Consider the following 54,792-nt stretch of genomic DNA (forward strand, 5'->3'; position numbering starts at 1 on the left):
GCGCAGGTGGAGACGGTTTCCGTCCGACGCGGCGATCGCGTCCAGGCGGGCAGGCCGATCGTCTCGCTCGAAAGTGGCGACGCCAGGATCGCAGTGACCCAGGCCGAGGCGGCCCTTGCCCAGGCAAGGGCGGAACTCGCCGATCTCAAGGTCGGCAAGCGCCCGGAAGAGATCGCGGCCCTCGAGGCAACTGTCCGCTCGGCCAAGTCCCAGGCCGAGGAAGCGAACCGCGTTCAGGCCCGCACGCAGGATCTCCTGAAGCGCGGCATCGCCACCCAGGCCCAGATGGACGAGGCGAGAACGCGGGTCGAGGTCTCGGAAGCGGCAATCGGTCTCGCCGAAGCCAACCTGAGCGTCGCCGGCCTGCCCGCGCGCGCGGAAGCCATCAAGGCTGCCGAGAAGGAGGTCGAGCAGGCGGAGTCGGCCCTCGGCCAGGCTCGCTGGCGGCTTTCCAAGCGCGCGCTTGCCGCACCCACCGACGGGCGCGTCGACGACGTCATCCGCAATGCCGGCGATACTGCCGGACCGTCGTCTCCGGTGGTCTCAGTGCTGCCGGACGGTGCGGTCAAGCTGACGCTGTTCATCCCCGAGACCGCCTTCTCCTCGGTTCATGTCGGCACCCGGTTGGCCGTGCGTTGCGACGGCTGCCCCGAGGGGCTAACGGCCAAGGTCAGCTATGTCTCGCCCGACCCCGAATTCACCCCGCCGGTGATCTACTCGCTCGAGAACCGGCAGAAGCTCGTCTACCTCGTCGAGGCCCGTCCGGAAGACGCGGGCTCCGCCCTGCAGCCGGGGCAGATCGTCGATGTGGCACTGAAAGAGAGCGAATAGCGAATAGGGGGTAGCGAATAGTGCAGCACGCCATGACAGCCGCGCTCGTCCCTACTCCCTACTAACTATTCGCTATTCGCCAATCCCTATTCGCTCTTTACGGGCAGCACCCTATGAACGCCATCGAAGTCACCAACCTGGTCAAGCGCTTCGGCGACAAGACCGTCGTCGACCACGTCACCATGACGGTCGCCGAGGGCGAGATCGTCGGCTTCCTCGGGCCCAACGGCTCGGGCAAGACCACCACCATCCGCATCATGTGCGGCCTGCTCACGCCCGACGAGGGCGACGGCCAGGTGCTTGGTTATGACCTGCGCACCGACGGGCTGAAGATCAAGCGCGAAGTCGGCTACATGACGCAGAAGTTCTCGTTCTACGAGGACCTGACCATCGGCGAGAACCTCGAATTCGTCGCCCGGCTCTACAAGCTCAGGCCGGTCGAGGAACACGTCGCCCGCACCCTCGACGAACTCGGCCTGACCAGCCGCCGCAACCAGCTCGCAGGCACGCTGTCGGGCGGCTGGAAGCAGCGCCTGGCGCTCGCCGCCTGCATCATGCACAAGCCCAAGTTGCTGCTGCTTGACGAACCCACCGCCGGCGTCGATCCCAAGGCGCGGCGCGAGTTCTGGGACGAGATCCACCGGCTGGCGCGCGGCGGGCTCACCGTCCTGGTTTCGACCCACTACATGGACGAGGCCGAGCGCTGCCACCGCATCAGCTACATCTCCTATGGCAAGATGCTGGCTTCCGGCACCGTCGAAGACGTCGTGCGCAATGCCGGGCTGACCACCTTCGTCGTTTCCGGCCCGCGCCTCGACCAGATCGCCGCCGCACTCGAGGGCAGGCCCGGCGTCGAGCAGGTCGCGCCGTTCGGTGCCACGCTCCACGTCGTCGGTTCCGACCGCCAAAAGCTCGAAGCGGCACTTGCCGACATCCGCGGCCGCAAGGACGTCACCGTCGAACCGGGCGAGACCAGTCTGGAAGACGTGTTCATCCAGTTCATGGCCGGCTCCAGGGACAACATGTCATGACAAGCCTCACCAACGGCATCTTCTCCTTCGCCCGGCTCGGCGCATTGCTGACCAAGGAGTTCATCCAGATGCGGCGCGACCGCATCACCTTCGCCATGATGCTGGGCGTGCCGCTGATGCAGCTCGTGCTGTTCGGCTTCGCCATCAACAGCGACCCCAAGAGCCTGCCGGCCGCACTCGTTGCCACCAGCAACGACCAGTACACCCGCGCCATGGTCTCGGCGCTGCAGAACACCAACTACTACCGCTTCGACCACATCGCCGAGACCGCAGCCGAGGCCGAGGAGCTGATGGCCAGCGGCGAGGTCGCCTTTGTCGTCACCATTCCCGCCGATTTTGGCCGCCGGGTGGCCAGCGGCGACGCGCCACAGATCCTGATCGAGGCCGATGCCACCGATCCCTCCGCGTCCAGCGGCGCAGTGTCGACGCTCGGCACCGTCGCCAACCAGGCGCTGCTGAGAGCACAGGGAATGCAGGCAGCTGCGGCAGAGGCGGCCAAAGGCCAGCTCGAGGTCGTCGTCCACCGCCGCTACAATCCCGAAGGCATCTCGCAATACAACATCGTGCCCGGCCTGCTCGGCGTCATCCTGCAGATGACCATGGTGATGATGACCTCAATGGCGCTGACCCGCGAGACCGAGCGCGGCACCATGGAGAACCTGCTTGCCATGCCGGCAAGCCCGGCCGAGATCATGCTCGGCAAGGTGCTGCCCTATCTCGTCGTCGGCGCCGTCCAGGTGGCGGTGGTGCTGATCGCCTCGAAGCTGCTGTTTTCCATCCCCTTCATCGGCTCGCTGTCCTTGCTGCTGTCGGCGATCCTGGTCTTCGTGCTGGCGCTGGTGCTGCTCGGCTACACCATTTCGACCATTGCCCGGACGCAGATGCAGGCGATGCAGCTGACCTTCTTCTTCTTCCTGCCGTCGATCCTTTTGTCGGGCTTCATGTTCCCCTATCGCGGCATGCCCGGCTGGGCCCAGGCGCTGGGCGAGATCCTGCCGCTGACGCATTTCCTGCGCATCATCCGCGCCGTCATGCTCAAGGGCGCCGAGTTCCCGGCCATCGCCGCCGAGGTCGGCATACTCGCCTTGTTCGTCGCGGTCTTCGCCGGGCTGGCGCTGTTCCGCTTCCGCCGCACGCTGGATTGAGTTCCACTGGCCATTGGCCGCACCCTCCGGGCCGAGGGTGCGGCACATGCTTTTCTCAGCCATTCGTCTGAGGCCGCACATTTGCGGGTTGGCATTTGGCGCCCGCTGTCTAACATGATCGCAACTTGCGCGGGGGGAGCCGACGCAAGGCTTCAGATTCACAGGGAGGACACCAAGATGCTGAATGTAAAGACCAGGTTTCTCGCCGCTGGCGCGGTAGCAATGTCGATGGCGTTTGCTGCCATGCCGGCCAACGCCCAGCAGTTCATCAACGTGCTGACTGGCGGCACCTCCGGCGTTTATTATCCGCTCGGCGTGGCGCTGTCGGAGATCTACGGCAAGAGCATCGAGGGCGCGCGCACCCAGGTGCAGGCGACAAAGGCCTCGGTCGAAAACCTCAACCTGCTCCAGCAGGGCAAGGGCGAGATCGGCTTCGCCCTCGGCGACTCGGTGGCGCTGGCCTGGGAGGGCAACACCGAGGCCGGTTATCCCGGCAAGCTCGACAAGCTGCGCGGCATCGCCGCGATCTACCCCAACGTCATCCAGATCGTCGCGAGCCAGGAATCGGGGGTGAAGTCGCTCGCCGACCTCAAGGGCAAGAGCCTGTCGGTCGGCGCGCCGGCATCGGGCACCGAGCTCAACGCCCGCGCCATCCTCACTGCTGCCGGCATGAAGTACGAGGATCTCGGCAAGGTCGAGTACCTGCCCTTCGCCGAATCCGTCGAACTGATCAAGAACCGCCAACTCGACGCCACGCTGCAGTCGGCCGGGCTCGGCGTCGCCTCGATCCGCGACCTGGCGACCTCGCTGCCGATCACCGTCGTCGCCGTGCCCGCCGCCGATGTCGAGAAGGTCGGTGCGCCCTACATGGCGGTGACCATTCCGGCCGGCACCTATGACGGCCAGACGGCCGACGTGCAGACCGCAGCCGTCGGCAACTTCCTCGTCAGCCATGACGGCGTCTCCGAGGCGGTGGCCTACCAGATGACCAAGCTGCTGTTCGAAAACCTCGACAAGCTGTCGGCAGCGCATGCGGCAGCCAAGGGCATCGACCTTGCCAAGGCGATCGACGGCATGCCGATCCCGCTGCATCCCGGCGCCGAGCGCTATTACAAGGAAAAAGGGCTGATCAAGTAATCGCCGGTCTCAGCGTATTCTCGCCTCCGCCCGCCCGACGGCAGGCGGAGGCAATTGCCCTGCCAACTGGAAGTGAGAAACGCTTTCCATGACCGGTATCGAGTCCCAGCCCGCGCCGACCGTCCTTTCGCCTGAAGTCGAAGAAGCGATCGAAGGCCTGCCGCCGGGTTTCGGCGAGGGGTTGGCTGGGCGCTTCGCTTTCGGCATTGCGGTAGCCTTCTCCGGCTTCCAGCTGTGGACCGCCGCCTATGGCAACCTGCCGAGCCAGGTGGTGCGCGCAATGCATGTCGGCTTCCTGCTGCTGCTCGGTTTTGCGCTTCTGGCAAATCTGCGCGCCAAGGGCACCGTTGGCAAAGCCTGGTTCTGGACGTTGGGGGTGCTGGGTTTCCTGACCGGCATCTACAACTGGGTGTTCTATTTCGACCTGATCCGCCGTGCTGGCTTCCACACCACGCTCGACCTCGCCATGGGGGCGCTGCTGATCGTGCTGGTGTTCGAGGCGGCGCGACGGCTGATGGGGTTGCCGCTGGCAATCATCGCAGGCCTGTTCCTCGCCTATTGCTTCTTCGGCCAGTACCTGCCGCCGCCCTTCATCCATCGCGGCTATGACGTGGCCCAGATCATCGAGCATTTCGGCTTCGGCACCGAGGGTATCTACGGCACGCCGGTCTATGTCTCGGCCGCCTATATCTTCATCTTCGTGGTCTTCGCCGCCTTCCTCGAAAAGGCCGGCATGATAGCACTGTTCAACGACTTCGCTCTCGGGTTCGTCGGCGCCTGGCGCGGCGGGCCGGCGCAGGTCTGCGTGCTGTCGTCGGCACTGATGGGCACCATCTCCGGCTCGGGCGTCGCCAATGTCGTGGCCAGCGGCCAGTTCACCATTCCGCTGATGAAGCGCTTCGGCTTCCGCTCGGCTTTCGCCGGCGGCGTCGAGGCGACCTCGTCGATGGGCGGCCAGATCATGCCGCCGGTCATGGGCGCTGTCGCCTTCATCATGGCCGAAACGCTCAACATCCCCTACGCCGAAGTGGTCAAGGCGGCGCTGATCCCGGCTCTGCTCTACTTTGGCGCCTGCTTCTGGATGGTGCATCTCGAATCCGGCAAGTTCGGGCTCAAGGGCATGGACAAGGTGACACTGCCCGACCCGTGGGATGCGGTGAAGAAGCACTGGCCGCTGGTGCTGCCGCTGGCCGCGCTCGTCTACCTGCTGTTTGCCGGCTACACGCCGATCTTCGCCGGCACCATGGGGTTGGCACTGACCATCGTGCTGATCCTCGGCACGCCGCTCGCGGCGCTGATCGGTCCCTTTGCCTTTCGCGTGGTGTTCTGGGTGGCGCTCGGGTTGGCCGCCGCCGCCTTCATGAAATTCGGCGTCAACCTGCTCGTGCTGGTGATCGGCGCGCTGGTGCTGGCCTGCGCTGTGTTCAAGGGCGGGCGCGAGACGCTGCTGATCTGCGTCGACTCGCTCGCCGAAGGCGCCAAGAACGCGCTGCCCGTCGGCATCGCCTGCGCCATCGTCGGCATCGTCATCGGCACGCTGACTCTGACCGGCATCGCCTCCACCTTCATCGGCGCCATCATCGCCATCGGCGAGAACAACCTGTTCCTGTCGCTGGTGTTGACCATGCTGACCTGCCTGGTGCTCGGCATGGGCATTCCGACGATCCCCAACTACATCATCACCTCGTCGCTGGCCGGCCCAGCACTGCTCGAGCTCGGCGTGCCCTTGCTGGTCAGCCACATGTTCGTCTTCTATTTCGGCATCATGGCCGATCTCACGCCACCCGTGGCGCTCGCCGCCTTCGCCGCCGCACCGATGGCCAAGACCTCGGGCATGAAGATTGCCGTCCAGGCCTCCAAGCTGGCGGTCGCCGGCTTCGTCGTGCCGTTCATGGCGGTCTACACGCCGGCGCTGATGCTGCAGGATCCGGGACCGATCGCTGCCAGCTTCGGCTATCCCGTCGAGGTCGCCTACATCTTCGTCAAGGCCTGCCTCGGCATTGCGCTGTGGGGGGCCGCGGTGGTCGGCTTCCTGTTCGCGCGCATCGCCGTTTGGGAACGGCTGCTGGCCTTCACCGCAGGCGTTCTGTTGGTGCTGGCCCTGCCGCTGACCGACGAGGCCGGCTTCGCGCTGGCGTTCATCTGGGGCGGCTGGCACTGGTGGCGGTCGCGCCAGGCCGCTGCCCTGGCATGAGCCTGTGCATCGCGGCCGGCTCCAAGGCAGTGACCATGGCGGTCGCCGCCTTCACCCTGTCTTGGACCCATTCGGTCGAAAAGACGCGCTGGGAGGAGGACTGGCTGGTGACGCCGGCCGGGCTGGAAATCGTCGAGGCCCGCGTCAGGGGCTCGGGCGCCGGCATGGAACCCGCCGAAGGCGCCAGGCTGGTGGATGGCTGGTGGATCTACGTGCCCAGGCTCGGGCCGCAGCCAAGCGTCGTGCTGGCCGCATCGGGTGCGACCGGCGCGGGCTGGACGCTGTGCGCCGAGGGGCGCTGCATGACGCTCGGCGCCGAGGCCGGCGAGACGGTCGTCATCAGGGCCTGCGCTGCAAAACCCTAGCCCCGAACTGGACCGGTGAAAATACCACCCTGGCGGACCATCCGGGCGCTTGAGAAGCCACGCGAGGCCATGTCAATTCACGCCCAGGGGGGACAAGAAATGTACAAGCTCTATACGCGCGCCGGCAGCGGCGGCTTCGTCGTCGAGGCGGCGCTGGAACTGGCTGGCGTGCCATTCGAATGCATCAACGTCGTCAAGGGCACAGACCCCGACGACAGGTTCCGTACCATCAGCCCGCTTGGCCAGGTGCCGGTGCTGGTGCTGCCGGATGGCAGCGCGATGACCGAGTCGGCGGCGATGTGCCAGTTGCTCGCCGAGCGCCACCCCGATGCGCGGCTTGCGCCGGCAGCGGGTGCACCCGGGCGTGCCGACTTCCTGCGCTGGCTCACCTTCCAGTCGTCGGTGATGTATCCGGCGCTGCTGCGCTACTACTATGCGCAGCGCTATACGGCCGACCCGCAAGGCAAAGAGGCGGTGAAGGTCGCAGCCGTCGCCGAAACCGATCGCGGCTTCGGCATTCTCGATGCTGCGTTGCAGGATCGCAGCTGGCTTGCCGGCGAGCGCATGTCGATCGCCGACGTCTATCTCCTGATGCTTGCATATTGGCATCCCGAGGCCGGCAAGGTCGCTGCGACTTGGCCGGACATCGAGCGCATCTGCACGATGCTGCGCGACGTGCCGGTCATCAAGGACCTGAACGTGCGCCACGAGCTGTGGTGAGGCCGGGAGCGACTCTCGACCTCGGTGCATGGAGCTGTGGGGGCGTGAAGCAGCCGGGCTTGCGCCGCCGGCGGGCGTAGCCGCTAGAGGCGGGTCGAGACGATCGCCCGGCGTTCGCCGCGCAACGTGGTGGTGCGGTGATCGCTGGTTGGCCGGGCGATGCGGCTTTCGTGGCGTCCGGTAACGGTCATGATCAGTGGAACGTTACGCGCGACTGAAGCGTGTTGGTGCGGCGTGCGCAGGCAGGTCCCGGGCCGCGCATGTAGTGGCGCTCGGGGCGGTAGGTCGGTGCGATGAATTCGCGAAGCGCCGATGCGGCGTGAGTGATTTGGTTCCAGATAGCCATTGTTCTTATCCCTGTCCCTTCGGGGCTCGTCCCGAACGTGGAAGCGATCATAGCCGGCGGGTGTGAATCTTCGGTGAACGCGATGTTAATCTTCGTGTGAAAATGCGCCCGATCGGGGCCGAATTGCGTTCTTTTCTAGGCATTTAGGCCTGATCGGGCGGCATTGGTTAAGATGTGTCTTTTGCGCCACGGATGTATCCGCAATTTGCCGTGCGGCTATCCACAGGTTTCAGACCGTCGTTACATCGAAGGACGGCGTCGGGCAGGGCCGGCTCTGGATTTTGGCTTCAGGCGAGGAAGGTCTTTTCGAATGCGCGCCTGCCCGGAGGCGTGAATTCGACGACGCGGCTGCCGGCCGGCCGGCGCGCCCATTTCTCAGCGATGATCTTGTCGAGGATGGCGCTGCCCAGCGATCCCGCGAGATGCGAGCGACGCACGCTCCAGTCGAGGCAGGCGCGGCACATCGGCCGGCGCGAGGCGCCGAGCCCCGAGGTGTCGATGCCGATGGCGGCAAAGAAACTCGCGCCCGCCGGGCCGAGCCGGACCGCGTCGTCGTTTTGCACGATGATTTCTTCGGCGACGAAGCGGTCGAACATCGCCACCGCGTGGTCGCCGGCGAGGTGATCGTAGCAGATGCGGGCTTCGCGCATCGACTTGTCGCGCGGTCCCGGCCGGGCGCGCTGGGGGCCGGAGTGGGCGGCGACGCCGCTGATCGCCTCGATCATCGCCGCTACCTCCGTTCCAGCCAGCGCGTAGTAGCGATGCCGGCCCTGGCTCGCCACGGTCAGCAGCTTGCCGTCCATCAGCTTGGCGAGGTGCGAGCTTGCCGTGGGCAGGCTGACACCGGCTTCCAGCGCCAGTTCACTGGCCGTCAGCGCACCGCCGTCCATCAGCGCGGTTAGCATGTTGGCGCGGGCAGGATCGCCGACAAGGCTGGCGATACGGGCGATGTCGGGGCCTTCCTTCATGGCAGCCTTACCTCCATGGTTAGATCGTAGTCGAAGCGTTCTCGTCAGGCAATGCGTATTCTCCAGCCATGGAAAGGAGCAACGCCATGACGCCGAACACCCAATCAGCCACCGCGCCGAAACGCCTGCCGCTCGGTTCATTCGGCCGGATGCTGGCCTTCCTCGCCCGCGGCTATGACCGGCACCTGCAACGGCTCGACCTCTCAGAACTGACCGACGACCAGCTCCACGACATCGGACTCAGCCGCCGCGACGTGACGCGTGAAGTCGCAAAACCCTTCTGGCGCTAGCACGCCATATCGACCGGACGCTTCGATGCCGGACGAACCATTCTCACCGCACATGGAGACGACAATGACCATCACCTGTTTCATCCGCTACGAGATCGACCCCTTCGGCAAGGCGGCGTTCGAGCAGTATGCCCGCAACTGGGGCCAGGCGATCCCGCGCTGCGGTGCCGACCTGATTGGCTATTTCGCGCCGCACGAGGGGTCGGCGACAACCGCCTATGGCATCTACAACATCGAGAGCCTGGCCGCCTACGAGGCCTACCGGGCGCGGCTGATGGCCGATCCGCTCGGCCGCGAGAACTATGAGTTTTCCAAGCGCGAAAGGTTCATCCTGAAGGAGGACCGCATCTTCCTGAAGTTGGCCTCGGGGCCGCATGCCGAAAGGGTCCTGCCGTGATCGCCGTCATCTTCGAGGTCGAGCCGGCGGAGGGCCGGCGCGACGCTTATCTCGGCATCGCGGCCGATTTGCGCCCGCTGCTCGATCGCATCGACGGCTTCCTGTCGATCGAACGCTTCCAGAGCCTGGCCAACCCCGGCCGCCTGCTGTCGCTGTCGTTCTGGCGCGACGAGGAAGCGGTGAAGGCGTGGCGCAACACCGAGGAACATCGGCAGGCGCAGGTGGCCGGGCGTGGTGGCGTGTTTTCGGATTATCGCCTGCGCATCGCCCATGTCGTGCGCGACTATGGGTCGAGCGAGCGGACGGAGGCGCCCGCAGACAGTCGGGCGGTGCATGGGTAAAGGGTGTAGGTGGCAGCGCCTCCTCACCCGGCCTCCGCTGCGCTCGGCCGACCTCTTCCCGGCGGGGGAGAGGAGGATTGAGAGGTTGTCACTCCTCTTCTCCCCACCGGGGAGAAGGTGGCCGCGAAGCGGCCGGATGAGGGGGCGACGTGGCTATGCGTTGCCGATCAGCACGCCTGCGGCAAGGACCAGTGCGCCGCCGAGCACCACCTGGAAGGTGGCGCGCAGGAACGGCGTTTCCATGAAGCGGTTCTGGATGTAGGCGATGGCCCAGAGTTCGAAGAAGACGACGACCCCGGCGATCGTGGTCGCGGTCCAGAAATGCGGGATGAGATAGGGCAGCGCGTGGCCGAGGCCGCCGACCGTGGTCATGATGCCGGAGGCGAGACCGCGCTTGAGCGGCGAACCGCGGCCCGAAAGCTTGCCGTCGTCGTGGGCGGCTTCGGTGAAGCCCATCGAGATGCCGGCGCCGACCGAGGCGGACAGGCCGATGAGGAAGGTCTGCCATGTGTCCTGCGTGGCAAAGGCGGCGGCAAAGATCGGCGCCAGCGTCGAAACCGAACCGTCCATCAGGCCGGCGAGGCCCGGCTGGACATAGGTCAGTATGAACTGGCGCCGCTCGCTCGTCCTTTCCTCGTCCTTGACGTCCTCGGGCACGTGCTTGTCGCCCAACCGATGGGCGAGTGTTTCGTGGCTCTGCTCGGCAGCGGCGAGGTCGCCCAGCAGCTTCCGGGTCGAGGCGTCGCTCGTCCGCTTCATCGCCTCGACATAGAAGCGATAGGCTTGGCGCTCCATCTCCTCGGCCTGGTCGCGGACCTTGTCGATGCCGAGCGGTCGCACCAGCCAGTCGGGCTTGCGCTCGTAGTAGCCGCGCACATGCTCGCGCCGGATCAAGGGGATGCGCTCGCCGAAGCGGGCGCGATGCAATTCGATCAGCGCGGCGCGATGGCCGTCCTCCTCCTCGGCCATGGCGTCGAACACCTTGGCCGATTGCGGAAACTCGTCGCGCAGCCCGTCGGCATAGGCGCGGTAGATACGTCCGTCGTCCTCCTCCGACGATATTGCGAGGGCCAGAATCTCCTGCTCGGACAAGGAATCGAATGCGCGGCGGCCGAAGCCGAAGACACGGGACAACATAGGCGAATCTTTCAGTTTAGAATAGTTCTAAACTAGGCATTCGGCGCTCGCCGGTCAATGCTCGAAGTCGAAGCGTGACTTATTTGCCGCACGCCCCAAGCTCGTTAAACGCCGTTCCTTGTTATAGCCCAATGTTTGGCTATATAGCCTAATCTCACCTGATAGAAGGAATGCACCATGGCGGCCAGGCAGCACGCGCATCACATCGACCCCAAGCCCGTGCTCGAGCTGATCGCCAGCATCGAGGCAGACCTGGCCCGGCTCAAGGGCATGCTGGAGCCTGCGCCGGAAAAGTTCGACCCCGCCAACCCGCACAACAAGACCTGCGACGGCAAGCTGACTCCCGATGGCGTCGAGTGCTGCTACCGCATGTTCGACGAGGGCAGTTCGCGCTACTCGGTGGCCCGCGCAATGAAGATCTCGTTTGCCGCCGCCACCCACCGTTTCAACGCCTGGCGCAAGGCCGGCGGCGAAAAGCGGGTGCGCTCGCTGCTGGGGTGAAGGGCGGAGTCTCCTTCTCCCCTTGTGGGAGAAGGTGGCCGAGCGAAGCGAGGTCGGATGAGGGGTGCTGGCCGGAGTGCTACGTCTGAGTTTTCGCCTTCCAGATGTCCTTCTCCAACCTCTCATTTCGTCCAGCCCCCTCATCCGCCCCTTCGGGGCACCTTCTCCCACAAGGGGAGAAGGGGACGCTGGAGGCCCTTCGCTGCTACGGCGCCTCATTCCCCGACAGCACCTGCGCCGCACCTGCCACGGCATTGCGGAAGGCATCGTCGAAACCGACGCCCGAGATGCCCCAGCTGACATGCGGTGCCGGTCCTGCGAGCTGCCAGCTGGCGACCCAGCCGAGATCCTTGTCGCTCCAGACCACCGTGCCGGTGAGTAAGACGCCGGCACGGGTCGCCTTGGCCAGTCCGTCGAGCCTTGTCGGATTGGCTCCTGCCATCGCCGCCGGATCAAGACCGGCTTGCACGAGTTCGCCGCGTGTCGGCAGGGCGAACGGCAGGGCGGCACGCTCCCCGGCGTTCATGAGGGCTGCACGCATGTCCCTGTCGCGCGGGTCCGGGCTGTCATCTGCAAGCATCGTGCCCGCGCCTTTCATGTCGCGTATCGCAACGACGGCCACGACAAGGGGACGATCGCGCCACGGCTTGCCGCCGAGCGTGGCCAGGAACGCGTCGAGCTTGCTTTGGTCGAAGACACAGGTCAGGTCGTGCGGCCGGTCGTAGCTGCCCTGCTCGTCATGGATCGGGATGCCGCCCATGCGGTCGCGGAAGGTGTGGCTGGCGATCAGGTCGCCGGCATGCCTGGCCTGTTCGGCAACGCGCGGCTCATTGAGCAGCCTGGAGTTGCCGGTCACCCTGACCACCACGTCGCGCAGGCACTGAGCAAAGCCGATATCGCGCCGCTCGGGCGCGGTGCCGCTGGTGATGGTCTGGGTGGCGTAGAGATCGGAAGCAATTGCCTGGCAAGGCATGACCAGCAGTGCCGCTGCAATCCAGTTACGCATTTCGCCGCGAGGCATGTGCCGCATTCTCTGTTCGGGTGCGCAACCTATCAGAGCAATGGCCGATGCAGAAGCCAGTCCAACGTGCGGCGGAAGCCGAGCTGCGCGGCCTCGGCTCGTGCGCAACGCTTGCCGAAAATCGCGGCGTGGACGAAAGATTTCTCCGGCGCCTGTCGAAATCGAGCTCCCTCGGGCGACATCCGATTGGCCCGCGACGATGCGGCCTGGAAACGCAGGAGACGACGATGCAGTACATGCTTCTCATCCACTTTGAAGAGACACCGGGAGAGGTTCCCGGCCCCGAGGCGGCCAAGCAGATGGGCGCGCCCTATGCCGCCTACAACGAGGCGCTGATCAAGGCTGGCGCGCTGGTGTCGGGCGAGCGCCTGCAACCTTCGGCCACCGGCACCATCGTGCGCGTCCGCGACGGCAAGACGCAAGTGCTCGACGGCCCCTTCGCCGCCACCAAGGAACAGCTGGGCGGCTACTACGTCATCGAGGCGCCCGACCTCGACGCCGCGCTCAACTGGGCGGCACGCTGCCCGAGCGCCAGCAACGGCACGATCGAAGTGCGGCCCATCTGGCCGACCCGCTAGGCATGGCCTCTGCCGCGGAACAGGCACGGGCGGCGGCCGAGACCGCTGCCCGCCAAAGCTATGGCAGGCTGGTCGCGTTCCTTGCCTCGCGCACCCGCGACGTCGCTGGGGCCGAGGATGCGCTCGCCGACGCCTTTGCCGCCGCACTTGTCAAATGGCCTGAGACGGGCGTGCCGCTGCATCCCGAGGCCTGGCTGCTGACGGTGGCGCGCCGCCGCTCCATTGATCAGCTCCGGCGGCGCATCGCCGGCGAGGCCGGCCAGGATCACCTGCGCCTGATCGGCGAGGAGTTGGAGCAGGAAATGGCGCGCGAAAAGTTTCCCGACGACCGGCTCGGCCTGATCTTCGCATGCGCCCATCCGGCCATCGATGCCGGCGTGCGTGCGCCGTTGATCCTGCAGGCCATCCTCGGCTTCGATGCCGCCGCCATCGCCTCGGCCTTCCTGGTTTCGCCGGCGACCATGGGCCAGCGCCTGGTGCGGGCCAAGGCGCGCATCAGGCAGGCCGGCATCCCCTTCCGCATTCCCGAAGCGGCGGAACTGGGCGAAAGGCTCTCGGCTGTGCTGGAGGCCATCTACGCCGCCTTCGCCGAAGGCTGGAGCGATCCGGCCGGGGCCGAGTCTCGCCGCCGCAACCTGGCCTCCGAGGCCATCTGGCTCGGCCGCCTGCTGGTCGAGCTGATGCCTGGCGAGGGCGAGGCGGCCGGGCTCCTGTCGCTCATGCTGCACGCCGAATCCCGCCGCGCGGCTCGCCGCGATGCCGCCGGCGAGTTCGTTCCGCTCAGCGAGCAGGACACGCTTCTGTGGGATGCCGACATGATCGCAGAGGCCGACGCGCTGCTTCAGCGTGCCGGGCTCTTCGACGGCATCGGCCGCTACCGGATCGAGGCGGCGATCCAGTCGGCCCATGCGGCGCGACGCTTCACCGGCCGCACCGACTGGGCGGCGATCGCCACCCTCTATGCCGGCTTGATGACGCTCACCGCCTCGCCAGTCGTCGCCGTCAACCACGCGGTCGCCGTGGCCTATGCCGTCGAGCCGGCGAGGGGGCTCGCCCTGCTCGACGCCATCGATGACGCGCGCCTCGACCAATACCAGCCCTACTGGGCGGCCCGCGCCGAACTGCTGTCGCTTGGCGGCGATTTCCGGGAAGCCGGCAAGGCCTACGAGATTGCGACCGGCCTCGAGACCGATGCCGCCGTCCGCCGCTTCCTGCAACGAAAACGGGCGGCTCTCGCCGCCCCGTAAAGCTTCTCCCGCAAGAGGAGAGGGGAAAGTCGCCCCTTAGTTGCCCAGTCCCTCGAACAGCACCGTCGACAAATAGCGCTCGGCGAAGGACGGGATGATGACGACGATGTTCTTGCCGGCGTTTTCCGGTCGCGATCCGACGATCACGGCAGCTTGCAAAGCCGCACCGGAGGAGATGCCGACAGGCACGCCTTCGAGGCGCGCGACCAGGCGGGCGTTGGCCACCGCATCCTCGTTGGAGACCTTGACGATCTCGTCATAGATGGTGGTGTCCAGCACCTTCGGCGCGAAGCCGGCGCCGATGCCCTGGATCTTGTGCGGGCCCGGCTGGCCGCCGGACAGGATCGGTGATCCCTCGGGTTCGACGGCAACCACGTGTAGCGACGGCTTGCGGGCCTTGATCACCTGGCCGACGCCGGTGATGGTGCCGCCGGTGCCGATGCCGGCCACGAAGATGTCGATCGACCCTTGCGTGTCGTTCCAGATTTCTTCCGCCGTCGTCGCGCGGTGGATCTCGGGATTGGCCGGGTTCTCGAACTGCTGCGGAATGACCGCGTTCGGGATGGTCTGCACCAGTTCCTCGGCCTTGGCGATGGAGCCCTTCATGCCCTTGGCGCCTTCGGTCAGCACCAGTTCGGCGCCGAGCAGCGCCAGCATCTTGCGGCGCTCGATCGACATCGTCTCGGGCATGGTCAGGATCAGCTTGTAGCCTTTGGCGGCGGCGGCGAAGGCAAGTGCGATGCCGGTATTGCCCGAAGTCGGCTCGATCAGCGTGCTCTTGCCCGGCTCGATGCGGCCGTCGGCCTCGAGCGCCTCGATCATGGCAACGCCGATGCGGTCCTTGACGGATGCGATCGGGTTGAAGAATTCGAGCTTGGCGATCAGGTTCGCCACCACGCCCTTCTCCTTGGCGAACTTGTCGAGCCGCACCAGAGGCGTATCGCCGATGGTTTCGGTGATCGAGCCATAGATGCGGCCGCGACCGGGCGCACGCGTGGAGGTGACGGGCTTGTTCATCGATTTCGCTCCCGAAATAGGCCTGAGATTTGAGCGACGAAGATAGGGTGTCGCAGGGCAAATTCCGAGTGGGCGTCGTGCTGATTAGGTGCATTTCCCGGAAACGCGTTTCCGGGAAAGCCGAATTTCAGGAATGAAATTCCTGCTCGTTCCTACTGGCGGACGGCAATCGCTGCCGCGGCACCGACCATGAAGGTTGCGGCGGTGCGGTTGAGCAGCTTCAGCGCCCGCGGCGTCTTGAGGAACCAGCGCGCCTTCGATGCCAAGAGCAGATACGGCACCAGCACGACCATCAGCACCGCCACCGTGATGGCAACCAGGATGCCGTAGTCGCCGAGCGTCAGCGAATGCAGGTCGACGACCGTCGGCGTGATCGCCAGGTAGAAGATCATCGTCTTGGGATTGCCCAGCGTCACCGTCAGCCCGGCGAGGAAGCTCGACAGCAGCCCGCCCTTGCCCTTTCTCGCCTCGATCGTTTCGGGCGTGATGCCGCTGGTCCAGAAATTCCAGGCGAGGTAGCCAAGATAGGCGACGCCCAGCCACTTGATGGCCAGGAACACCATGCCGAAGGACTGGGCGACGAAGGCCAGGCCCAGCACCACGGCGGTGAGGTAGGTCAGGTCGCCGACAACCAGTCCCAGCGACATCGCCAGCGACGAGCGGAAGCCGGAGCCGAGCGCGCGCGCCACCAGTGCGGTCACGCCCGGGCCGGGGATTGCGGCGGCAACGGCCAGCGCGCCGCTATAGGCAAGAAATCCTGCAAGGGTCATCGGAAGGCTCGCGCGTCGATCGGGAGGCGACGATATCGCACGAAAGCGGTTTCCTGTGAATGTCGCGACGGTTGGGCCAGCGATCACATTTTCCCGGAAGACGCTTCAGACATCGACATTGGTTCCCGCCTCGTGTATGCGCACGGTCCCGCTGCGGCCTTTCTTGAGGATCGGCCGCCCGATCACGCAGAAAAATTCAGGACGAGACGATGCGACCGGCTTTCGGCGGCATAGACTTTGGCACTTCCAATTCAACCGTTGGCGTCATCGAGAACGGCCGCCCGCGCCTCGTCGCGCTCGAGGGCGAGAACGTCACGCTGCCTTCGGCCATCTTCTTCAACTTCGAAGACAACCAGACGGCACTTGGCCGCCGCGCCATCGGCGAATACACCGACGGCGCCGAAGGCCGCCTGATGCGCGCGCTGAAAAGCGTGCTCGGCAGTTCGCTGGTGCATGAGAAGACCCGCATCAAGGCGCGCCAGATCGCCTTCACCGACATCATCGGCATGTTCGTCGGCCACCTCAAGGATCGCCTCGAAGGCCATGTCGGCGAGTCGGTCGAAAATGTCGTGCTCGGCCGCCCGGTCCAGTTCGTCGACGACAATCCCGAAGCCGACGCCGCAGCCCAGGGCGAACTCGAGAAGGCTGCCCGCGCGCAGGGCTTCAAGCACATCGACTTCCAGTTCGAGCCGATCGCCGCAGCCCTCGACTACGAACGCACCGTGACGCGCGAAGAGCTGGCGCTGATCGTCGACATGGGCGGCGGCACCTCCGACTTCTCCATCGTCCGCGTCTCGCCCGAGCGCGCCACGGCGCCCGACCGCAAGGCCGACATCCTCGCCAACCGCGGCGTCCACATTGGCGGCACCGACTTCGACCGCCTGCTCAGCATCGCCCACGTCATGCCCGAACTCGGCTATCTCACGCCGACCAAGGACGGCAAGCGCAACCTGCCGGCTGGCTATTTCATCGACCTGGCGACGTGGCAGCGCATCAACCTGCTCTACACGCCCAAGGCCAGGCTCGACCTGCGCCAGATACGTTTCGAGGCACAACGTCCCGAACTCATCGACCGGCTGATCGAGGTCGTCGACCAGCGTTTCGGCCACGCTCTGGCGACCAGGGTCGAGAAGGCCAAGATCGAGCTGACCGACGCCGAGGCAGCCTCCATCGACGTTTCGCTGCCAGCGGCGAAGTTCACCGCGTCGCTGACCAGGCAGGGGCTGGAGGACACCATCCGCGCCGCGGTCGGCCGCGTCACGGCGACCGTCGCCGATACGCTTGAAGAAGCGCAGGTGCAGGCCAGCGACATCACCGCCGTCTTCCTCACCGGCGGCTCGACCGCCATTCCTCTGGCACGCCAGAGCATCTTGGCGCTGGTGCCGGAAGCCAGGATCGTCCAGGGCGATGCCTTCGGTTCCGTCGGCCTTGGCCTGGCTCTCGATGCGCAGCGCAAGTTCGGCTGACGCAGGCTACGATCTTGCCTGTCGGCGGAGGCGGCCCAGAAGGCCGTCATTCCCGGCCTCGTGAGCGAGTGAAGCGAGCGGAGAGTGTCGGGAATCCATGCCGTGACGATGATGACGTCGTCCACAGTTCAGAAAGCCACGGCCGGAGACTGCGGTCAGGCTACCCTGCTGTCTTCTCTGCCTTGAGCAGCTCCTGCGCGTCCTTCACCGAGGCGGCATAGCTGACGGCGGGATGCTTGACGCCGTGGTTGATCAGCATCCGCCGCGTCTGCGGCGATGCCCCGGTGATGAAGAAGCGGACGCCTGCCTGCCGCGCCTTGCGGGCGGCGCCTTCGAGCACGTTCGCTGCTGTTGAGTCGAGAAACGGCACGCCCGAGCAGTCGAGGATGAAGTTCTTGCGCTGGTCGGCGATGCGGTCGAGCACGGCCCCCACGGCCGAGGCCGCGCCGAAGAAGAACGCTCCCGAAATGCGGTAGATGACGGTGTCGGCATCACCGGCGTCGCTCGCCTCGTATGCATGGCGGCTGCCATTGGTGGCGTCGGCGACATCCTCCTGCACCAGCGGCTGGTCGCTTTCCACCGCGATGCTTTTGGCCATGCGGTCGATGAACAGGATCGAGCCGAGCGCAAAGCCAACGACGATGCCTTCGGTCAGGTCGCGGAACACCACCAGCAGGAACGTCACCATCAGCACCAGCGCGTCGCCCCATGACGAGCGGATCAGTGTGGCGAAGGCCTGTTTCTCGACCATGTTCCAGGCCACCACGGCGAGCACGCCGGCCAGCGCCGCGAGCGGGATGTAGGAGGCAAGCGGTGCGGCCACCAGCATGAAGGCGAGCAGGAAAAGCGCGTGCAGCATGCCTGATACCGGACCGTGCGCGCCGGCCCGCACGTTGGTCGCCGTGCGGGCAATGGTACCGGTCACGCAGATGCCGCCGAACAGTGCGGCACCGATGTTGGCGAAGCCCTGTGCCACCAGTTCGCAGTTCGAGCGATGCCGCCGCCCGGTCATGCCGTCGGCGACGACCGCCGACAGCAGCGACTCGATGGCGCCGAGAAGCGCAAAGGCCACCGCATCCGGCAGCACCGCCAGCGCCTTGTCCATGCTGAAGGCGGGCAGGGCAGGCCAGGGCAGGCTGCGCGGAATGCCGCCGAAGCGCGTGCCGATGGTCTCCACCGGCAGGGTCAGCAGCGCAACGGCCAGAGAAGCCACGCCCACCGCAATCAGCATGCCCGGCCAGCCCGGGCGCCAGCGCTTGAGCAGCAGGATGGTGCCGATGGTCAGCATTGCCACCGCCACGGCTGATGGGTTCACCGTGGCCGCCGCCTCGGCCAGCGCCCTCAGCTTCGGCACCAGCGCACCGGGTTCCTTGCCGCCGAGCGTCAATCCGAACATCTCGCTGAGCTGGCTGGCGAAGATGATCACGGCGATGCCGGCGGTGAAGCCCACCGTCACCGGATAGGGGATGAACTTGATGTAGGTCCCGAGCCTGAGGTAGCCGATCGCCGTCAGGAACACGCCTGCCATGGCAGTGGCGAGGATCAGCCCGTCTATGCCCTCGCGCGCCACCGTCGCCGCCACCAAAACGATGAAGGCGCCGGCCGGCCCGCCGATCTGGAAGCGGCTGCCGCCGAGCGCCGAGACGATGAAACCGCCGATGATCGCGGTGAACAGGCCTTTGTCAGGCGACACGCCCGATGCGATGGCGATCGCCATCGACAATGGCAGCGCCACGATCGCCACCGTCAGCCCGGCAATCGCATCGGCCTTGAACTGCCTCGCGCCATAGCCCTCGCGCAGAACCGTCACCAGCTTGGGCGTGAACAGTTCCGCGAAGGTCGGTTGCCTGTGCTGTCTTGAATTGCTGCCTGCGTCCATCATCCGCACCACTGGAAACGCGGCGGGATCGTCGGCAAGACTGTCGGCGGTCGCCGTCGCGACTACATCATGCGGATCGCCGGGAGCCTCAGGCCCTTTTCTTCAGGCGCACGCCCCGGCCGCCGGTCTCGTTCTCGCCGATCAGCTCCACGCCGGCGGCGTCGAGCGCCTCGATGACCTTGGTCAGTGTGTCGACCACGCCACGCACCACGCCCTCGCTCGCTTCCATGCGCTGTATCGTCGGCACCGAGACGCCGGCCAGTTCGGCGAGCGTCTTCTGGTCGATGCCTGCCAGCGCTCGTGCGGCGCGCATCTGTGCGGCTGTGATCACTGAGATGTTCCCGTCTCGATCCGCAATATCAATGTATCATACATTCATGTTGATGTTTCAAGCATCATTATTGATGCCTGTAGCATATGTCATTCGTCGCCGGCTTGCGGGCGCATCAGGTGGCGGCTGACCAGCCAGCATAGCGTCGCCCAGGCGAAGCCGGCGCACCAGCCGGCCAGTACGTCCGACGGCCAGTGGACGCCGAGATAGACGCGGCTGATACCGACCATCAGGGTCGTCAACACGGCCACGGCGAAGACGAAGATCGTCGTCGCACGTCCGGGCAGGAAGCGCGCCAAAAGCGCGCCAAGCGTCAGGTAGGTCACCGCCGACAGCATCGCGTGGCCGCTGGGAAAGCTCATCGTATAGACCTGCGCCAGATGCGGCACGAGGTCGGGCCTGGGGCGGTCGATGCCGAGCTTGAGCAGGCTCGACAGCACCTGGCCGCCGGCCACCGAGGCGAAGACGAACAGCGCCGGGCCCCAGCGCCTGGTCATGCCGAGATAGATGACGACGATGGCGGTGATGTAGATCAGCACCGATGCGCTGCCGAGTGCGGTGATGTCGCGCATCGCCTCTTCCAGCCAGGACGGGCCGATAGGGTCGGCCGCATTGCTGGCCTCGCGGAAGAACAGCAGGATGTCGGTGTCGAAGGCGTGCGGTGCTGCGTCGCGCGCCACCTCGGACAACTCGACGAAGCCCCACAGCCCGCCGGCGATGACGATACCGGCTGCCAAAAGCGAGAATTCGATCCTGTTCCACAGTTTTTGATGCATCGTCCTGCCGTCTGCCTGCTGCGTCTGGTTGCGGAGTGAGGCTCCGCGCGTCGAAAGATGGGAGACTGTCCTCGTCGGGAAAAGACGTTGAAACGAAAATGCCGCGGTGCTTCGCGCCTGAACAAGGCGCTGTTCCGTCAGGCTCTATAGCCAAGGCCGACTTTCGGCGAAACTGTCATGCTACTGTTATCTCGTCCGATTAGCGGTGCCGGCGAACCCCAAGCCGTACACCAGCCAGAGGTCGACATCATGAACCAGCCCTACGATCAGAAATTCCGCACCAGCCTGCTCGAGGACAATGACGGTCCCGGCCACAACCCGACCGACAACCGCACCATGGGCGACATCATCGCCAAGCGCTTCTCGCGCCGCGGCTTCCTCAAGGGCTCCCTCGCCGTTTCGGCCATCGCCGCCACCGTCAGCCCCATCGCCATCATCCTCGCCGACGACGCCCGCGCCGCCGGCGGCTCGGCCTTCAACTTCGACGAGGTCGCGGCCGGCATCGACGACAAGCACCATGTCGCCTCAGGCTACGACGCCGACGTGCTGCTGCGTTGGGGCGACCCGATCTTCACTGATGCGCCGGAATTCGATCCGCTCAACCAGTCGGCGGAAGCGCAGGCCAGGCAGTTCGGCTACAACAACGACTATGTTGGCTATATCGAGCTCGAAGGCTCGTCCGAGCACGGCCTGCTGGTCGTCAACCACGAATACACCAACGAGCACCTGATGTTCCCCGGCATCGTCAAGATCGTCGAGGGCAAGATCGAGGTCGCCTCCGCCGACCAGAAGCGCATCGACATCGAACTGGCCGCGCATGGCGGTTCGATCGTCGAGATCCGCAAGGTTTCAGGCAAGTGGCAGGTCGTCCGTGACGGCAAGCTCAACCGCCGCATCACCGCCACCACCGAGATGCAGCTGACCGGACCGGCTGCCGGTAACGATCGTCTTAAGACCAATGCCGACGCATCGGGCACCAAGGTCTTCGGCACTTTGAACAACTGCGCCGGCGGCGTCACGCCCTGGGGCACCTACATCATGGCCGAGGAAAACTTCCACGGCTATTTCGGCGGCGAGCTGCCGGCCGACCACCCCGAAGCCGCCAATTACAAGCGCCTCGGCGTGCCGGAAGGCACCTATGAGTGGTTCAAGTTCTACGACCGCTTCGACGTTTCCAAGGAGCCGAACGAGCCCAACCGCTTCGGCTGGATCGTCGAGGTCGACGTCAACGACCCGAACTCGCTGCCGAAGAAGCGCACCGCGCTCGGCCGCTTCAAGCACGAGGGCGCCGAATCCATCGTCGCCAGCGACGGCCGCGTCGTCTTCTACCTCGGCGACGACGAGCGCTTCGACTACGTCTACAAGTTCGTGACCACCGGCAAGTTCAACCCCGACGACCGCGCCGCCAATCTCGACCTGCTCGACGACGGCACGCTCTACGTCGCCAAATTCGCCGAGGACGGTGCCTTCGAATGGCTGCCGCTGGTCCAGGGCGAAGGCCCGCTCACTGCCGACAACGGCTTCGTCAGCCAGGCCGACGTGGTCATCGAGACGCGCCGCGCCGCCGACCTGCTCGGCGCCACCAAGATGGACCGTCCCGAGGACATCCAGCCCAACGGCGTCAACGGCAAGGTCTATGTCATGCTGACCAACAACACCAAGCGCAAGGCCGACCAGGTCGACGCCGCCAACCCGCGCGCCGAAAACGCCTTCGGCCACATCATCGAGCTGATCGAGGACGCCGGCGACTTCACCGCCACCAAGGGCAAGTGGGAAGTGCTGCTCAAGTGCGGCGATCCCGCGATTGCCGAAGTCGGCGCCTCGTTCTCGACCTCGACCACCGAGAATGGCTGGTTCGGCATGCCCGACAACTGCGCGGTGGATTCCGCCGGCCGCCTCTGGGTCTCGACCGACGGCAATTCGCCCAAGGCCACCGGCCGCACCGACGGCCTCTGGGCGGTCGACACCGAGGGCGAGGCGCGCGCCACCTCGAAGCTGTTCTTCCGCGTGCCTGTCGGGGCCGAGATGTGCGGTCCGCTGTTTGCGCCCGACGACCAGACCGCCTTCGTCGCCGTCCAGCATCCGGGCGACGGCGGCGAGGACTGGGAAGGCTTTGGCCGTCCGTCCTACTACGAGGACCTGTCGACCCGCTGGCCCGACTTCAAGCCCGACATGCCGGTGCGTCCGGCCGTCGTCGCCATCACCAGGCAAGGCGGCGGCAAGATCGCCGTCTGATCCGGACCGAACCGATGTAACGAGAATGGGGGCCTCATGGCCCCCATTCTTGGTCGCTGCCGTAGCTGACGCGGCGCCTCCTTCACTCCGTCATTCCCAACCTCGTGAGCGAGCGCAGCGAGCGGAGAGTGTCGGGAATCCATGCCGTGACGATGACGGACCAGAGCCGGTGCAGGATTTGGACCTGCGCTCGATCTCTTACGAGGTTAGGAATGACGGAAGGTGGGTTTTCGTCTTCCTTCGGTGACGCCCTATTTCCCGGCCAGTGCCGGCCCAAGCGTGATCAGTGCCACCGCCACGACCGCGAGCCCGACGCCGATGCCCTGGATGCCGCTCAGCTTCTCGCCGAAAAAGACGATGGCGACGAGGTTGACGGCGATCAGCTGGATCACCGCCGACAGCGAGAACGACACCGACATGCCGAAGTCGCGCACCAGCCGCAGCATGATCAGGTTGCCGAGCGAATAGAGGATCAGCGTCACCACCAGCTTGCCGATGGTCGGCTCGATGCCCCAGGTCTTGGCCACCATCGCGGCAATCAGGAAGATGACGGTCGAAAAACCGAGCAACGAAAGGCCGATGGCGGACATTTTCAGGCAAGCTCCCACGAATGTCCGCGATTTGCTCCGAATGCCGCACCGGCGTCAAGCAGGTGGGCGACACGCTCCAACGCTATCGCGCCATCGCGCACAAAAACCCTCCCGTCCGGAGACGGGAGGGCGCTTGGCCAAAAGTCTTGGGAGCCCCTGATTCCATCAGGGATAGGTACACTTGCCCTTCTGCGGTTCACCCTGCGGGCCCGGCGTGCCGGTTTCCTCCCAGTCGCCGCCGTGGCCGGCGCAATAGGCGATCATCAGGTTGCACGACGCCTTGTTGTTGCACGTCTCGACATGGCCCTCGGCCTGTCCGCCGCCGCCCGGCGCCTTGAGCCCGAGTTGGTGCGGCGGCGGGGCCGGCACGCGTGCCTTGAGCTGTGCGGCCGAGGCCGCACCGGCAAAGGCCGACATCGAAAGGGCCAGCGTCGCGATCATCGACGAGCGGATGATGGTGTTGGTCATGCTCATGTCAGGTTCTCCTCTGGGACACTTGCGGCTCGCTGGCCGCCACGAACATGTGTGTCCCGGCGGGAGAGGAAGGTTCACGCGCAGATGGAAAAAATGATCGCGCGGATTCCGGTGTCAGGCGTTGGCCTTCTGTTGCGGGACGGAGCGTCAGACGCCGATGTCGGCAGACCAAATCCTGCACCGCCTTTGATCTCGTCATGGTCACGGCATGGATTCCCGACACTCTCCGCTCGTTTCACTCGCTCACGAGGTCGGGAACGACGGAGGCGGGGTGCTTCCGCAAATTTCCAACCCGATTGGCTGGCAGACTCGGTGTTTGGCCACGTCACAACGTTGACGATTGGCCGAGACGACACCCGAAATCCGTCATTCCCGACCTCGTGAGCGAGTGAAACGAGCGGAGAGTGTCGGGAATCCATGCCGTGACATCGGGCGAGATCAAAGGCGGCGCAAGGTTTGGCTTCTTATCGGCCTCCCGCTAAGCTCCCATCATGGGACGGAAGGGGTACGTCTACATCCTCGCCGCGCAGAAGAACGGCACGCTGTACATCGGCGTGACATCCGATCTTGCCGCTCGCCTGCTCCAGCACCAGACCGGAACCGGCTCCAGGTTTGCAGCCCGCTATGGCGCGATACGGCTTGTCTGGTTCGACGAATACGATCTGGTTGTCGATGCGATTGCCCGCGAGAAAGCGATGAAGAAATGGCCGCGAGCGTGGAAGGTCAAACTGATCGAAGAGCGTAATCCAGAGTGGTGGGACATCTCCTGGCAGTTGATGTGAGGCGGCACCCGGGAGCCTGCCGAAAACACATAGTTGTGCCACTTGTTCTGGACCGTGCCGATCTCGTCTCGGTCACGGCATGGGTTCCCGACACTTTCCGCTCGTATTCACTCGCTTACGAGGTCGGGAATGACGGAGGTGGGGAGTGCTTCCGCAAATTTCCAATCCAATTGGCTGACAGACTCGGCGTTGAGCCACGTCCCAACGTTGACGATTGGCCGAGACGACACCTGAATCCGTCATTCCCGACCTCGTGAGCGAGTGAAACGAGCGGAGAGTGTCGGGAATCCATGCCGTGACATCAATGAAGGGCACGGTGGCCCAGAACGTACGGCCGCATTGCCTGGCAGCACCTTCGCACGATACCCCCCCCCAGCCGTCCGGACCTCGTGCTGCGCGATATGAGCAGTGACCACGAAACCAGGCGTCAGCTGCCTAGCCCCCACCCACCGGGATCGTCTCGATGATCCGCGCGGAAAGCCCCAGGTCGTCATTGGTCGCCTGGATGGCGAGTGACCTCACAGGTAACTCGGCCAGCGTGCGCTGGCGCCACCGCTCCGCCAGCCTGGCCAGATCAGCTGTCTCGGCGGCGTCCAGCGCTGCCGAAAAATGATAGTAGCCGATCACATAGAACCGGGTCTGCGGTGCGCCACATGCGTTCTGGATCAGCGCGAACACGTCGCTGCCGTCGCGGCATTCCGGATAGACCGGTAGATAGATCCGGCCGGTGTTGATCCTGCCCAGGAACGGTCCGCCGATGCGCAGGGAGACTGCGCCCAACCGTTCGAGTGCGCTGGCGGCGGCGTCGGCATAGCGCGCGATATCCGGCTCGGAAAGGCCGCCAACGATGGTCGCATGCAGCTTGCCGGCACGCTGGCGGCCGACCTGCCAGGCGATCTTGTCGCTCAACGAAAACGAACGAAGCTCTGCCTCGAACAGCTGGAAAGCTTCGGATCTGCCCAGTTCCCCGGCATCGATTGGCACGACCAGCGAGTGCCGTGGCATCTCGTATCTTCCGTTGAGATAGTCGGTCCCGTCCTTGCCGGCGATGATCTCGGGATGGCCCGGCACCACCAGCGGCAGATGGGCGAGACGGTAGGCGTCGTCGAAGGTCAGGGCCTCGCCTGAAACGAAGCTCCGGCGCGCCGCGTCATAGCCCATCGCGGTATATTCGCAGAATTTCACTTGGGAAACCTCGGACGCGGTCGCGCGCCTCACGGCTTCACCATCAGCACCCAGTTCTCGCCCGCGCCGGTCCAGCGCTCCTTGATCATCGGCTCGGAAGCGATCTCGCGGTATCCGGAGCTCTCATAGAGATGACGGGCGGTGGCGTTGGCGTCCGAAACGATGAGGCTGGTGCCCGTGCAGCCGGTGGCCTCGGCAATCGTGTCGGCCATCGCCAGCAGCCGCGAGCCGAAGCCGCGCCCGCGCGCCTCGGGCAACGTCGCCATGACGTTGACGTACCAGCTGCCGGCGGCCAGGGCCTCGAGCATGTTGAACGGCACGAACATGGCCGGCGTGTCGGGATCCGGCAGCGAGGGTACGATCGGATAGCCGATCAGGCAGGCCAGCACCTTGCCGTGCTCCAGGACGACGGCGTTGCGGTAGGAGAAGCTGCCCTCTTCGCGCTGCGCCCGCTGGCGCCCAACTTCCCAGGGATCGCCGCCTTCCGCCATCTTCGTCCAGAGATACAGTGGCAGGCCGTCGCCGGCCATATTGACGAGTTGCGCCAGGATGCCCGCGTCTTCCTTGGTGGCGGGGCGGGCCTCGGCGGTCAAGCCTTCGTCACTGTAAGCAGCCTTCTCGGCCATGACCGCTCCTCCACTCTGCAGCCGCCCCAGGCTGCGGTCCATATAGGAGCGCGCGTCGCCGCCCCAGTCAACCGCCGCTGTCGGCTGCTGCCCGGGGCAGGGCGGGAACGTCGGCTCTGCCCCTGCAGCGCATGCTGGAACGCCATGTTTTTAAACTTGATATTTTTAGTCCAGTTTTGTATTGGCTCATTCCAGGTGGCGGGTTAGGCTTGCCATGACCGCGCACCATTCGACGCGGTCATGGTCGCGAACGAACGAAGGAGGCAGACCGATGATGCATGTCGCTCCCAGCGCTGGATTTTCCGAGGCGAGCAGCCGTGACGCGGACATCGGCCGCTACCTCTCGCATTTCGGTCGTGTCGAGGCTTTGAAATTGCAGGTCGACAGCGCGCGACGCGCCGCCAACGACAGCCTCGGCCGGCTCAACGCGCTGCCGCAACCCGAGGTCGGCGAAAGCACCTTGTTCGTCGCCGCCCTCGATATCCATCGGCGCGACAGGGAAGCGCTCTTCGAGGCGATGCGTCAGCTCGAAACGGCGCGCGAGGTCCTGCGGCTTGCGGCCTCGGCGGTCGTCCCCGGCCGATGAACCCACAAGGCGCACCGATGCGGGCGCACGAGTTTTGATCTGGAGAATTTCTTGTTGGCACATCTGAGCGAGAACGAGCGTCGGCACGAGGAAGCGCAGGCGCATATCCGCGCCACCATCATGAACGAGTTCTGCGAAGTGATGCGCAAGACCGGCCTGCCGCCGATGGTCGTCATGCGGCTCGCCGCCCAGGCGGTGGGCTCGATCTACCGCGAGACCGCCGACGCCCATTCCGGTCCGGCGGCCTGCCCCTGTGGCTGGTGCCCGCGCGAGGGCACCGATGTCGACGTCCTCTGCGCGGCGCTGCTGGCGGCCTGCACCCGTCGCATGGGCCGCGATCTCCGCTCGATGGCGATTGCCGGAACGGCTTGACCGCGGCCGCCGTCTTCAGGCCGGCAGGCATGCCTCGCAGATCGCCGCGACGTGGCGATGGTCGGTGCCGCAGCAGCCGCCAAGGATGCGCATCTTCGGGAACGACCGCGTCAGCGCGCCGTAGCGGCGGCCGAGATCGGCAGGATCGCCGGCATCCAGCGTTTCGGATTCATCCAGCTCCGCATGGCTCTTGGTCGAGGCGTTGGCCTTCACGCCGGCCACCCGTTCCAGCCATGCTTCGCCTGCGGCAAGTGTCTGGGCAAAATGGCTCGGGTGGGCGCAGTTGATCATGTAGTAGAGCGGATAGGCGCCGGTCTCGCGGTCGGTCGTCTCGATGGCGTCCTTCAACGTCTTTCCCGTCACCAACCTGCCGTCGGTCTCCACCGTGAAGGAGATCATGCACGGCATGCCGAGCCGCTTCGCGGCGCGGGCGATGCCGATCGCCTCGTCGATATTGGTCAGCGTATAGGCCGCCACCATGTCGGCGCCCGCCTCGGCAAAGCTGGCGATCTGGGCCGCGTGATAGGCTTCGGCCTCTTGCGCATCCATGTTGCCGGCCTTGTAGCCGTCGCCGCGCGGGCCGATGGCGCCGCTCACCACCAGTGGCGTCTCCGGCGCTTCCCATTTATCGCGCAATTCCTCGAGCAGGCGGATCGAGCCGACATTGATGGCCTTCAGCGCGTCGGCCCCGTAGCCCAGCTTCTCGCCCCAGTCGGGGTTGGCGCGCCACGTCGCGCTGTCGAGCACGAAGCCGGTGCCGCGCCGGCGGGCGATGTCGAGATATCGCTCGTAGTAGCCCTTCAAGCGCTGCCGGCCCTCGGCGGTGTCGAGCAGCACGAAGGAGGCGAAATGCGGCAGTTCGACGCCATCATGGAAGATCAGCGTCGTTTCCATGCCGCCGTCGCTGAGGAACAGGCCGCCCTTCATCTGCGGCAGGTCGTTGCGGTACTTGGCCATGTGGGTCTCCGATATCAACGGTTCCCGTCCTGCCGCACGGCCCGGCATCGGGAATGCCGTTTTTGCCTCAACCGTCGGTTCGGAACTAGAAACCTTGCGGTGCGGTGGTCGCGGAAACGCGAATTACGTCGGCACCTCAATGGCTTGGCCAACCATGTGGCGGCATATGCGTCATCGGTGATATTGTCGCGGAGTCAAAAACCGTACCGCAGGTACAGCGTTTTCTCGGATCGGATATGGGCAAGGGCCTGGAAACCCGTGAGCGGATACTCGCGATCGCCGAGATGTCGGTGCTCGCCAAGGGTTTTGGCGCCACCTCGATCGACGAGGTCATCGCCGAGGCCGGCATCACCAAGAGCGGCTTCTTCTACCACTTCAAGGACAAGAACGAGCTCGCCCGCGCCATGCTGCTGCGCTACGTTGAGGCCAACAACCGGGTTTTCGACGACGTTTTCGGCCGCGGTCGCCAGCTTTCCGACGACCCGCTCCAGGCCTTCCTCATCGGCCTCAAGCTGCTCGCCGAGGTCATGGCCGATCTGCCCCACGGCCACCCCGGCTGCCTCATCGCCTCGGTCTGCTACCAGGAGCGCATGTTCGACCGCGAGGTCCGCGCCATCGCGGTCAATTCGGTGCAGGGCTGGAACGTGCGTTTCCGCGCCACGCTCGACGAGATCGCCGCCCAGCATCCGCCGCGCGAGGCTGTCGATCTCGACACCGTCGCCGACATGATGTCCTGCATCGTCGACGGCGGCATCATCATGTCCAAGCTGATGGCCGACCCGCGCCGGCTCGAGCACCAGGTGCTGGCCTTCCGCAGCTTCGTCAAGATGCTGTTCTCAGCCGAACCCGCCGCGCGTGCTGGGCAGGGCGCTGCCCCAGCCTCCCACAGCGCCTCATCACACGTCGACCCCCATCTGCTTTAGGCAGCGCCTGATCGGGAAGACCCAGATTTCGTTGATCGCCAGTACGCCGCCGAACAGCAGGCCGACGGCGACCAGCCCCGATTTGGACAGGCAAAACACCACCGCGCCCGAATTGCCTGGGCTCGCCTGGCCGACGATCACGCTGAGCTTGTGGAAGCTGGCATAGATCTTGTCGTGACCGTCGACGGTGATCTGCGCTCCGCCCGGCACCCATGCCGCCCATCGGGCCTCGTGCACGAATTCCTTGGAGACGAAGAAGAAGCGCCGCGGGTCGTTGTTGGCGATCTCGCCATAGCCGACGAGAATGAGGTCGGTGCCGCGGAAGCGTCCGGGCGCCACGGCGTTCAGCGCCACCTCGACAAGGGCTGCGTCGCTGCGGATCTCGGCGGCGCCGAGGTCGTCCATGCGCCGCACGATGCCCTCGATCTCGACGGCCGAATGCGGCACGCGCACCGTCACTGGGCCGGGCAGCACGCCGGGATCTGTGACCACATGGGCATTGGTGACGAGAAAATCCCTGTCGCCCTGCCTGAACACCAGCCCCACCGTGCCGGGTTCGCCGTCCGCGCCGAAGACAGCGTTGCCGCCGCGGATCGACAGGGCGACCGGCTGCTCCAGGATCTCGCAGACATCGGTGGCGATCCGGCGCGGGTGCGACCCCTCCTTGTAGGCGAGGTCGAGAAAAGGCGGCACCAGGTGCCGGGCATGTTGCGCGCCCTTCCTCATCACGTAGAACGTCACGCAGGTCGCAGCCAGCTTCTCGCCGCCGCGGTATTTTTTGGACACGCCGAGGTGATGCGCCTGGTAGTGCGCGACGAGGTGGTCGTGGTCCGCATCGATGGTCCGGCAAACCGTCGCATATTCGGGATGCTCGACGATTTCTGCGGCCATCGCCCGCTCACCTCGCCCCGAGCGGTCCCGGCGTGATCCCGCCCGCGTCCGGCTGCTCGGCGACCACAGGTGCCTCCACGACGTTGCGCACCACCTGCGTCGTCTTGACGTGCAAAAGGTCGGGCTGGCTGATCAGCGGCCTGAGCGCCACCAGGTTGCCGTCATGGTCGAACACGAAGTCGAACACCTGGAAGCGGTCCTGGATCCCGCCATTTGGCGTCCGCTGAACCTCGCCGGAAAGCCCCTTCGCCCCCACCGTCTTGAGCAGTTCTTTCAGGAAGCTGATGAACTCGGTCGAATCCATGTTGGCATGGACCTCGCTGAGCACGCCGTTGGTCATCGTCGCCGTGAAGTCGTTCTTGGCCAGGAAGGCGCCGAACTGCAGCGCATAGGCGCGGTTGTAGTTCGGCACGATGTGAATCGCCGCCGCGGCGCCGTTGACTACCAGGATCGGCTTGACGTCGTAGATGCGGATGCCGCTGACCTTCGAGCCCGGCTTGACCGGCACCGCGGTGACATAGGCGCAGCCCGTAAGCCCGGCGGCCAGGACGACGGACAGCGAAAGCAGCATGCGGGAAAGTGCCGGCCTGACCATGAAATCCCCCGATTCACGTTGGCGCTTCGACCTCGCCTCATGCTGGTGATTGCCGGCCAGAAAGTCAATCTAAAATTGTATATTATGATAGATGCAACCAAAAGCTGAAATCAGCCCGGGCCTCCACGCCCGGCGGCAGGCGCATTGCCCGCCCCGCAGCGCGCAAAGCCGCGCTTGTGAAGCCTTGCCGCCCCTGCTAAAGCGCGGCGCATGACCACACCGCTCGACCACATCCGCAATTTCTCCATCGTTGCCCATATCGACCACGGCAAGTCGACGCTTGCCGACCGGCTGATCCAGTCCACCGGCGGGCTGGAACTGCGCGAGATGACCGAGCAGGTCCTCGACAACATGGACATCGAGCGCGAGCGCGGCATCACCATCAAGGCCCAGACCGTTCGCCTCAACTACCGCGCCAACAATGGCGAGGACTACATCCTCAACCTGATCGACACGCCCGGCCACGTCGACTTCGCCTATGAGGTGTCGCGTTCGCTGTCGGCCTGCGAGGGCTCGCTTCTCGTCGTCGACGCCTCGCAAGGGGTCGAGGCCCAGACGCTCGCCAACGTCTACCAGGCGATCGACAACAACCACGAGATCGTGGTCGTGCTCAACAAGATCGACCTGCCCGCCGCCGAGCCCGAGCGCATCAAGGAGCAGGTCGAGGAAGTCATCGGCATCGACGCTTCCCAGGCCGTCTACATCTCGGCCAAGACCGGCCTCGGCATCCCCGACGTGCTGGAAGCGATCGTCACGCAGCTGCCGCCGCCGCGCGAGGGCGACATCGACGCGCCGCTCAAGGCGATGCTGGTCGACAGCTGGTACGACACCTATCTCGGCGTCATCGTCCTGGTGCGCATCATCGATGGCAAGCTCAAGAAGGGCCAGACCATCCGCATGATGGAGACCAACGCCAAATACCTGGTCGAGCGCACCGGCGTCTTCACCCCCAAGATGATCCAGGTCGACGAGCTCGGCCCCGGCGAGTTCGGCTTCTTCACCGGCTCGATCAAGGAAGTGGCCGACACCCGCGTCGGCGACACCATCACCGAGGACAAGCGCCCCACCGCCAAGGCCCTGCCGGGCTTCAAGCCGGCCCAGCCGGTGGTGTTCTGCGGCCTGTTCCCGGTCGATGCCGCCGACTTCGAGGACCTGCGCGCCGCCATGGGCAAGCTGCGCCTCAACGACGCCTCCTTCTCCTTCGAAATGGAAACCTCGGCCGCACTCGGCTTCGGCTTCCGCTGCGGCTTCCTCGGCCTGTTGCACCTCGAGATCATCCAGGAGCGGCTCGAGCGCGAGTTCAACCTCGACCTCATCGCCACGGCCCCTAGCGTTGTCTACCGCATGAACCTCAACGACGGTTCGACCAAGGAACTGCACAACCCCGCCGACATGCCCGACGTGGTCAAGATCGCCGCGATCGAGGAGCCGTGGATCCGCGCCACCATCCTCACCCCCGACGACTATCTCGGCTCGATCCTGAAACTCTGCCAGGAGCGCCGCGGCATCCAGGCCGACCTTAGCTATGTCGGCAAGCGCGCCATGCTGGTCTACGACCTGCCGCTCAACGAGGTCGTGTTCGACTTCTACGACCGGCTGAAGTCGATCTCCAAGGGCTACGCCTCCTTCGACTACCACCTCACCGACTACAAGGAAGGCGACCTCGTCAAGATGTCGATCCTGGTCAACGAGGAGCCGGTCGACGCGCTCTCCATGCTCGTCCACCGCACGGCGGCCGAAAAGCGCGGCCGTGTCATGGTCGAGAAGCTGAAGGAGCTGATCCCGCAGCACATGTTCAAGATCCCGGTCCAGGCCGCCATCGGCGGCAAGGTCATTGCCCGCGAGACCATCTCGGCGCTGCGCAAGGACGTCACCGCCAAGTGCTACGGCGGCGACGTCACCCGCAAGCGCAAGCTGCTCGAAAAGCAGAAAGAGGGCAAGAAGCGCATGCGCCAGTTCGGCAAGGTCGACATCCCGCAAGAAGCCTTCATCCAGGCGCTCAAGATGGGCGACAACTGAGGCACTCTTTTTTCCTTCTCCCTCCTGAGCTTGTCGAAAGGACGGGGCTCGCCCAAAACCCTCATGGTGAGCCTGTCGAACCATCGGATTTTGGGCCGTCGTCTTCGTCCACGCGCTTCCACCACGGCGTGAACGCGGTTCCCTGCCGGTTCTTGGACAGTTCCGGCAACCTCTCATACGCCAGCGCAATCACCGCTTCCTTTTTGGCGCGGGTCCAGCCCTTGATCTGCCGCTCTCGCTCGATCGCCTCCACGATCCGGTCGTAGGTCTCGGTGAACACCAACTCCACCGGCCGCCGCTTGCGCGTATAGCCGTCCTAGATGCCCTCGTTGTGCTCCCAAACCCGCGCCTCGATCTCCTGCTTGGTCAGGCCGGTGTAATATGACCCATCCGAGCATCGCAGGATGTAGATGATGACTTCCATGCCAACAGTCTCCCCCAAAATACAGCGCAGACCCTCATCCTGAGCCTGTCGAAGGATGATCTGAGTGCGCCTGTCGCCAAAAACCTCATGGTGAGCCGTGAGCTTGTCGAACGGTGGAAGGGTTTTGGGACAAGTGGAGATCTGCGCCCGGCGCCCTCGTGGTTCGACAGGCTCACCATGAGGGCTACTGAAGCGCCTTACCTATGGCCATCTTTGCCAAGTCTCCCTACCAAACGCTTGCACACATTGGTGCTGGCTTAGCGCCGCCCACCCAAAATCCTCATGGTGAGCCTGTCGAACCATCGGATATCTAGGCCGTATTTCTCTTCGCCCACAATCATCGACAGTCTAGACGCTGCCCTCGCTACGGTAGGGTAGATTTCCAAGTTGTGTTATTTCTATATAATCTGACCATCATAGTCATTACGTAGAATACAGGAAAAAGGTATAAAGTTTATCGACGTTGACGGCACTTTTTCCAAGTGTAAGAATTGAAAATAGAAAGCTAGGGGAGGGGGAAATGCCGGACGGACAGAATCGAACGACCGAAGCCGAGTTGTCGGCAGTGGTTCTGGAAATTTTATATGAGAGACCCAACGGCCGCGCTACTGTGCAACAGCTGATAGCTGAAATTCCGCGTCGATTGGTGCTTACACCCGAGGATCAGGCACAATCGGATACTCGTCCGAATGAAGAAGTGTGGGAGCAGCGTGTTCGTAATATACGATCGCACCACAGCACTGCCGGAAATTACATAGCCGAAGGGCTTCTGGCTGCCGTCGATGGCGGCTACGAAATTACAGCGATGGGGCGATTGCGCATCGAAAATAGGTAGGTTTAGGCGAAACGCGCTTTGTAGCCGGGTTGCAGCCATCTTAGCTCGGTACCATCGGAAACGGACTTGTCCCAAACGAACCAAGCATATGCTGTTGTGCCCGAGCCGGACTGAACTGCTCCTGCTGGGTAGAACGTTATTCTTTCGCTGAAAACCCAAACCCGTGCCGGTGGGCAGTCGCTGAAAATTGTACGAGCGCGGTTTGCGCCTTCCAAGAAGGCCAGTCGCAAAAGCAATGCAAACTTGTTGCGCGCAATAGTAACGCCAGTGCGGACGAATTCTTCCGCACTGTTGTAAGGCGGGTTTGTCACGATATTGTCTACCGGATCGGTGGCTCGCGTGAAGTCTACGCCAGACTGCCCATACCCGCGATCATATAGGTCTGAACTTCGCACAGAGTTGCCGCGGCTTTCGAGAATGCGGGACATGGCACCGTCGCCGCACGCGCACTCCCATATCTCGCCCTTAAAAGTCTCATTATCCATCAACGCATGTGTCGCCCATGCGGGTGTCGGAAAGTAATCGGGGCCAGCTAAATCGGCAAACCGTTTCATCGTTGGCTTGAAGCCGCCGTTTAGGTGATACGTAGCGTCCATGAACCGGTCCCCGATCTTGAGGAGTATTAAAAGAATAAAAGGGTTAATAACCGATGACTGCGGGTAGCCATTGGCTATTTACTCAAAGCGGTATGAAATACTCACCTCCCAAACCGCATCACCCAATTCACCTCCCACGTCTCGCCACCATCCCTAGACATCGCCTGTTCCCAGCGTGGGCTTTTCCCCGGCGTCCAGAGGAACCGCACGCGCACCGGCTGGCCGCCCTCGACATCATCGCCAAAGAACGCGCCGCGTCCGTCTACGAACCGCCCGACCGTCGGCGGAAACAACCGAAAACTTTTCGTGTCGCTCCAGTAGATCGACCACAGCCCTGTTTCGGGATTGTAGAGCCTAAGCGTCATGCCGGTGAAACCGCGCTCGGGCACCGCCATCTGGTCGAGATTGCCGCCAAAGGTGCCGTCGGGCGCCTGCATCACCTTTTCGATGTGCGAGAACGCCGTAAACGTTTCCCACGCATCCGAGCCTACCAGCCGCTCGCGCAGGCGTTCGTTGGTCACCGTCCAGTCGCCGATCAGGAAATCGAAATCGTCAAAGCCGCTCATGCCATCCTCCTCAGGGTTTGCAGGAGAGTAGCCGATGCCTACTGACAGGCTGCTGTCAGGAGTTGTCAGGGGCGGCTTGACCTTGGCCGCCCCCCGGGCTCATCTGCCGCCGCGATCCCGCCACACCTTCCGCCTAACGCCGCTCCATGAAATTGCTCGCCGTCCTCCTTGCCCTGGCAACCCTCTCCGCCTGCGCTGCCCGCGCGCCGGTGCCGACGGCGCCCGTGGCTGCCCCGCCTGCCGCCGTGCAGCCGGCCGTCGAGCCGCTGCCGGCAGGCGTCAAGCCGCTGACCGTCGAGCAGGACGAGCAGATTTCGCAGGGCTGAGCGGGGAAAATTTCTCCACGGTTTTGAATTTTTTTTCGATTTGAGTTCTGCACCGCTGCGGCTTTTCCAGCGTTACGGCATGGATCCCCGGGTCTCCGCACGTCGCTTCGCTCCTGCTCCGCCCGAGGATGACGAGCGCGTTTGGGTGCCCTCGCCAATCGCCAACGCCGGCGCAAAATCCAGGCGTTCGCGCTCGTGAAAATGAGCAGTTTTACCGGTTCCGGCCCGCTGGTTCCGGGCAATCTGCTCCGGCGTTGGCGATTAGCCGAGAGCAACATGCCTTCGTCATCCTCGGGCGGAGCAGGAGCGAAGCGACGCGCGGAGACCCGGGGATCCATGCCGTGACATCGAAACTGCCGCAGCCGTGCAGGACACTCCAGCGGTGCACGACGTCACCCCATGTCACCAAACCCCGTTGATACCTGCCGCCCTTTCTCCACCCCCCAAAGACCTCCCGTACAATCCATCCCGTCCCTGCCGCGGGAACACCGGTCATGACGGTGATTGCGTGGGCAGGGGCCGGCGCCTCCGGCGACGGGCCAGCGTAGCCCGCCGCCCGGGGAGGTTCCGTCCAAGGGTTCCCCCTCGGGCACTACGGCCCGGGTGCGCTGGTCGATGCGCTAGTGGGGCCGGGGCGTTAATGCCCGGGCCCGGAAGCGGAACGGACGGGAACATAAATCGCCGGACGGGCGGTCGCGAGATCGCACTTAGACATAGCCGAGCGATCCCGCGACCGCCCGTCTTCCCAACTCATTCAATGGCCAGACCGGCAACGGGGCGTGGCAGCGGGGAAGCGCGTCTTTGCCTTCTCCCCATGCGGGAAGGTGGATTGGCGCACAGCGCCAAGACGGATGAGGGGTGTTGGACGGAGCTCGACGTTTCAGGCCGTTCATCATCTGGAGTCTTCGTCTGGATGCCTCCGTTTCTTCCACCACCCCTCATCCGTCGCCTTCGGCGACACCTTCTCCCGCAAGGGGAGAAGGAAGCGTGCCAGCAACCCCAACCCACAGGAGCCCGACATGACCGAAGCCGAAGAGCGCTGGTATCCCAGCTTCAGGATCAACAGTTTCCCGCGCGAGCCCTGGTGCACCGACGCGCAATGGGCCTGCGTGCTGCGCGACCAGCAGGAGCACGCCGAGGCCAAGGGCATCTATCTCGGCCTGTTCCAGCTGCTCGCCGCCCATCTTGGTTTCGTGTGCAAATGCCCGCTGCGTGCCTGCCGGCGGCTCAGGAAATGCACCGGCCGCCGCGCCGAGGACGACTGGTCGTTTCCGTTCAAGCCGTTCATCCCGCCCTGCGTGCCGCTCGATGTCGAGATCGTCGAGAAGATGCGGGCCGGGATCCGCGCCGAAACCGACCGTATCCTCGCCCTCCACGAGGCGCGCGGCGATGGCTGACCCCCTTGTTTCAGGCGGCTGGCCAATTTTCCTTTGGCCGGCATATCGGCTAAGCGGGACGGAGATCAAGAACTCCGGAACACCAGCGCATGAACCCCAGCCACCACGCCCCGCTTTTCCTCGGCATCGACACCGGCGGCACCTACACCGACGCCGTTTTGTGGTCCGAGGCGCATGGCCCGCAGGGCAAGGTGCTGGCCAAGGCCAAGTCGCTGACCACCCGCCACGACCTGGCCGAGGGCATTTCGGGTGCGGTCGGCGCGGTGCTCGACAGGGCGGGCGTCAACCCCGCCGCCATCAAGCTGGTGTCGATGTCGACCACGCTCGCCACCAACGCGCTGGTCGAGGGCCAGGGCGGGCGCGTCGCACTCGTGATGATCGGCTTTTCCGAGGCCGACCTCGCCCGCGACGGGCTCAAGACCGCGCTCGGCACCGACCCGCTGGTGCTGTGCGAAGGCGGCCACGACGTCCACGGCAACGCCCGGACCCTCGATCTTGCGGCGCTGGAAGCGGCCTTGCCCGAACTGGCGAAATCCGTCTCGGGCTTTGCCGTCTGCGCCTATTTCGCCACCCGCAACCCGGCCCACGAGATCGCCGCGCGGGATTTGATCAGGCAGAAGACGGGCCTGCCGGTCACGGCCAGCCACGAGCTGTCGGCAAAGCTCGGCGGCCCGCGCCGGGCGCTGACCACGCTGCTCAATGCCCGCCTGATCTCGATGATCGATCGCCTCGTCGCCGCCACCGAAGGTTTCCTCGAAAAGCGCACCATCAAGGCGCCCTTGATGGTGGTGCGCGGCGATGGCGCGCTGGTGTCGGCCGAATTCGCCCGCCAGCGGCCGATCGAGACCATCCTGTCCGGCCCCGCCGCCAGCCTCGTCGGCGCCCGCCACATGACCGGCCTCGACAACGCCGTGGTCTCCGACATCGGCGGCACCACCACCGACGTTGCCGTGCTCGACCATGGCCGCCCGCGGCTCGACCCGGAGGGCGCCACGGTCGGCGGTTTCCGCACCATGGTCGAGGCGGTCGCCATGCGCACCTTCGGCCTAGGCGGGGATTCGGAAGTCTTGCTGCAAGAGGGTGGCCTGCAGCCCAAAATGTCGCTCGGGCCGCGGCGCGTCGTGCCGCTGGCGCTCGCCGGCATGATGCATGGCGAAGCGGTGACGAGCGAGCTGGAGCGCCAGCTGCGCGCGCCCAATCCCGGCCGCATGGACGGCCGCTTTGCCGTCCGTACTGGCGTGCCGGAACATCTCGCCGCCGGGCTGACCGCACCGGAAGCCAAACTCTACGACCAGATCACGGCCGTGCCGCAGCCCATCGACCGCCTGCTCACCTCCAACGCCCAGAACGCCACGCTCAACAGGCTGGTGTCGCGCGGGCTGGTCCATGTCTGCGGCTTCACCCCCTCGGACGCCGCCCATGTTCTCGGCCGCCAGGCCAACTGGGACGAGGCGGCCGCACGCCTTGGCGCCGAGCTGTTCGCCCGCAAGCGCGACGGCCGCGGCCAGCCGATCGCCGCGAGCCCGGAGGCGTTGTCCGAGCGGGTGCTGGCGACGCTGACCCGGCTCTCCGCCGAAGTGATCCTCGAAACCGCCTTTGCCGAAGACGGGCTCGACGGCGCGGCCACCGTCGCGCATGCGCTGGTGCAGCGCGCGGTCGACTCCCATCCCGGCATCGCCCGTTTCACGGTCGCGCTCGACCGGCCGGTCATCGGCCTAGGCGCCTCGGCCCCGCTGCATTATGCCGGCCTGCCACAGCTTGTCGGCAACGAATGCGTGGTGCCAGAGGACACCGACGTCGCCAACGCGCTGGGCGCCGTGGTCGGCCAGGTCAGGGTCACCGCCGAGGCGCGCGTCAGCCAGCCCAAGGAGGGGCTGTTCCGGGTGGCGGTCGGCGAGCTTGTGCGCGACTTCATCGACGAGGACTCGGCGATGGCGCTGGCCGAGGTGGAAGCGCGCGCCATCGTCGCCGCCAAGGCGCGCGATGCCGGCACCGATGCCGCCGAGATCGATGTGACGGTCGATTTCAAGGTCTCGACGGTCGAGGGCCAGCGCATGTTCATCGAAGCGCATGTCCTGGCGATTGCCGCGGGCAGGCCCCGGATAGCGGGTTGACGGCTAAATCGATTTGCGGCGGCGCTGCGCGGCAAATCAATGCTGCTTTGCAACATTGGACGAATTGACCCTGCGGGCTTTGCGTGCCAAACGCCCGAAAACCTTGTTTTGAACGCCCCTGCGGCGCCGGAATTTTGGAGCGCATGATATGACCGACACCGTCGAACTCTTTGGCCTTTCGATATCGCGTGAGCTGCACGACTTCGTGGTGTCGGAAGCGATGGTCGGCACGGGTGTCGAGGCGGATGCGTTCTGGGAGGGGTTTGCCGCGATCGTGCACGATCTCGGGCCGAAGAACCGGGCGCTTTTGGAAAAGCGCGACGACTTCCAGCTCAAGTTGGACGCCTGGTACCGCAAGCATGGCGCGCCGCACGACATGGCGGCCTACAAGGCGTTCTTGTCCGAGATCGGCTATCTCGTGCCGGAGGGCCCGGCCTTTGCGGTGACGACGGAAAATGTCGACCCCGAGATCGCCACCGTCGCCGGGCCGCAGCTGGTGGTGCCGGTGATGAACGCGCGTTATGCGCTGAACGCGGCGAACGCGCGCTGGGGTTCGCTCTACGACGCGCTCTACGGCACCGATGCCATTTCCGATGCCGACGGCGCCGAGAAGACCAAGGGCTACAATCCGAAGCGCGGCCAAAAGGTCATCGCCTGGGCCAAGGCGTTTTTGGATCAGTCGGCGCCGCTGGCGTCTGGCAGCTGGTCTGATGTGACCGGGCTTTCGGTCGAGGGCGGGGTGCTGAAGCTGGCGACAGCTGATGGCTCGGTTTCGCTTCGCGAGCCAAAGCAGTTCGCTGGCTATCGCGGTGCGGCGGAAAACCCGGATGCGGTGGTTCTTGTGAAGAACGGCCTGCATGTCGAGGTCGTGGTCAACCGCGACAGCGCGATCGGCAAGACCGATCCGGCCGGTATTTCGGACATGGTGCTGGAGTCCGCCCTGACCACCATCCAGGACTGCGAGGATTCGGTGGCAGCGGTCGACGCCGAAGACAAGGTTGTGGTCTACCGCAACTGGCTCGGCCTGATGCGGGGCGACCTGTCGGAAACCTTCGACAAGGGCGGCAAGCCGGTCACCCGCAGGCTCAATGGCGATCGTGAGTATACCGGCCCGGACGGCGCTTCGGTCTCGCTGCCCGGCCGCTCGCTGATGCTGGTGCGCAATGTCGGCCACCTGATGACCAACCCGGCGATCCGCGACCGCGACGGCCACGAGGTGCCGGAAGGCATCATGGATGCGGCGATCACCGCCTTGATCGCCCTGCACGACGTCGGCGCCAATGGCCGCCGCATGAACAGCCGCGCCGGTTCGATGTATGTCGTCAAGCCGAAGATGCACGGCCCCGAAGAAGTCGCCTTTGCCGTCGAGATCTTCGACCGCGTCGAGCGCCTTGTCGGCATGCCCAGGAAAACCATCAAGATGGGCATCATGGACGAGGAGCGGCGCACCACCATCAACCTCAAGGAGTGCATCCGCGCCGCCAAGGAACGCGTGGTGTTCATCAACACCGGCTTCCTCGACCGCACCGGCGACGAGATCCACTCGTCGATGGAAGCAGGTCCGATGGTGCGCAAGGGCGACATGAAGCAGGCGCCGTGGATCAATGCCTACGAGGCCTGGAACGTCGACACCGGGCTGGAATGCGGCCTGTCCGGCCATGCCCAGATCGGCAAGGGCATGTGGGCGATGCCCGACCTGATGGCGGCGATGCTGGAGCAGAAGATCGCGCATCCGAAAGCCGGCGCCAACACCGCCTGGGTGCCGTCGCCGACGGCAGCCACGCTGCATGCCACCCACTACCACAAGGTCGACGTGCACCAGGTCCAGGACCAGCTGAAGAGCCGTCCCAAGGCGCGTCTCGACGACATCCTGTCGGTGCCGGTGGTGGTCCGTCCCAACTGGACGCCCGACGAGATCCAGCGCGAGCTCGACAACAACGCGCAAGGCATCCTGGGCTATGTCGTGCGCTGGATCGACCAGGGCGTCGGCTGCTCGAAGGTGCCCGACATCAACGACGTCGGCCTGATGGAAGATCGCGCCACCTTGCGCATCTCCTCCCAGCACATCGCCAACTGGCTGCGCCACGACGTCTGCTCGCACATCCAGGTGATGGACTCTCTCCAGCGCATGGCGGCGATCGTCGACCGGCAGAATGTCGGCGATCCGCTCTACAAGCCGATGGCGCCCGAGTTCGACCAGTCGACCGCCTTCCGCGCCGCCTGCGACCTCGTCTTCGAAGGCCGCGCCCAGCCCAACGGCTACACCGAGCCGGTCCTCCACAAGCGCAGGTTGGAGCTCAAGGCCAGGGAAAGAGTTTAGAATTCTCGGGTATGATGCCCGATGTGATTTTGACAGCCTGATAGTTATGACAGCGCTCTACGTTGCCCCCCTCTGGCCTGCCGGCCATCTCCCCCACAAGGGGGGAGATCGACCAATCGCGACGGCGCAACCCCTTGCCCATGCTGTCCAGCGGGCGGCGCGTTCAACGCGGCTGATCTCCCCCCTGGCCGGCAGGCCAGAGGTGGGCGTGCAACGCCCTGCCTTGCGCCATTCTGCCTGGAGCGCATCATGATCCTGCTCGCCATAGACTGTGCCGCAAGCCTCTGTGCCGCCAGTATCCACGATGCCGACGCTGGTCGCGAACTCGGCCGCTGCGTACGCGATCTTGGCAAGGGCCATGCTGAGCACCTGATGGCCGTCATTGAAGAGGCGCTGGCGCAGGCCGGCAAGGCCTATGCCGATCTCGGACGGATCGGCGTGTCCACCGGTCCCGGATCGTTCACCGGCGTGCGTGTCGGTGTCTCAGCCGCGCGCGGCTTTTCACTGGCGCTGAAAATCCCGGCAGTCGGGGTCACCACGCTTGAAGCGCTTGCTTATGAAACATACCAGGCGCTCGGGCCGATGAAGGTGCTGGCAGCCCTCGATGCGGGGCGCGAGGAGCTTCATGCGGCATTGTACGATGCGAACGGAAAGGCTCTTCGCGAACCTGCCGTCTTGTCGCTGGCCGAGGCTGTCGAGATCGCCTCTTCCGCGCCGATGGCGCTAGCAGGAACCGCAGCCCAGTCTATCGCCAATGCGGTCGGAGTGGACAAGGCATTGCAAATCGGCCCGCTCGCGGCGACTGCAGATATCGGCACTTATGCCCGGTTGGCCGCCGCCAAGCAGCCCGGCGACCGGCCCAAGCCCCTTTACCTGAGAGCACCGGACGCCAAGCCGCAAGCCGGCTTCGTGCTGGCGAGGGAACAGAAATGAAATTGCCGTTCTGGCCGCTGCGCCGCGACTTTGCGCTCCTGCCGCTCTCGGTCGACGACAGCGCGGCCATCGCACCCCTGCACCGCGAAGATTTCGTGCGCCCATGGTCAGGCGAGGAGTTTTCGTCGCTGCTCGCACAAGACACGGTTTTCGGTTTTGCCGTCCGTGAGGTCGGCCACGGCGCGGAAGCGCCGGCAGGTTTCGTGCTGGCACGGCTGGCGGCGGGCGAAGCCGAAATCCTGACCATCGCGGTGTCGCGGTCGCATCGTCGCCATGGCCTCGGCTGGCGCCTGATGGACGCCGTGTTGCGTGAATTGCACGCCCAGCGCGCCGAAGCACTGTTCCTCGAGGTCGACGAGACCAATGCGGCGGCGATAGGCCTCTACCGCAAGTTCGGCTTCCACGAGGTCGGCAAGCGCCCGAATTACTACCAGTCGGCGCAGGGGGCGACGGGCGCGCTTGTCATGCGGCTCGATCTTCGCTAGCCAGAGGCCCGTTCGGGGGCTTTGAGGGCTACATGATCGGAAAGATCCGCACGGGGCTCGCGCTCTTCTGGATGGTTGCGGCCTCGCTGGTGCTGGTACCGCTGCAGGTCATCTCGATGAAGACCGGCCTGTGGCCGGAAACGTTCATCCTCAAGATCTGGCATCGCGCCATGCTTTGGGGGCTCGGCATGCGCGTCCGCATCGTCGGCAAGATGGTCGAAACCCGGCCGCTGATGATCGCCGCCAACCATGTCTCGTGGACCGACATCATGGCGCTCGGCTCGCTGGTCGACGTCACCTTCATCGCCAAGTCGGAACTGAACGGCTGGCCGGTCTTCGGCTTCCTGTCGCGGCTGCAGCGCACCGTGTTCGTCGAGCGCGAGCGCAAGCGCAAGTCGGGCGACCAGGCGAGCGAGATCGCCCAGCGCCTTGCCGCCGGAAACGCCATGGTGCTGTTCGCCGAAGGCAGCACCGGCGACGGCAACCTGCTTCTGCCGTTCAAGAGCACGCTGTTCGGCGCCGCCTCGATGGCGATTGCCGAGGGGGCTGCCGCTCACGTCGTCATCCAGCCGGTTTCGATCGCCTATACCCGCATCCACGGTCTGCCGATGGGCCGCCAGCACCGGCCGATCGCCAGCTGGATCGGCGACATGGACCTGGTGCCGCATGTCGGCCAGTTGCTCGCCGAGGGCGGGCTCGACGTCGAGATACGCTTCGGCGAGCCGATCGATTTCTCGGCCAAGTCGAGCCGCAAGGAGGCGACGCGGCTGATGGAGGAGCGGGTGCGGACGATGATGCTGCAATCGCTCGCCGAGCCGCATCCGGCGCGCTGAGCATTCGCCGAGGGAAACTGCCTGCACGTCTCATCGAATGGCCGACGGTGCCGCAGCTTCGCCTGTGGGGCCTGGATAGCACCAGTTTAGAAAAGCAAAAAACCCCGGCAAGAGCCGGGGGCCCCAAGATCTGACTGTCTTATGTACGCGACGCCGAGTCATCAGAGGATCTTCGGTACGCTTCCACTTTGGAGGTTCGTGGCGAAGTCCCTTTGTGCTCACGATTGACGAACTTTGGCTTTTTTCACCGAGATAGAGCAGCTCCAACAAGGCGCCAACGCCGAAGATCGGGTGAGTGGTCATGCCGGAGTAGGGAGATCACATGCGATCGGTTATCAAGATCACGGCTAGGGCAATGGCCGACGCGGCTGCGGTGATTGCCTGTTGCCATCTCTTATCTCTGGCGAATGACCCTGCAATGATCATGATCACAGGCACGCTGGCTAGTGATGCATACCAAGCGACGAGTTTTAGCGTTTCCATCGATCCTCCCGTAACGATCGGCTGCGTGTAACACTGCCAACGAATATGTTCACCTGGCAAACGACGAGGGATCGTAGGCATACTAAAGGTTGCCGCGGCCGGGTTTTATGGAGGGGGCCTTCAGCCATACCGAACGGGGAAGAGATGGTTAGACTAATGCTTGCCGGAGCGTTGATGCTCGCAGGCTCGAATGCCTTTGCTGCCGGTATGGGCGTTTCATTTGATTGGGGTCCGACGAAAAAGTGCCTGGACCCGAAGTCTCCACCGATTGCACTGTCGAATGTGCCGCAGGGAACGGTAAATCTTGAGATCAAGATGATCGATCAGAATGCAAGCTTCAACCACGGGGGCGGCAAGGTGGCGTTCAAGGGACAGTCCCAGCTCCCCTATGGTGCCTTCAAATACAAAGGGCCTTGCCCGCCTGCGGGAACGCATCCCTACAAGATCACGGTGAAGGCGCTTGACGCGAGTGGCAAGGCCTTGGCCAGTGGGTCGGCTACCCAGCCCTTCTCAAAGAAGTAAGCATTAATCCTTGAAAGGATCGCCCCGCTGCCGAAAAGGTGGTGGGGCTTTTTGCGTTCCAGGCACAAACAAAAACCCCGACTTGAGCCGGGGGCCAGGATGCGATGTGGTGGCCCTGCCGTCCAAACGGCTCCCACGTCTTCCAGCCAAGGCTGGCGGCACCAAAGGCGTAAAGCGTCTGTTTTTTGCCGCCGAAAGGCGGTAATAGGCGCGGCATGGAACTCGACGATATGTTTGAAATCATGCCGGCAGCCTCTGGTGAGGTCGCCGCGGCAAGCACCAGCGCTGCCAAGAAGGTCTTCATCAAGACCTATGGCTGCCAGATGAATGTCTACGACTCGCAGCGCATGAGCGATGCGCTCGCGGCTGACGGCTATGCGGCGACCGAGGCCATAGAGGACGCCGACCTCATCTTGCTCAACACCTGCCATATCCGCGAAAAGGCTGCCGAAAAGGTCTATTCGCAGCTCGGGCGCCTGGGCAAGCTCAAGGCGGAGCGGGCGGAAAGCGGCCGCGAACTGATCGTTGGCGTCACCGGCTGCGTCGCCCAGGCCGAAGGCCGCGAGATACTGCGCCGCGCTTCGGCGGTCGATCTCGTCGTCGGCCCGCAAACTTATCATCGCCTGCCGGAAGTGGTGAAGAAGGCGCGCGGCGGCCAGAAGGTCGTCGAGACCGAATATTCGCTCGAAGACAAGTTCGAGCACTTGCCGCAGCCAAGGAAGTCCGAAGTCGCCAGGCGCGGCGTCACCGCCTTCCTGACCGTGCAGGAAGGCTGCGACAAGTTCTGCACCTTCTGCGTCGTGCCCTATACCAGGGGTTCGGAAGTTTCGCGCTCCGTCGCCCAGATCGTCACCGAGGCCGAAAGGCTGGCCGAGGCCGGCGTGCGCGAGGTGACCCTGCTGGGCCAGAACGTCAACGCCTGGCACGGCGAGGGCGCCGACGGCAAGGAATGGGGGCTGGGCCGCCTGCTTTACCGTCTCGCCGAGATCCCCGGCATTGCCCGGCTGCGCTACACCACCAGCCATCCGCGCGACATGGATGACGAGTTGATCTCAGCCCATCGCGACCTCGCGGCACTGATGCCCTACCTGCACCTGCCGGTGCAGTCGGGCTCCGACCGTATTCTCAAGGCGATGAACCGCCGGCATACGGCATCGGACTATCTCCGGCTGATCGAGCGCATCCGCGCGGCACGCCCCGACATCGCCATGTCGGGCGATTTCATCGTCGGTTTTCCGGGCGAGACGGATGCCGATTTCGAGGCTACGATGGAGATCGTGCGCGCCACCAACTACGCCTCGGCCTATACGTTCAAATATTCGCCACGCCCCGGCACGCCCGGCGCCGAAATGGACGGCCATGTCGAGGAAAAGGTCAAGGACGAGCGCCTGCAGCGGCTGCAGCAGCTGATCACCAAGCAGCAGCACGCCTTCGCCGACGGACTGGTCGGCATGACGATTTCGACGCTGATCGAAAAGCCCGGCCGCGAGCCCGGACAGATCGTCGGACGATCGCCTTGGTTACAACCGGTTATTGTTGATGAAAAGGCCGGCGAAATCGGTGACATTGTTGATGTGCGAATCACGAAGACAGGTACCAACAGCCTGTTCGCCGAAGCGGTCTGATCGGCCGTACGGCAGATGAGGAGAGACGGTTGAGCGCTGCTGAACTCAAGAACCTGCCCTCCGGGGCGTCTGACATGGCGCACATCGTACTGACCTTCGACAACAACAAGCTAGCCAGTGCGCTTTACGGCCAGTTCGACGAAAACCTGGCCCGTCTCGAACAGAAGCTCGGCGTCGACATTCGCTCGCGCGGCAACCAGCTGACCATCAAGGGCAGCGCCACCGCAGCCGAGCAGGCACGCCGCGCCCTCGACCATCTCTATGCCATCCTGCAGAAAGGCGGCGAATTGGCCCAGTCCGACGTAGACGGCGCCGTCCGCATGGCAGTTGCCCCAGACGATCAGCTGACGCTGCCGACGCTCGAGCGCAAGGGCAAGATGGCCGCCGCCCAGATTTCGACGCGCAAGCGCACGATCTATGCCCGCTCGCTCAACCAGGACGCCTACATGCGGGCGCTGGAGCGCTCCGAACTGGTGTTCGGCATCGGCCCGGCCGGTACCGGCAAGACCTATCTCGCGGTCGCCCACGCCGCCATGCTGCTCGAACGCGGCATGGTCGAGCGCATCATCCTGTCGCGACCGGCGGTCGAGGCGGGCGAGCGCCTCGGCTTCCTGCCCGGCGACATGAAGGAAAAGGTCGATCCGTATCTCCGCCCGCTCTATGACGCGCTCTACGACATGATGCCGGCCGACAAGGTCGAGCGTGCCATTGCCGCCGAGGTCATCGAGATCGCGCCGCTCGCCTTCATGCGCGGCCGCACGCTGGCGCACTCGGCCGTCATCCTCGACGAGGCGCAGAATACCACCTCGATGCAGATGAAGATGTTCCTGACCCGCCTCGGCGAGAACTCGCGCATGATCATTACTGGCGATCCGACCCAGATCGACCTGCCGCCCAACACCAAGTCGGGCCTGGTCGAGGCACTGCGCATCCTTGACGGCGTGCCGGGTGCGGTGACGGTGCGCTTCAACGACACCGACGTGGTTCGCCATCCGCTCGTCGCCGAGATCGTCAGGGCCTATGACCGCGACGGCAAGGTCGCCCGCGGCCTTGGCACCGAGGGTTGACCGGGAACGAATTTGGCAATGCCTGACAAGGATTTACCGCCGTCTTCCGGCGTGGAGGGCGGCCTCGACATCGACCTGATGGTCGAGGAGGGCGCCTGGCCGGGCGAGGATGCGCTCAGGGCGCTGGTCGACCGCGCCGTGCCTGCGGCTTTCGCGGAAGCCGAGGTCGAAGCTGCCGACGGCGTCGAACTGAGCCTGGTCTTCACCGACGACGCGGCGATCCGCAAGCTCAACGCCGAATGGCGCCAAAAGGACAAGCCGACCAACGTGCTGTCGTTTCCGGCCTTTCCGGTGGCGCCCGGCGATCCGCTGCCGCCGATGCTCGGCGACATCGTGCTCGCCTGCGAGACGGTGGCCCGCGAGGCCGAGCTTGAAGGCAAGACGCTCGAAAACCACATCACCCACCTCATAATCCACGGACTCCTGCATCTTTTGGGGTATGATCACGAGACCGACGAGGAGGCCGAGGAGATGGAAGCGCTGGAACGCCGGGCGCTGGCGAGGCTTGCCATTCCCGATCCCTACGCGTAACAGGGACGAGCAATCGACCGGAAGAAGATGAACGACAAAACAGAGACTGCCGCCACGCCCGAACCGGGAACCGCGGCAAGGGCCTCCGACCAGACCGAGGACGGACCTAGTACCAGTGCGCCGTTAACCGCGACGCACGACACGCAGGCCGAGCGGCCATCCTTCATCGAGCGGCTGACCAGGCTTTTCCGGCACCGCAGCAACGGCACCAATATCCGTGAGGAAATCGTCGACGCGCTGGCCGAGACCGGCAGCGACGCCGACTCGTTCTCGCCCGGCGAGCGCGCCATGCTCAACAACATCCTGCGGCTGCGCGAAGTGCGCGTCGAGGACGTCATGGTGCCCCGCGCCGACATCGAGGCGATCGAGCTTTCCACCACGCTCGGCGAGTTGTTGTCTGTTTTCGAGCAGTCCGGCCACTCGCGCATGCCCGTCTATGTCGAGACCCTCGACGATCCGCGCGGCATGGTCCATATCCGCGACGTGCTTGCCCACATCACCCGTGGTGCCCGCGTCAAGAAGGGCCGCTCACGCAAGGCGCAGGCCGCCGAAGCCCAGCTCGACCTGGCGCAGGTCGACCTCCAGCGCAGCATCGGCGATCTCAACCTCGTCCGGACCGTGCTGTTCGTGCCGCCCTCCATGCTCGCATCCGACCTGATGACCCGCATGCAGGCGACGCGCACCCAGATGGCGCTGGTCATCGACGAATATGGCGGCACCGACGGGCTAGTCTCGCTCGAGGACATCGTCGAGATGGTCGTCGGCGACATCGAGGACGAGCACGACGACGACGAGCCGATGATCACCCAGGCCGGCGATGGTGTCTATGTCGTCGACGGCAAGGCCGAGATCGAGGAGGTCGCAAAGGTTCTCGGCGAGGAATTCTCTGCCGGCGAGCATAGCGAATATGTCGATACCATCGGCGGCATGATCTTCAACGCGCTCGGCCGCGTGCCGGCGCGCGGCGAGGTGGTGCAGGCGATACCGGGCTTCGAGTTCCACGTGCTCGACGCCGACCCGCGCCGGGTCAAGCGTGTCCGCATCGTCCACTCCGTCAAGAGCGAGCGCCGCCGCCGCGCCAAGGCTGAACAGGCGTGAGCCTGGCCGGCCGGGGCGGTCCGCCATTTGGTGCCGCCTCGCGGTGCTGCTACACCTTCGATCCGTGATTCTTGGACGAGGGGACAGGATGGCGCGCCTTGCTGGGCGGATAATTCTGCTGTGGGGATGGAAGCGGGCACTGGTGGCCTTTCTGGCCGGCGCCCTGGCAGTCCTGGGCCAGGCGCCCTACGATTTCTTCGCCGCCTGCTTTGTTTCGTTCCCGATCCTGGTCTGGCTCATCGACGGCGCCGTCGCCGATAGGCCGGCAGGCTTCCTGCGGCAGCTAAGGCCGGCCTTTGCCGTTGGCTGGTGGTTCGGCTTCGGCTATTTCCTGGCGGGTCTGTGGTGGGTCGGCGGCGCGCTTCTGGTCGAGGCCGACAGTTTTGCCTGGGCACTGCCCCTGGCGGTTGTCGGCATTCCACTGATCCTGGCCTTCTTCCATGGTTTCGCAGCGGCCTTGGCACGACTGTTGTGGAGCGACGGCATCGGCCGCATTTTCGCGCTGGCCTTTGCATTCGGCCTGGCCGAATGGCTGCGCACCTTCCTGTTCACCGGATTTCCCTGGAACCCGCTCGGTTTTGCCGCGATGCCGGTGCCGCCGCTGATGCAGAGCGTGGCTGCAATCGGCGTCGTCGGCATGAACGTGCTGGCCGTCTTCGTCTTCGCCATGCCGGCGCTGCTGGCTGACCGGCGCAATCTCAAGCTCGGTGCCGCGTTGGCCGTGGTGCTCGTCGCCGCTCACGCTGCCTACGGCTATTTCAAGCTGGCAGCGCCCGCCGCGGCGCCGGCGCAAACGATCAACGTCCGCATTGTCCAGCCGAACATCGACCTCAGCGAAAAATGGGATGGCAGCGTCCGCGACCGCATCTTCGCCGGCATGCTGCAGCAGTCGGCCGAGGCGCCGAAGGCTGGCGCCCCGAAGCCGGACCTCATCATCTGGCCCGAAACCTCGGTGCCGTTCCTGTTCACCGAGCGGCCGGATGCGCTTGTGGCGATCGGGGAGATGCTGTCCGAAGGCCAGATGCTGATGGCCGGCATTGTCCGCGACGAGGGCGAATCGGTAGCCGGCACGGAAACGCGCTATTACAATTCGGTCGTCAGCATCAACGACAAGGGCGAGATCGTCGGTTCGATCGACAAGGTCCATCTGGTGCCGTTTGGCGAATACATCCCCTTCGCAGGCCTGATGGAGCGTGTCGGCCTGACGCAACTGGTGGCCGGCCCGATGAATTTTGTCGCCGGTACGGACCGGCGCCCGTTCGCCCTGCCGGGCGGCATCAAGGCCTCGGCCTTCATCTGCTATGAAATAATCTTTCCCGCTCTCGTTGCAGTTGACGCGGCGTCAACTCAGATTATGGTGAATGTCACCAACGACGCGTGGTTTGGCGATACTCCGGGTCCCTATCAGCATTTCCGGCAATCGCAGATCCGCGCGGTCGAAAACGGGTTGCCGGTCCTGCGCGCGGCCAACACAGGAATTTCCGGCATTGTCGACCCGAGCGGGCGAGTTGTGGATGCACTTGCGATGAATGTTCGCGGCACCATCGATGTCTCGCTTCCGGTGGCCGCCTCCGGCGCTGCCTCGCCGCCGTTTTCGCGCGTTAACGGTTTCCTGATCATGTTCCTTATTGCCGTAGCGGCAAGTGGCTTGAAGCTCAGACAGAGGCTCAGGGCGAATTGACACTGCTATTGTTAGAAACTCATATGCCACCGCGCGGCTTCAGGCTGTGCCAATCGGCGTTCATGCCCGGACGCTATAAATTGCCCTGAACGGGGCTACCTGCCCAATAATAAGCTGGAAAAATCCGGCGAGGAAAGACAGTGGAAAAAGAGAACAAGAAAAAACCAAACCCGACCGACGTATACGTCGGCGGGAGAATTCGCCTGCGACGCAACATGCTGGGAATGAGCCAAGAGAAGCTCGGAGAAAGCCTCGGTATTACATTCCAACAGATTCAGAAGTACGAAAAGGGGACCAATCGCGTTGGAGCGAGTCGTCTCCAGGCCATCGCCTCGATCCTCAGTGTGCCGGTCGCATTCTTCTTCGAAGACGCTCCAGGGGCCGATGGCGGTGAGCACAAGGGGCTTGCCGAGGACTCTTCCACCAGCTTCGTGGTCGATTTTCTTTCGAGCGCCGAAGGCCTGCAGCTCAACCGCGCCTTTGCCCGGATCTCGAACCCCAAGGTCCGGCGCAAGGTCATCGAATTGGCCAAGGTCCTCGCCGACGACGAAGAGCAATAATGCCAGCGAGCGCCGTGCGTCCGAAAGGGCGCACAACGGGCGCTCCAAGTGCCTGAACTGTGCATCGTGCTCTCCGGAAATCGGTTCCGATTTCCGGCCGATGCGCGAGAGCGGCGGCGGTGCGCCGTCGCCACGCCCTCGCAATAACCGGCCTTCCGCGACGAAAGCCTGCTTGACGAGTTCCGGCAGGCTTCGCTAACACGTGACGCGCCAAACCGATCGGCATAGCGCCGATCCTTTCCAAGAGGGGACATCCCGTGTCGCGGCAGAATTATCTTTTCACTTCCGAATCCGTATCCGAAGGTCACCCCGACAAGGTGTGCGACCGCATTTCCGACGAGATCGTCGATCTCGTCTACCGTGAAGCCAAGAAGACCGGCATGGATCCGTGGAAGGTCCGGGTTGCCTGTGAGACCCTGGCAACCACCAACCGCGTCGTGATCGCCGGCGAAGTTCGCGTGCCCGACACGCTGCTGAAGAAAGACAAGAACGGCCAGATCGTGAAGGACGCCGCTGGCCATCCGGTCGTCAATCCGTCGAAGTTCAAGTCGGTGGCCCGCAAGGCCATCCGCGCCATCGGCTACGAGCAGGCCGGCTTCCACTGGAAGACCGCCAAGATCGACGTGCTGCTGCACGGCCAGTCGCCCGACATCGGCCAGGGCGTCGACAACGCCGCCGACCGCCAGGGCGAAGAAGGTGCCGGTGACCAGGGCATCATGTTCGGTTATGCCTGCCGCGAGACACCGGACCTGATGCCGGCTCCGATCTACTACAGCCACAAGATTCTCGAACTGCTGGCCACCGCCCGGCACGAGAACAAGGGCGACGCAGGCATGCTCGGCCCGGACGCCAAGAGCCAGGTCACCGTCCGCTACCAGGACGGCAAGGCCCGCGAAGTCACGCAGATCGTGCTTTCGACCCAGCACCTCGACGGCAGCTGGGATTCGGGCAAGGTTCGCAAGGTGGTCGAGCCCTACATCCGCGAAGCCCTTGGCGATCTCGAGATCGCCAATGACTGCAACTGGTACATCAACCCGACCGGCAAGTTCGTCATCGGCGGTCCAGACGGCGACGCGGGTCTCACCGGCCGCAAGATCATCGTCGACACCTATGGCGGCGCTGCCCCGCATGGCGGCGGTGCGTTCTCCGGCAAGGACACCACCAAGGTCGACCGCTCGGCAGCCTATGCCGCGCGCTACCTGGCCAAGAACGTGGTTGCCGCCCGGCTTGCCGACCGCTGCACCATCCAGCTGGCCTATGCCATCGGTGTTGCCCAGCCGCTGTCGGTCTATGTCGACCTGCACGGCACCGGCAAGGTTGACGAAGCGGTGCTCGAAGACGCGCTGCGCCAGGTCATGGACCTGTCGCCGTCTGGCATCCGCCGCCACCTCGACCTCAACAAGCCGATCTATGCCAAGACCTCGTCCTACGGCCACTTCGGCCGCAAGGCTGGTCGCGACGGTTCCTTCTCCTGGGAGAAGACTGACCTGGTCAAGGCGCTCAAGGACGCCGTAGCCAGCAAGGAAGCGGTCGCCGCCTGAGGCGACTGTAGGTTACATGGAACAGGAACCGCGCCGCAGCCGCACGACGGAAGCCTTTTTCGGGCGGCGGCGCGGCAAGCCTGTCCGCCCGCATCAGGCGATCGCCCTTGAAAATGGGCTCGCCCGCATGGGCATAGACATCAAGACCCTGGCACCTGACGACCTGCGCACGCTGTTTGCGGCCCCGGTTTCCAGGGTCAGGCTGGAAATAGGCTTCGGCGGCGGTGAGCATCTTCGCCATATCGCCGCGAACAATCCCGACGACGGCTTCATCGGCATCGAACCCTTCGTCAACGGCATGGCCAAGATGACGACGGCTCTTGACGGCCAGCCGCTCGCCAATATCCGCCTGTACGACGAGGATGCGACCCAGCTGCTCGACTGGCTGCCGCAGGCGTCGCTCGCCGGCATCGACCTGCTCTATCCCGACCCGTGGCGGAAGAAGAAGCACTGGAAGCGCCGGTTCGTCAGCCCGGTCAATCTCGACCGCTTCGCCCGCGTGCTGAAGAGCGGCGCGAAGTTCCGCTTCGCCTCCGACATCGATACCTACGTCAACTGGACGCTGCTGCATTGCCGCGCCCACGCTGCCTTCGAGTGGCAGGCGGCCGACGCTGCCGACTGGCACACGCCCTACGAAGGCTGGACGCGTACCCGCTACGAGGCCAAGGCGATCCGCGAAAACCGGACGCCTGCATATTTGACCTTCGTCAGGGTGTAGGCGGGCGGCACTTCCCCTTCTCCCCTTGTGGGAGAAGGTGCCTCGAAGGGGCAGATGAGGGGTGTTGGAAGAACTCGGTCTGGCAAAACGAACTGCGGAGGGATGCTGGATGTGCGGCGTGGAGCTCCGTCCAACACCCCTCATCTGTCTCGGCGCTACGCGCCGATCCACCTTCTCCCACAAGGGGAGAAGGGGCTAACCGTCACGCCTCCGCTTTCCCAAACACCACCCGAACCCTGAGCCCGCACCCATCCGCACCCGCCAGAAGCTCCAGCCGGCCGCCGAACAGCGAGGCGATCTCCTCGACGATGGGCAGGCCGAGGCCTGCGCCCGGCTTGTCGCCCTCCCGCCCACGGACGAAGCGCTGGCGTACGTTTTCCAACTCGGTAGCCGGAATGCCTGGCCCGGTGTCCTCAACCTCCAGCACAACGTCGGCACCCTGGTCGAGCACCTTGACTGTCGCTTCCGTGCCCGCACCTGCGTAGGCCAGTACGTTTTCGATCAGATTGCGGATCATTTCGCTGAGCAGCATCGGCTCGCCGCGGACGAACAACGCCTGTTCGCCTTCGAAACCCAGATCGATCCCTGCCGCATGGGCCTGGGTCACGCGGTCGGCGGTGAGTTGCTGGGCAAGCGCGGTGAGATCGACCGCGTCGAGGCTTTTCAGCCGGTCGGACGCGGCTTCGTCGACCTTGGCGAGCAGCAGGAGCTGGGCTATGACGCGTTCGGCATGGGCCACCGCCTCGTCGCCGATGCGCGCCGCCTGCCGGGCTTCCTCCAGCGAATGTGCGCGTGAGGCGAGCGCAAGCTGGGTGCGGATGATGGTCAGCGGCGTGCGCAACTGGTGGCTGGCATTGCCGGTGAAGTGGCGCATCGCGCCGAGCGCCGATCCGAGCCGGCCCATGAAGGAATTGACGGTGTCGACGAGGCCGCGCACCTCCTTGGGCACCGACTGCTCGATCGGATGCAGGTCGTCGGGGTTGCGCTCGGCAATCGCGTCGCGCAGCCGGTAGAGCGGGCGCAGCGAGAAGGTGACGGCGAGCCAGACGATGGCTGCCGCACTGCCGATCAGGATGGCGAGGCGCAGCGCCGAGCGCAGAAGGATCGTCTGCGCCAGTTGGGTGCGGGCAATCGTCGTTTCTGCCACGGTGACCACGAAGGGGATCGAACTCGCGCCCGTCGAGGCGGCACGGGACAGCGAAGTCAGCCGGATCGGCTCGCCGCGGAAACTGGCGTCGGTATAGCCGCTTTCCTCCTGCTCCAGCCCCTCGATGACGGGCAGGGTCTGGTAGCCGGTGATGAAGCCGCTAGGGCCGTCGACGCGGTAGAAAACGCGGTCCTGCGCCGCCGAGGTCAGCATTTCCAGCGCGACATAGGGGATGTCGACCTCCAGCGCGCCATCTTCTGCCACCAC

The 54,792-nt window shown here is 64.8% G+C and carries 57 protein-coding genes and 1 pseudogene (2 of these 58 only partly in view); 37 read left to right on the forward strand and 21 right to left on the reverse strand.

Translation table 11 applies throughout. The features are described from left to right. The 7 genes from WHT83_RS07590 to WHT83_RS07620 all read left to right on the forward strand — a co-directional run. Window positions 1-831 carry the 3' portion of an HlyD family secretion protein gene (locus WHT83_RS07590; RefSeq protein ID WP_406873446.1) on the forward strand. 120 nt of this gene lie to the left of the window's left edge, so 831 of the gene's 951 nt are visible here — the last part of the coding sequence; the start codon falls outside the window, past its left edge; the stop codon is at window positions 829-831. 113 nt (window positions 832-944) lie between these two features. Further along, a complete protein-coding gene (locus WHT83_RS07595) occupies window positions 945-1,862 on the forward strand; it encodes an ABC transporter ATP-binding protein (protein WP_108605454.1) in 918 nt (305 codons plus the stop codon). Then, a complete protein-coding gene (locus WHT83_RS07600; protein WP_108605453.1) occupies window positions 1,859-3,007 on the forward strand; it encodes an ABC transporter permease in 1,149 nt (382 codons plus the stop codon). Before WHT83_RS07595 ends, WHT83_RS07600 begins: the two co-directional genes overlap by 4 nt. Window positions 3,008-3,184: 177 nt before the next feature. After that, window positions 3,185-4,144, forward strand: coding sequence for a TAXI family TRAP transporter solute-binding subunit (locus WHT83_RS07605; RefSeq protein ID WP_406873447.1), 960 nt, complete (start codon window positions 3,185-3,187; stop codon window positions 4,142-4,144). A gap of 88 nt (window positions 4,145-4,232) precedes the next feature. Next, a complete protein-coding gene (locus WHT83_RS07610) occupies window positions 4,233-6,338 on the forward strand; it encodes a TRAP transporter permease (RefSeq protein ID WP_406873448.1) in 2,106 nt (701 codons plus the stop codon). Beyond that, window positions 6,335-6,703: a DUF1850 domain-containing protein gene (locus WHT83_RS07615; protein ID WP_183262897.1), complete on the forward strand. Its 369-nt coding sequence runs from the start codon at window positions 6,335-6,337 to the stop codon at window positions 6,701-6,703. Before WHT83_RS07610 ends, WHT83_RS07615 begins: the two co-directional genes overlap by 4 nt. A gap of 99 nt (window positions 6,704-6,802) precedes the next feature. After that, window positions 6,803-7,423, forward strand: a complete 621-nt coding sequence (locus WHT83_RS07620; protein WP_406873449.1) for a glutathione S-transferase family protein — start codon at window positions 6,803-6,805, stop codon at window positions 7,421-7,423. 193 nt (window positions 7,424-7,616) lie between these two features. Here the strand turns inward: WHT83_RS07620 and WHT83_RS07625 are convergent, their stop codons facing one another. Together WHT83_RS07625 and WHT83_RS07630 are read right to left on the reverse strand one after the other, a co-directional pair. Next, window positions 7,617-7,769, reverse strand: a complete 153-nt coding sequence (locus WHT83_RS07625; protein WP_183262895.1) for a hypothetical protein — start codon at window positions 7,767-7,769, stop codon at window positions 7,617-7,619. A 287-nt stretch (window positions 7,770-8,056) separates the two neighbouring features. Continuing rightward, window positions 8,057-8,737, reverse strand: a complete 681-nt coding sequence (locus WHT83_RS07630; RefSeq protein WP_108605449.1) for a helix-turn-helix transcriptional regulator — start codon at window positions 8,735-8,737, stop codon at window positions 8,057-8,059. An 86-nt stretch (window positions 8,738-8,823) separates the two neighbouring features. On the opposite strand from WHT83_RS07630, the gene WHT83_RS07635 reads away from it, so the two are divergent. From WHT83_RS07635 to WHT83_RS07645, 3 genes are all read left to right on the forward strand, one after another. Further along, on the forward strand, window positions 8,824-9,027 hold the full coding sequence (locus WHT83_RS07635) for a DUF1127 domain-containing protein (protein WP_406873450.1): 204 nt from the start codon (window positions 8,824-8,826) through the stop codon (window positions 9,025-9,027). A gap of 64 nt (window positions 9,028-9,091) precedes the next feature. Further along, complete coding sequence (locus WHT83_RS07640) at window positions 9,092-9,424, forward strand: NIPSNAP family protein (protein ID WP_406873451.1); 333 nt, start codon at window positions 9,092-9,094, stop codon at window positions 9,422-9,424. After that, window positions 9,421-9,765: an antibiotic biosynthesis monooxygenase family protein gene (locus WHT83_RS07645; RefSeq protein ID WP_406873452.1), complete on the forward strand. Its 345-nt coding sequence runs from the start codon at window positions 9,421-9,423 to the stop codon at window positions 9,763-9,765. The genes WHT83_RS07640 and WHT83_RS07645 overlap by 4 nt, the downstream gene beginning before the upstream one ends. A gap of 153 nt (window positions 9,766-9,918) precedes the next feature. On the opposite strand, the gene mbfA is transcribed toward WHT83_RS07645, so the two are convergent. Beyond that, window positions 9,919-10,902, reverse strand: coding sequence for an iron exporter MbfA (gene mbfA / locus WHT83_RS07650; RefSeq protein ID WP_406873453.1), 984 nt, complete (start codon window positions 10,900-10,902; stop codon window positions 9,919-9,921). 177 nt (window positions 10,903-11,079) lie between these two features. Between mbfA and WHT83_RS07655 the strand changes: the two genes are divergently transcribed. Next, entirely contained in the window at window positions 11,080-11,403 is a 324-nt protein-coding gene (locus tag WHT83_RS07655) for a hypothetical protein (RefSeq protein WP_108605446.1), read from the forward strand. 205 nt (window positions 11,404-11,608) lie between these two features. Here WHT83_RS07655 and WHT83_RS07660 read toward each other — a convergent pair whose 3' ends face one another. Continuing rightward, on the reverse strand, window positions 11,609-12,424 hold the full coding sequence (locus WHT83_RS07660) for a DUF2066 domain-containing protein (protein WP_406873454.1): 816 nt from the start codon (window positions 12,422-12,424) through the stop codon (window positions 11,609-11,611). Between the two features lie 227 nt (window positions 12,425-12,651). Between WHT83_RS07660 and WHT83_RS07665 the strand changes: the two genes are divergently transcribed. Together WHT83_RS07665 and WHT83_RS07670 are read left to right on the forward strand one after the other, a co-directional pair. Continuing rightward, window positions 12,652-13,002, forward strand: coding sequence for a YciI family protein (locus WHT83_RS07665; protein ID WP_406873455.1), 351 nt, complete (start codon window positions 12,652-12,654; stop codon window positions 13,000-13,002). 2 nt (window positions 13,003-13,004) lie between these two features. Continuing rightward, window positions 13,005-14,249, forward strand: a complete 1,245-nt coding sequence (locus WHT83_RS07670; RefSeq protein WP_406873456.1) for an RNA polymerase sigma factor — start codon at window positions 13,005-13,007, stop codon at window positions 14,247-14,249. Between the two features lie 36 nt (window positions 14,250-14,285). On the opposite strand, the gene cysK is transcribed toward WHT83_RS07670, so the two are convergent. Together cysK and WHT83_RS07680 are read right to left on the reverse strand one after the other, a co-directional pair. Further along, window positions 14,286-15,266 (reverse strand): cysteine synthase A, encoded by a 981-nt coding sequence (gene cysK, locus WHT83_RS07675; protein ID WP_108605443.1) that lies wholly within the window; start codon window positions 15,264-15,266, stop codon window positions 14,286-14,288. A gap of 152 nt (window positions 15,267-15,418) precedes the next feature. Continuing rightward, entirely contained in the window at window positions 15,419-16,036 is a 618-nt protein-coding gene (locus WHT83_RS07680; RefSeq protein ID WP_406873457.1) for a LysE family translocator, read from the reverse strand. 209 nt (window positions 16,037-16,245) lie between these two features. Between WHT83_RS07680 and WHT83_RS07685 the strand changes: the two genes are divergently transcribed. Then, the gene (locus WHT83_RS07685; RefSeq protein WP_406873458.1) at window positions 16,246-17,502 is read left to right on the forward strand and encodes an Hsp70 family protein; all 1,257 of its coding nucleotides are present in this window, start codon (window positions 16,246-16,248) and stop codon (window positions 17,500-17,502) included. 160 nt (window positions 17,503-17,662) lie between these two features. On the opposite strand, the gene WHT83_RS07690 is transcribed toward WHT83_RS07685, so the two are convergent. The 3 genes from WHT83_RS07690 to WHT83_RS07700 all read right to left on the reverse strand — a co-directional run bounded on the left by WHT83_RS07690 (window position 17,663) and on the right by WHT83_RS07700 (window position 20,488). After that, window positions 17,663-19,384, reverse strand: a complete 1,722-nt coding sequence (locus tag WHT83_RS07690; protein ID WP_406873459.1) for a SulP family inorganic anion transporter — start codon at window positions 19,382-19,384, stop codon at window positions 17,663-17,665. Between the two features lie 85 nt (window positions 19,385-19,469). After that, entirely contained in the window at window positions 19,470-19,712 is a 243-nt protein-coding gene (locus WHT83_RS07695; protein ID WP_183262883.1) for a helix-turn-helix domain-containing protein, read from the reverse strand. Window positions 19,713-19,801: 89 nt separating this feature from the next. Then, on the reverse strand, window positions 19,802-20,488 hold the full coding sequence (locus WHT83_RS07700; RefSeq protein ID WP_406873460.1) for a phosphatase PAP2 family protein: 687 nt from the start codon (window positions 20,486-20,488) through the stop codon (window positions 19,802-19,804). A 249-nt stretch (window positions 20,489-20,737) separates the two neighbouring features. Between WHT83_RS07700 and WHT83_RS07705 the strand changes: the two genes are divergently transcribed. Beyond that, on the forward strand, window positions 20,738-22,723 hold the full coding sequence (locus tag WHT83_RS07705) for a PhoX family protein (protein WP_406873461.1): 1,986 nt from the start codon (window positions 20,738-20,740) through the stop codon (window positions 22,721-22,723). A 251-nt stretch (window positions 22,724-22,974) separates the two neighbouring features. Here WHT83_RS07705 and WHT83_RS07710 read toward each other — a convergent pair whose 3' ends face one another. Together WHT83_RS07710 and WHT83_RS07715 are read right to left on the reverse strand one after the other, a co-directional pair. Beyond that, window positions 22,975-23,313 carry a hypothetical protein gene (locus WHT83_RS07710; protein ID WP_108605436.1) on the reverse strand — a complete coding sequence of 113 codons (339 nt, stop codon included), beginning with the start codon at window positions 23,311-23,313 and terminating at the stop codon, window positions 22,975-22,977. A gap of 165 nt (window positions 23,314-23,478) precedes the next feature. Continuing rightward, window positions 23,479-23,787, reverse strand: a complete 309-nt coding sequence (locus tag WHT83_RS07715) for a hypothetical protein (RefSeq protein ID WP_183262880.1) — start codon at window positions 23,785-23,787, stop codon at window positions 23,479-23,481. Window positions 23,788-24,278: 491 nt separating this feature from the next. Here WHT83_RS07715 and WHT83_RS07720 point away from each other — a divergent pair, with 491 nt between their 5' ends. Next, window positions 24,279-24,569: a GIY-YIG nuclease family protein gene (locus tag WHT83_RS07720; protein WP_406873462.1), complete on the forward strand. Its 291-nt coding sequence runs from the start codon at window positions 24,279-24,281 to the stop codon at window positions 24,567-24,569. Between the two features lie 435 nt (window positions 24,570-25,004). Here the strand turns inward: WHT83_RS07720 and WHT83_RS07725 are convergent, their stop codons facing one another. Both WHT83_RS07725 and WHT83_RS07730 read right to left on the reverse strand, forming a co-directional pair. Continuing rightward, window positions 25,005-25,754 (reverse strand): hypothetical protein, encoded by a 750-nt coding sequence (locus WHT83_RS07725; RefSeq protein WP_406873463.1) that lies wholly within the window; start codon window positions 25,752-25,754, stop codon window positions 25,005-25,007. A 29-nt stretch (window positions 25,755-25,783) separates the two neighbouring features. Next, complete coding sequence (locus tag WHT83_RS07730; protein ID WP_406873464.1) at window positions 25,784-26,380, reverse strand: GNAT family N-acetyltransferase; 597 nt, start codon at window positions 26,378-26,380, stop codon at window positions 25,784-25,786. 271 nt (window positions 26,381-26,651) lie between these two features. On the opposite strand from WHT83_RS07730, the gene WHT83_RS07735 reads away from it, so the two are divergent. After that, window positions 26,652-26,966, forward strand: coding sequence for a hypothetical protein (locus tag WHT83_RS07735; RefSeq protein ID WP_406873465.1), 315 nt, complete (start codon window positions 26,652-26,654; stop codon window positions 26,964-26,966). 51 nt (window positions 26,967-27,017) lie between these two features. Beyond that, window positions 27,018-27,338 carry a hypothetical protein gene (locus WHT83_RS07740; protein WP_406873466.1) on the forward strand — a complete coding sequence of 107 codons (321 nt, stop codon included), beginning with the start codon at window positions 27,018-27,020 and terminating at the stop codon, window positions 27,336-27,338. 15 nt (window positions 27,339-27,353) lie between these two features. On the opposite strand, the gene WHT83_RS07745 is transcribed toward WHT83_RS07740, so the two are convergent. Then, window positions 27,354-28,295, reverse strand: coding sequence for a homocysteine S-methyltransferase family protein (locus WHT83_RS07745; protein WP_406873467.1), 942 nt, complete (start codon window positions 28,293-28,295; stop codon window positions 27,354-27,356). 236 nt (window positions 28,296-28,531) lie between these two features. Between WHT83_RS07745 and WHT83_RS07750 the strand changes: the two genes are divergently transcribed. Next, on the forward strand, window positions 28,532-29,218 hold the full coding sequence (locus WHT83_RS07750) for a TetR/AcrR family transcriptional regulator (protein WP_108605428.1): 687 nt from the start codon (window positions 28,532-28,534) through the stop codon (window positions 29,216-29,218). Here WHT83_RS07750 and WHT83_RS07755 read toward each other — a convergent pair. Further along, complete coding sequence (locus WHT83_RS07755; protein WP_406873468.1) at window positions 29,192-30,109, reverse strand: hypothetical protein; 918 nt, start codon at window positions 30,107-30,109, stop codon at window positions 29,192-29,194. The genes WHT83_RS07750 and WHT83_RS07755 overlap by 27 nt on opposite strands. Window positions 30,110-30,116: 7 nt before the next feature. After that, window positions 30,117-30,704, reverse strand: a complete 588-nt coding sequence (locus WHT83_RS07760; RefSeq protein WP_406873469.1) for a hypothetical protein — start codon at window positions 30,702-30,704, stop codon at window positions 30,117-30,119. 210 nt (window positions 30,705-30,914) lie between these two features. Here WHT83_RS07760 and lepA point away from each other — a divergent pair, with 210 nt between their 5' ends. Beyond that, window positions 30,915-32,723 (forward strand): translation elongation factor 4, encoded by a 1,809-nt coding sequence (gene lepA / locus WHT83_RS07765; protein ID WP_406873470.1) that lies wholly within the window; start codon window positions 30,915-30,917, stop codon window positions 32,721-32,723. Between the two features lie 61 nt (window positions 32,724-32,784). Here the strand turns inward: lepA and WHT83_RS07770 are convergent. Further along, window positions 32,785-33,147 (reverse strand): annotated as a pseudogene (locus tag WHT83_RS07770) (GIY-YIG nuclease family protein). A 520-nt stretch (window positions 33,148-33,667) separates the two neighbouring features. On the opposite strand from WHT83_RS07770, the gene WHT83_RS07775 reads away from it, so the two are divergent. Further along, entirely contained in the window at window positions 33,668-33,982 is a 315-nt protein-coding gene (locus WHT83_RS07775) for a hypothetical protein (protein WP_318762701.1), read from the forward strand. Between the two features lie 2 nt (window positions 33,983-33,984). Here the strand turns inward: WHT83_RS07775 and WHT83_RS07780 are convergent, their stop codons facing one another. Together WHT83_RS07780 and WHT83_RS07785 are read right to left on the reverse strand one after the other, a co-directional pair. Further along, complete coding sequence (locus WHT83_RS07780; RefSeq protein ID WP_406873471.1) at window positions 33,985-34,578, reverse strand: hypothetical protein; 594 nt, start codon at window positions 34,576-34,578, stop codon at window positions 33,985-33,987. A gap of 101 nt (window positions 34,579-34,679) precedes the next feature. Then, entirely contained in the window at window positions 34,680-35,144 is a 465-nt protein-coding gene (locus tag WHT83_RS07785; RefSeq protein WP_406873472.1) for a hypothetical protein, read from the reverse strand. Window positions 35,145-35,290: 146 nt separating this feature from the next. Here WHT83_RS07785 and WHT83_RS07790 point away from each other — a divergent pair, with 146 nt between their 5' ends. The 7 genes from WHT83_RS07790 to WHT83_RS07820 all read left to right on the forward strand — a co-directional run bounded on the left by WHT83_RS07790 (window position 35,291) and on the right by WHT83_RS07820 (window position 43,552). Further along, window positions 35,291-35,470: a hypothetical protein gene (locus tag WHT83_RS07790; RefSeq protein WP_406873473.1), complete on the forward strand. Its 180-nt coding sequence runs from the start codon at window positions 35,291-35,293 to the stop codon at window positions 35,468-35,470. 1,019 nt (window positions 35,471-36,489) lie between these two features. Beyond that, window positions 36,490-36,867 (forward strand): hypothetical protein, encoded by a 378-nt coding sequence (locus WHT83_RS07795; protein WP_108605421.1) that lies wholly within the window; start codon window positions 36,490-36,492, stop codon window positions 36,865-36,867. A gap of 89 nt (window positions 36,868-36,956) precedes the next feature. Next, a complete protein-coding gene (locus tag WHT83_RS07800; RefSeq protein WP_406873474.1) occupies window positions 36,957-38,981 on the forward strand; it encodes a hydantoinase/oxoprolinase N-terminal domain-containing protein in 2,025 nt (674 codons plus the stop codon). 148 nt (window positions 38,982-39,129) lie between these two features. Continuing rightward, window positions 39,130-41,301 carry a malate synthase G gene (locus WHT83_RS07805; RefSeq protein WP_406873475.1) on the forward strand — a complete coding sequence of 724 codons (2,172 nt, stop codon included), beginning with the start codon at window positions 39,130-39,132 and terminating at the stop codon, window positions 41,299-41,301. Window positions 41,302-41,550: 249 nt separating this feature from the next. Then, window positions 41,551-42,234, forward strand: coding sequence for a tRNA (adenosine(37)-N6)-threonylcarbamoyltransferase complex dimerization subunit type 1 TsaB (gene tsaB, locus WHT83_RS07810; protein ID WP_183264181.1), 684 nt, complete (start codon window positions 41,551-41,553; stop codon window positions 42,232-42,234). After that, window positions 42,231-42,719, forward strand: a complete 489-nt coding sequence (locus WHT83_RS07815) for a GNAT family N-acetyltransferase (RefSeq protein ID WP_108605416.1) — start codon at window positions 42,231-42,233, stop codon at window positions 42,717-42,719. Before tsaB ends, WHT83_RS07815 begins: the two co-directional genes overlap by 4 nt. A 32-nt stretch (window positions 42,720-42,751) precedes the next feature. After that, window positions 42,752-43,552: a 1-acyl-sn-glycerol-3-phosphate acyltransferase gene (locus WHT83_RS07820; protein WP_183264180.1), complete on the forward strand. Its 801-nt coding sequence runs from the start codon at window positions 42,752-42,754 to the stop codon at window positions 43,550-43,552. A gap of 318 nt (window positions 43,553-43,870) precedes the next feature. Here WHT83_RS07820 and WHT83_RS07825 read toward each other — a convergent pair whose 3' ends face one another. Then, window positions 43,871-44,035 (reverse strand): hypothetical protein, encoded by a 165-nt coding sequence (locus WHT83_RS07825; protein ID WP_159091502.1) that lies wholly within the window; start codon window positions 44,033-44,035, stop codon window positions 43,871-43,873. A 156-nt stretch (window positions 44,036-44,191) separates the two neighbouring features. Here WHT83_RS07825 and WHT83_RS07830 point away from each other — a divergent pair, with 156 nt between their 5' ends. The 9 genes from WHT83_RS07830 to WHT83_RS07870 all read left to right on the forward strand — a co-directional run bounded on the left by WHT83_RS07830 (window position 44,192) and on the right by WHT83_RS07870 (window position 53,378). Then, window positions 44,192-44,557 (forward strand): phospholipid-binding protein, encoded by a 366-nt coding sequence (locus WHT83_RS07830; protein WP_406873476.1) that lies wholly within the window; start codon window positions 44,192-44,194, stop codon window positions 44,555-44,557. Window positions 44,558-44,772: 215 nt separating this feature from the next. Further along, a complete protein-coding gene (gene miaB, locus WHT83_RS07835) occupies window positions 44,773-46,182 on the forward strand; it encodes a tRNA (N6-isopentenyl adenosine(37)-C2)-methylthiotransferase MiaB (protein ID WP_318762690.1) in 1,410 nt (469 codons plus the stop codon). A gap of 74 nt (window positions 46,183-46,256) precedes the next feature. Next, on the forward strand, window positions 46,257-47,249 hold the full coding sequence (locus tag WHT83_RS07840) for a PhoH family protein (RefSeq protein ID WP_404801294.1): 993 nt from the start codon (window positions 46,257-46,259) through the stop codon (window positions 47,247-47,249). Window positions 47,250-47,267: 18 nt separating this feature from the next. Beyond that, on the forward strand, window positions 47,268-47,780 hold the full coding sequence (ybeY, locus tag WHT83_RS07845) for an rRNA maturation RNase YbeY (RefSeq protein WP_406873477.1): 513 nt from the start codon (window positions 47,268-47,270) through the stop codon (window positions 47,778-47,780). Window positions 47,781-47,807: 27 nt separating this feature from the next. Continuing rightward, window positions 47,808-48,878 (forward strand): hemolysin family protein, encoded by a 1,071-nt coding sequence (locus WHT83_RS07850; protein ID WP_406873478.1) that lies wholly within the window; start codon window positions 47,808-47,810, stop codon window positions 48,876-48,878. Window positions 48,879-48,966: 88 nt separating this feature from the next. Then, complete coding sequence (gene lnt, locus WHT83_RS07855; RefSeq protein ID WP_406873479.1) at window positions 48,967-50,559, forward strand: apolipoprotein N-acyltransferase; 1,593 nt, start codon at window positions 48,967-48,969, stop codon at window positions 50,557-50,559. Window positions 50,560-50,699: 140 nt separating this feature from the next. Further along, complete coding sequence (locus WHT83_RS07860; protein WP_055980869.1) at window positions 50,700-51,119, forward strand: helix-turn-helix domain-containing protein; 420 nt, start codon at window positions 50,700-50,702, stop codon at window positions 51,117-51,119. 257 nt (window positions 51,120-51,376) lie between these two features. After that, the gene (gene metK, locus WHT83_RS07865; protein ID WP_108605407.1) at window positions 51,377-52,660 is read left to right on the forward strand and encodes a methionine adenosyltransferase; all 1,284 of its coding nucleotides are present in this window, start codon (window positions 51,377-51,379) and stop codon (window positions 52,658-52,660) included. Between the two features lie 16 nt (window positions 52,661-52,676). Then, window positions 52,677-53,378, forward strand: a complete 702-nt coding sequence (locus tag WHT83_RS07870; RefSeq protein ID WP_406873480.1) for a tRNA (guanine(46)-N(7))-methyltransferase TrmB — start codon at window positions 52,677-52,679, stop codon at window positions 53,376-53,378. A 202-nt stretch (window positions 53,379-53,580) separates the two neighbouring features. On the opposite strand, the gene WHT83_RS07875 is transcribed toward WHT83_RS07870, so the two are convergent. Further along, a protein-coding gene (locus WHT83_RS07875; RefSeq protein WP_406873481.1) for a sensor histidine kinase N-terminal domain-containing protein crosses the window boundary here: on the reverse strand, window positions 53,581-54,792 show its 3' portion. It continues 177 nt past the right edge of the window; the window shows 1,212 of its 1,389 coding nt (coding positions 178-1,389); its start codon lies off the right edge, out of view — the gene reads right to left on this strand; its stop codon occupies window positions 53,581-53,583.

The sequence above is a fragment of the Aminobacter sp. P9b genome, assembly GCF_045345995.1.
GTDB classification, from domain to species: Bacteria; Pseudomonadota; Alphaproteobacteria; order Rhizobiales; family Rhizobiaceae; genus Aminobacter; species Aminobacter niigataensis.

What these genes read in the sequence shown, in the direction of transcription:
- WHT83_RS07595 (WP_108605454.1), top strand. Translation starts at nt 945, where the DNA reads ATGAACGCCATCGAAGTCACCAACCTGGTCAAGCGCTTCGGCGACAAG.
- WHT83_RS07600 (WP_108605453.1), top strand. Translation starts at nt 1,859, where the DNA reads ATGACAAGCCTCACCAACGGCATCTTCTCCTTCGCCCGGCTCGGCGCA.
- WHT83_RS07605 (WP_406873447.1), top strand. Translation starts at nt 3,185, where the DNA reads ATGCTGAATGTAAAGACCAGGTTTCTCGCCGCTGGCGCGGTAGCAATG.
- WHT83_RS07610 (WP_406873448.1), top strand. Translation starts at nt 4,233, where the DNA reads ATGACCGGTATCGAGTCCCAGCCCGCGCCGACCGTCCTTTCGCCTGAA.
- WHT83_RS07615 (WP_183262897.1), top strand. Translation starts at nt 6,335, where the DNA reads ATGAGCCTGTGCATCGCGGCCGGCTCCAAGGCAGTGACCATGGCGGTC.
- WHT83_RS07620 (WP_406873449.1), top strand. Translation starts at nt 6,803, where the DNA reads ATGTACAAGCTCTATACGCGCGCCGGCAGCGGCGGCTTCGTCGTCGAG.
- WHT83_RS07625 (WP_183262895.1), bottom strand. Translation starts at nt 7,769, where the DNA reads ATGGCTATCTGGAACCAAATCACTCACGCCGCATCGGCGCTTCGCGAA.
- WHT83_RS07630 (WP_108605449.1), bottom strand. Translation starts at nt 8,737, where the DNA reads ATGAAGGAAGGCCCCGACATCGCCCGTATCGCCAGCCTTGTCGGCGAT.
- WHT83_RS07635 (WP_406873450.1), top strand. Translation starts at nt 8,824, where the DNA reads ATGACGCCGAACACCCAATCAGCCACCGCGCCGAAACGCCTGCCGCTC.
- WHT83_RS07640 (WP_406873451.1), top strand. Translation starts at nt 9,092, where the DNA reads ATGACCATCACCTGTTTCATCCGCTACGAGATCGACCCCTTCGGCAAG.
- mbfA (WP_406873453.1), bottom strand. Translation starts at nt 10,902, where the DNA reads ATGTTGTCCCGTGTCTTCGGCTTCGGCCGCCGCGCATTCGATTCCTTG.
- WHT83_RS07655 (WP_108605446.1), top strand. Translation starts at nt 11,080, where the DNA reads ATGGCGGCCAGGCAGCACGCGCATCACATCGACCCCAAGCCCGTGCTC.
- WHT83_RS07660 (WP_406873454.1), bottom strand. Translation starts at nt 12,424, where the DNA reads ATGCCTCGCGGCGAAATGCGTAACTGGATTGCAGCGGCACTGCTGGTC.
- WHT83_RS07665 (WP_406873455.1), top strand. Translation starts at nt 12,652, where the DNA reads ATGCAGTACATGCTTCTCATCCACTTTGAAGAGACACCGGGAGAGGTT.
- WHT83_RS07670 (WP_406873456.1), top strand. Translation starts at nt 13,005, where the DNA reads ATGGCCTCTGCCGCGGAACAGGCACGGGCGGCGGCCGAGACCGCTGCC.
- cysK (WP_108605443.1), bottom strand. Translation starts at nt 15,266, where the DNA reads ATGAACAAGCCCGTCACCTCCACGCGTGCGCCCGGTCGCGGCCGCATC.
- WHT83_RS07680 (WP_406873457.1), bottom strand. Translation starts at nt 16,036, where the DNA reads ATGACCCTTGCAGGATTTCTTGCCTATAGCGGCGCGCTGGCCGTTGCC.
- WHT83_RS07685 (WP_406873458.1), top strand. Translation starts at nt 16,246, where the DNA reads ATGCGACCGGCTTTCGGCGGCATAGACTTTGGCACTTCCAATTCAACC.
- WHT83_RS07690 (WP_406873459.1), bottom strand. Translation starts at nt 19,384, where the DNA reads ATGATGGACGCAGGCAGCAATTCAAGACAGCACAGGCAACCGACCTTC.
- WHT83_RS07700 (WP_406873460.1), bottom strand. Translation starts at nt 20,488, where the DNA reads ATGCATCAAAAACTGTGGAACAGGATCGAATTCTCGCTTTTGGCAGCC.
- WHT83_RS07705 (WP_406873461.1), top strand. Translation starts at nt 20,738, where the DNA reads ATGAACCAGCCCTACGATCAGAAATTCCGCACCAGCCTGCTCGAGGAC.
- WHT83_RS07710 (WP_108605436.1), bottom strand. Translation starts at nt 23,313, where the DNA reads ATGTCCGCCATCGGCCTTTCGTTGCTCGGTTTTTCGACCGTCATCTTC.
- WHT83_RS07715 (WP_183262880.1), bottom strand. Translation starts at nt 23,787, where the DNA reads ATGAGCATGACCAACACCATCATCCGCTCGTCGATGATCGCGACGCTG.
- WHT83_RS07720 (WP_406873462.1), top strand. Translation starts at nt 24,279, where the DNA reads ATGGGACGGAAGGGGTACGTCTACATCCTCGCCGCGCAGAAGAACGGC.
- WHT83_RS07730 (WP_406873464.1), bottom strand. Translation starts at nt 26,380, where the DNA reads ATGGCCGAGAAGGCTGCTTACAGTGACGAAGGCTTGACCGCCGAGGCC.
- WHT83_RS07735 (WP_406873465.1), top strand. Translation starts at nt 26,652, where the DNA reads ATGATGCATGTCGCTCCCAGCGCTGGATTTTCCGAGGCGAGCAGCCGT.
- WHT83_RS07745 (WP_406873467.1), bottom strand. Translation starts at nt 28,295, where the DNA reads ATGGCCAAGTACCGCAACGACCTGCCGCAGATGAAGGGCGGCCTGTTC.
- WHT83_RS07750 (WP_108605428.1), top strand. Translation starts at nt 28,532, where the DNA reads ATGGGCAAGGGCCTGGAAACCCGTGAGCGGATACTCGCGATCGCCGAG.
- WHT83_RS07755 (WP_406873468.1), bottom strand. Translation starts at nt 30,109, where the DNA reads ATGGCCGCAGAAATCGTCGAGCATCCCGAATATGCGACGGTTTGCCGG.
- WHT83_RS07760 (WP_406873469.1), bottom strand. Translation starts at nt 30,704, where the DNA reads ATGGTCAGGCCGGCACTTTCCCGCATGCTGCTTTCGCTGTCCGTCGTC.
- lepA (WP_406873470.1), top strand. Translation starts at nt 30,915, where the DNA reads ATGACCACACCGCTCGACCACATCCGCAATTTCTCCATCGTTGCCCAT.
- WHT83_RS07775 (WP_318762701.1), top strand. Translation starts at nt 33,668, where the DNA reads ATGCCGGACGGACAGAATCGAACGACCGAAGCCGAGTTGTCGGCAGTG.
- WHT83_RS07780 (WP_406873471.1), bottom strand. Translation starts at nt 34,578, where the DNA reads ATGGACGCTACGTATCACCTAAACGGCGGCTTCAAGCCAACGATGAAA.
- WHT83_RS07785 (WP_406873472.1), bottom strand. Translation starts at nt 35,144, where the DNA reads ATGAGCGGCTTTGACGATTTCGATTTCCTGATCGGCGACTGGACGGTG.
- WHT83_RS07790 (WP_406873473.1), top strand. Translation starts at nt 35,291, where the DNA reads ATGAAATTGCTCGCCGTCCTCCTTGCCCTGGCAACCCTCTCCGCCTGC.
- WHT83_RS07795 (WP_108605421.1), top strand. Translation starts at nt 36,490, where the DNA reads ATGACCGAAGCCGAAGAGCGCTGGTATCCCAGCTTCAGGATCAACAGT.
- WHT83_RS07800 (WP_406873474.1), top strand. Translation starts at nt 36,957, where the DNA reads ATGAACCCCAGCCACCACGCCCCGCTTTTCCTCGGCATCGACACCGGC.
- WHT83_RS07805 (WP_406873475.1), top strand. Translation starts at nt 39,130, where the DNA reads ATGACCGACACCGTCGAACTCTTTGGCCTTTCGATATCGCGTGAGCTG.
- tsaB (WP_183264181.1), top strand. Translation starts at nt 41,551, where the DNA reads ATGATCCTGCTCGCCATAGACTGTGCCGCAAGCCTCTGTGCCGCCAGT.
- WHT83_RS07815 (WP_108605416.1), top strand. Translation starts at nt 42,231, where the DNA reads ATGAAATTGCCGTTCTGGCCGCTGCGCCGCGACTTTGCGCTCCTGCCG.
- WHT83_RS07820 (WP_183264180.1), top strand. Translation starts at nt 42,752, where the DNA reads ATGATCGGAAAGATCCGCACGGGGCTCGCGCTCTTCTGGATGGTTGCG.
- WHT83_RS07825 (WP_159091502.1), bottom strand. Translation starts at nt 44,035, where the DNA reads ATGGAAACGCTAAAACTCGTCGCTTGGTATGCATCACTAGCCAGCGTG.
- WHT83_RS07830 (WP_406873476.1), top strand. Translation starts at nt 44,192, where the DNA reads ATGCTTGCCGGAGCGTTGATGCTCGCAGGCTCGAATGCCTTTGCTGCC.
- miaB (WP_318762690.1), top strand. Translation starts at nt 44,773, where the DNA reads ATGGAACTCGACGATATGTTTGAAATCATGCCGGCAGCCTCTGGTGAG.
- WHT83_RS07840 (WP_404801294.1), top strand. Translation starts at nt 46,257, where the DNA reads ATGGCGCACATCGTACTGACCTTCGACAACAACAAGCTAGCCAGTGCG.
- ybeY (WP_406873477.1), top strand. Translation starts at nt 47,268, where the DNA reads ATGCCTGACAAGGATTTACCGCCGTCTTCCGGCGTGGAGGGCGGCCTC.
- WHT83_RS07850 (WP_406873478.1), top strand. Translation starts at nt 47,808, where the DNA reads ATGAACGACAAAACAGAGACTGCCGCCACGCCCGAACCGGGAACCGCG.
- lnt (WP_406873479.1), top strand. Translation starts at nt 48,967, where the DNA reads ATGGCGCGCCTTGCTGGGCGGATAATTCTGCTGTGGGGATGGAAGCGG.
- WHT83_RS07870 (WP_406873480.1), top strand. Translation starts at nt 52,677, where the DNA reads ATGGAACAGGAACCGCGCCGCAGCCGCACGACGGAAGCCTTTTTCGGG.